Source organism: Aliivibrio sp. SR45-2 (assembly GCF_963890165.1).
Classification (GTDB): Bacteria; Pseudomonadota; Gammaproteobacteria; order Enterobacterales; family Vibrionaceae; genus Aliivibrio; species Aliivibrio salmonicida.
Window position 1 is genome coordinate 1 of record NZ_CAWPRC010000154.1, and the last position, 44,101, is coordinate 44,101.

Below are 44,101 nucleotides of genomic sequence, written 5' to 3' on the forward strand. Positions count from 1 at the left end.
TGTATATTTTTTATAGGGTTTTATTTATGGTTTAAATAAAAACATGGCGTATTTTACTGTAGAAAATAAAGCCTATAATAAATAGACTTATTCTATGTTTACACTAATAAGCTAATGTTGATTCTGCTAATTATGATGTTGATTTTCTTATTAACATTAGTTTCAATAACATTGATTAACGCTCAAGAATAATTACTGTTTCTTTCATTGCATTATCAAGGATTTCTCTGCGTTTCTGCATTGCGGCTAACAATGTGCTACCAAGCCATAAGCTATACATCATACGAGAGGTGTCTTCTGGGTTTTGAATAGTGAAGTCGTTCTCAGCATTGCCTTGTTCAAAGAACTGAGCCATACGTTGAATCACTTTTTCTGCGCCTTCAGCCATAACCATCTGCATTTTTCCAGACGCTCCAGAGATTTCACCTGCCAGTTTTACGACTAGACATTTAATATGGAAATCTTCGGTCAATTTAGAGGTTGCCCAGTATTCGAAATACGCTTTTACACGCTCACTGCGAGTCATTGCCTCATCATTCAGAAAAGATTCTAGCGTAGCTAAGTGTTCTTCAAAGTAGTCACTCAGTAAGATCTCTCCAAAATGCTCTTTAGATTTGAAGTAATGATAAAACGAACCTTTCGTTCCTTCGGCTTCATTGATGATTTTCATCAAGCCTACGCCAGCAAAACCATGTTCATTAATCAGTGTAAACCCTGCATCGAGCATAGATTGTCGCATGTCTTTCATCATTATTTACCTGTTACTAAAGTAAGCTAGAAAGTGTAACTGGCCTGTATACCAACCGTCCAGTTTAATTTGGTCAAAAATGTGTCAATAAAAAAGGTTGTAACATTAGTCAGTCACAACCTTTTCTTTTTATTTTGTAAATCGAATACGTATTGGTGTCGTGTAATTAAACTCAACATTATCAAAACTGTCTAAATGATGATTTTTGATTAGTGCTTGTAAATTATCAACGTACGCTTGCCCACGGGTTGAATAATGAGACAGTGACTCAACCAACTCATAGCCTGATAACTTATTATCTTTGCGTAATTGTTGACGTAACGTCCAAAGATCATGGTAAGCCGATGTTGTGTTTAAGTTGTACATATAGCGCGCAGTACCTTCAAAAAGGTTATCAAATGCGGCCACTTTTACATGCCCACCAGGGGTACTTAAATACTTACCGCCTTGAGATGACAGATGTTCACCAAATAAGCTATTACCATTGATAGCGAAGTAACTTGTACCCCAACCACTTTCATCGATACCTTGAGCAAGCACCATGCCTACTGGGATAATATCAAGATGAAGAAGTAACTCATCGATGTTGTTGGTTTTAACATCATAAGACGCCATTAAATTACTCATCCACAGACTTTCTTCTTTTGTCCATTCTGTTTTTGGTTGTTTGGATAATGAAATCGCTTCATTTCTAACGGTAATGATGTGCTTATTTACATCAATAATTGTTGGTAGTAATAAACGAATAAATCCTGATATTTTCTCTTCTACTGGTAACGAATTTAAATTATCAGGAAGATTTTCAACAAAGAAAACAGGGACCGTATTATTTTTTTTAATGTTGCTTAATTGGTATTGATGCTCTTTAAACTCACTAATAAGAGATTGTGCTGAGTGAATTGTTTCTACTTTCACCTCAGGATAAGGCTGGGTTATTTTCTCTGGAGAGAGGGGAAGCGACGTATTAGCGATCGCACTTGATGACGCAATTAATAACAAAGAGGCCGAAATATGTTTTAACTTTTTAGATAAAGACATTCATTGAGTTCCGTTTTCTGTTAGATAAGCATTTGGTGCTTATCTATGGCGTTAATATTGGTTTATCCCAGAAAATTACATTAGGGGGATCTAAAACGGCGCTATAATTAGCACCGTTTTTAGTGTTATTTAAGGGAGAGTAATGCGTTTGTTACTCTTCAATAATAGTCACTTTTTCAATAATGATACTCTCTTTTGGAACATCATCAAATTCACCCATTGATTTTGTTTTTATTTTGGCAATTTTCTTAACTACATCCATACCTATTGTCACTTCACCAAACACGGTATAGCCCCAACCAGCGTTTGTGGTTGCTGTGTGATCAAGGAAGGTATTGTTCGCGATGTTAATAAAAAACTCACTAGTTGCAGAGTGAGGCGCATCGGTACGAGCCATCGCGATTGTACCATTTAAGTTTTTTAAACCGCGGTTTGCTTCATTAACAATAGGGGCGCGCATTTCTTTCTCTTGCATATCAGCAGTAAACCCGCCGCCTTGGATCATAAAACCTTTAATCACGCGATGAAAAATTGTACCTTCATAAAAACCGTCTTGGCAGTACTTTAAAAAGTTCTTTGAGCTAACAGGTGCTTTTTCTTTATTAAGCTCAATATGAATATCGCCAAAGTTGGTAGTTAAAATAATCATCTTTCAGTAACCGTGTAAGTTAAAAATTAAGGAGCGACAGTATACGCATTTACTTCTTCAAGCTATATAGAAAAGGCATTATTCATAAAACGAGAATCAGTGAACCGAGGCGTTAATTAAGTGAACTTTGGCTTCACGAGTTCTATTTTACGTTGAAGTGTGAAAATAATGCGGAGCCAACGTGAACGATAATGTCATTACGCTCTGCCAATGTAAGGTCCGTTTGAGTTAGATAAATACTGATGATCAACGGTAAGCGATGTTCATTCCAAATAATTGCGGTGATCCCACGAGACCCATAACCTCCAGCCCCAGAGCGATCAGCAATAGACCAATGTATTGGTAAAATAGATCGTAATAGGGGATCAGACACCTTGTTATCCATCATCCACTTTTTCAGTGTCACTTTATCGGTGGTGGTCAGTGTATTACCTAACAGAAGTTTGTTAATGGTATTAACCATTGCAATAGGTGTTGTTGTGTCTCTGATATCGCCTTTTTTTGCCTCATTCAATGTAGGTTCAATGCGATCCAGTTGTGTCGTGCTATCCCCCATTAATCGAAGAAAAGCAGTTAGCGAACTTGGGCTGCCTATTTGCTGTAATACGATATTGGCGGCGGTGTTATCACTCATGAGCATTGTGGCTTCACAGGCTTTTTCTGTAGAAATGCTTTTACCTACGTACTTTTCTGTTATTGGAGACCAAGGGATTAAATCCTTTTGTGCGATGGCTGTTTCTGTTTTTTTATTAATGATTTTTTTGTCTGCGTCATGCAGCATCTTCGCACAAGCAAGTGTTTTAAAGGTGCTCATCATTGGAAATCGTTGATTGCCTTTATAGCTCCATATTTGGTTTGTTTTAGTATCTAAAACGGCCACACCAATGTCACCGGATGTTTGTTTTTCAAGAGCGATTATCGTGTCATTAAGTGATGCAGCCATTGAGGTGTTGGCGAATAGCATAAATAAGATAAAAAATAGGGGCAAAACCGTCTTACGTATCATGTCATTAGTTCTCATATTTTCTTATGTATCTTGGTAGCATGCTTTCATTACCTAACAAACCGCCTTGGTGGATATAAAGAAGTGTGGTATTGGGATTATTGGGTAGCCAATCAACCAGACAACGCCACATTAATGGGTCATACAGCAATTCAAACTCTACATTGGTTTGGTCGTGTAATTGTTTCCAAATATCGTAATCGTGACGGTATAATTTACCAAAGTGATGTTTTTTAGTTGGTGTTAATATTTCAGGATGGTCGGTTTCACCAAGCTCCAGAAATTGATCTGTGAGATACTGATTTCCTCCAACGCAAGCACAGGTAATAACTTTGATATCGTGTGCTTTTAAATGCTTATGAAGAAAGAGTGCGGTTGTTCCTGTACCTGATGGTAAAGCAACCGTTAGAGAGGTGAGTGCCTGTTCTTCTTTCCAAATGATAAGTTCTTGAGCTAATTGATTTACGCCACTTTCTGCCAGACCACAACGACCACCTTCAGGTACAAATAATTCATGTTCTTTAGGGTGTCTTATATGTTGAATGTAATCCAAACTGCTTAAGACTGAATCATCATCTTGTTTTGCACTTTCAAGTGAATTTAGAGCAATAATATTTGCCCCAAGATCTAACGCCGCGCGGTAATTGCCTTTGGGATTCTCTTTTAAAAAAGAGGGGATATGATCAACATAAAAATCGAGGTGCCATTCTTTTAATGTCGCCAATGCGGCTAATGAGTACAGTGAATTTGCTTGTGGTGAGCCGTAGCCAATCAGTGTCGTGATATTTGGAAAGTCACCTTCTAATAGTCCCATGAACTTTCGAGCTTTGTTACCAGAGAATTGGGGATGAAGTTGGTCGTCGCGTTTTAAATAGAAATCGACACCATTGAATTGATGTAGAGTTACTGGGCTATTTTCGATTTTCATGATGAGGTTTGAATATAAAAAGAAGAGGGGAAGATAATGACCTTTCTGTTAGTTAGAAAGGTCATATAAGGCGCTGATGATAATTAATAATTACTTTTTCATCATCGATTTTAAAGCCGCAAACGGATTGTGCGTTGCTGATTGGTGATCATCTTCACCTGCTTTAATCTCTGAGCCATATTGATCGTGTTCTGTGTATTTAGAGTGCTCGTGATCATGGCAGAACAAACATAATAGTTCCCAATTACTGCCATCATTTGGATTGTTGGTGTGGTCGTGATCTTTATGGTGAACCGTTAATTCTCGTAGGTTTGAATACACAAATTCACGAGCACAATTACCACAAACCCAAGGGTATAGTTTTAATGCTTTTTCACGGTAACCACTTTCTTGACGGGCATAAGTGCTACTAGAGCCATAAAAATCAGATGACATAATAATCAATTTCCTTTCTAACCTTTTAATTATAAAGGTTTTTCTTTAAAAATAACGACTTAGCATAAGAGCTTCATGTATATATAAACATATAAATACCCATAACGGTATTGTTTTACATCACAATGCAGTCATTTTTTTAAAGTGAGGAATGTACGCAGATTAATGAATTATTTCTGATTCACTTTGTTATTGCTTTTCTTTAAAAGACGTTGAATCGCAAAGGTAATTAAAGACGCTTTAAATATATGTACAAAAGCAGTGTATTGACCAAAAAATGTCAGTGGAACGAAGAGAAATATGATTAATAGAATAATGATGAATTCATAACGGCCAAGATTTCTTATCTCCCATCTTTTTATATCTTTGCTCTTTTCTTCATCCGTTTTAACGGAATCATTATGATTTTTAATTGATAAGAACAACAAAGGAAAGGTGATAAGTAAAAACAGGGGACGAAATTCAACGAATCCGAAATAATCACGATGTTGTAATAATGAATCCATGCAAAAAACAACAAGGGTAGTTGCGACTAAATATCGCAAAAAGTGATGCGATTTGATCATTGTTTCTAAATCTTTAAGACGTAAGTTTTTTAAATTCTCATTATTCATTTTTACTTCACTTAAATACGATTGATAACTATTATCAATAAATTATACAAAAAAAGTATAAAAAAGATATTGTTTTATTGAGTTTTTTTGAGGTGAAGGGATTAGAAAATAAAACGGTCAATTTTGAGAAGGAAGGATTAAGACTAAGCATTGTGCCGTTACTGACCTATATTTCTTGAATAATTAAGAAAAGGCCAGTGACATTGTAATCTTGACTGTTAAAGTAAGCGCTGGATTTATATGGACAGAGAATCACCGTGTGAAAGGAGAACAAATGCGCTCAAAATTAGAACTGAGAGTTCCGCCCCCGCTAGTCATGTTGTTGTTTATGGCAACAGTGTTCATTTTTGACTACCTTGCTCCTTTTAACCTGTTTTACTTGCCTTTGTTGAGCTACGTTCTTGTTCTCGGTTTGATTACTTTAGGTGGGGTAATTGCGTTGTGCGGAGTAAAAGAATTTCGAGAGGCAAAAACAACGGTTAATCCACTTAAACCAGAAAGCAGTTCTTCATTAGTCAGTTCTGGTATTTATCAATACACCCGTAATCCTATGTACCTTGGGTTACTACTGGCTTTGTTGAGTAGTGTTGCTTATACCCAACATCCACTTGGTTTAGTGAGTGCGTTAGGTTTTGTTCTTTATATGAATCGTTTTCAAATTGAACCAGAAGAAAAAATGCTGGTTAAACTGTTTGGTGAGGACTTTAAAGTGTATGCCAATCAGGTGAAGCGTTGGTTTTAACTAGGGGATATCCTCACTAGTATGGTGCGGTCTGGGTCTTATTCCTCTCATTCTAATTGCTGAAATGGTACCAGATACCCAGAATTATGTTTTACTCATCATTATCTCTCTATTTTTGATTGTTATCGTGATTGTTTGAATGAGATTAAGTATATTAATTTCATTAATGATAAAAATAGCGAGATATAAAAGTATGAATTCCATATTTGGAACTATTGATGATCTGTTTTTGTTTTGTAAAGTAGTGCAACTGGGATCTCAACAAGCAGCCGCAAAAGCATTGGGATTACCCGTTTCGACCGTCTCACGCCGTTTATCATTAATGGAAGAGAAGCTGAATGTTCGATTGTTAGAGAAGAAAGGTCGAGAGCTTGTTCCGACTCAAACAGGCCAACATTACTATCAGTTATTAGAAGACCAATTTAATCTACTAGAAAGTAACTGCCACCAATTGAGTGAACAGGTTGAAGAGGTTGTTGGAAATATTCGATTGTCTTTGCCTTATCGTTTTTACAATTTCTACGTTAGAGAATTAATTACTGATTTTTTATTAGAGTTCCCACAAACGTCAATTGAAATTAATTTATGCGCCGAAGATGCGTTACCAAAAACAGACAGAGACTTAGTGCTTACGTTTGATATTAGCCGAGCAGAGGACATGATTGCTCGTCCTTTATTCTTAGCTCAGCATGGTGTCTTTGTCGCAATGTCTTATTGGGATAAGCATAAAGTCGCTCAAATCGAAGAACTTGATTGGATTCGATTAGACGATCAAAAGACCATGACATACACCGATCAAACTCAAACATTAAAGCAGATCCACATTCATCCTCGTTTGCAAGTGAATGATATTGGTCAAGTGCTTCATGCCACGGTGAAAGGGCTAGGTGCTGCAACATTACCTTATCATTTGATCATGCCTGAGATGGATCTTATTGAAATATTTTCCGATCATAAGTTCCCACCAAGACAATCTTTTTTGGTGTATAAACAACGAAAATTTCAACCTAAAGCATTAACTATTTTAATTGAACGTCTCATTGCCACAATGCCTTAATTTTTGACATTATTCTGACTTTTCTTTGAGTTGTTTCGTCTTAGAGGTCACGAAATTATTCATCAAAACGGATTAAAATAAGTTCATAAATTAAGCATCATGGCTAGGTGTATTATGAAAAATAAAATCAAACTGATTATTAAAATTGTTCTGTTTTTTGCGTTTTTTGGAGTCGTTGGGCATGTTTTTGCAGCAGAAACGCTGTCTGCAAAGGCGATTGTTGAAAAATCAGATAAGCAGATGCGAGGAGAGTCAAGATACATAGAATTGACCATGAACGTCATCCGTCCTGATTCGACACGAAGTCTGAGTATGAAAAGTTGGAATAAAGGAGAAGGCCTTTCTTTAGTGCTTGTTACCGCTCCCGCAGAAGAACGGGGAAATGCGTCTCTGAAACGTGACAATGAGATTTGGAATTGGGATCCAAGAGCTGAGAAGGTCAGTAAAATTGTGCCATCAAAATTAGACCGATTTTGGTTGGCATCGGACTTTACGACTAATGATGTGATCAACCAATCATCGATAGTGGCCGACTATGATCAAAAAATCATCAAAGAAGAGGTGATTGACGGCGATAAAACGTGGGTGATTGATGCCATTGCAAAACCAGATGCCCCTATCATGTTGAGCAAAGTGCGTTTATGGATTTCACAAAAGACGTTTATTCAACGTAAAGTCGAATCATACGATGAGTTTAATAAATTAGTTAATACGATGAGCACGAATGATATAAAAGAGTTTAATGGCCGCAATGTTGCCACTCGTATCGATATGATCCCTGCCAATAAATCGGGTTATAAAACCGAAATTCTTATTAATAAAGCGCATTTCGATTTCATTATTGATGATGAATTTTTCTCTAAATTACAAATGAAATCGTTACGTAATTGATTCTTGTAAATTGATGTGAATTACAAACATACACAACGAAAGCCCTAATGAAATAATACCTCTATTAGGGCTTTTTTATGAATTCAAATAGATACGTTCAGTAGAAATAATCCAATCTACAAAGAGTTGAGAAGCGAAATGATCACTGTCTTCTGAAACCGATAAAAAGAAGGCATTCGTGTTAAATTCAACCGGCTTGGTTAACGCAACCAATCCCCCTTGTTCTATTAATTCCCTTACATGCCAATCCCAAGCTAGTGCAATTCCCGCATCATTAACCGCGGCTTGAATAACGGAAACTTGATCCTCAACTTGAATAACATTTTGAGGCGGTTGGTATTCGATTCCATACACATCAGCCCACGATTGCCAATCTTCCCAAAATGATAAGGTCTCTTTAAGTAAAGAGTAAATGATTATTTTTATTTATTGAGTCCATTTATTAATACGTAAATAGAGTGATTTTGTGTGGAAATTGGCAATGTAAAGAAGATAAATGGCAAGAACTTACCGCATAATGTGAGATAGATCTTGACCTTAATCTGATAGGACATAAACTCCATTGATTAGTATTATTTTATAACAGGCGTTTGAGCTCTCTCTGACGCCTGTTTCTATTCATTGACGAGGTTAAGTCATGTCTAAACGTGATTATTATGAAGTCCTTGGTGTCTCTAAAAGCAGCACAGAAAAAGAGATTAAAAAAGCGTACAAACGTCTTGCGATGAAATACCACCCAGATAAGAATCAGGGTGATCCACAAGCCGCAGACAAGTTCAAAGAAATCAAAGAAGCGTATGAAATTTTAACGGATGCCGATAAACGCGGGCAATACGATGATTATGGTCACGCTGCATTCCAAAATGGTGGCTCAGGTGGCGGTGGTGCTGGCTTTGGTGGTCAGAGCCAAGGCTACGGCGGATTTGAAGATATTTTTGGTGGTGCATTTGGTGGCGGCGGGCGCAGTCGTGGTGGGTTTGAAGACATGTTCTCTCAACAACGCCGTCCTCGTCCACAAAAAGGCCAAGATCGTCAGTTTAACTTAACAGTTGAATTTGCGGATGCCATTAATGGGTGTGAGCAAGTCATCGAATTACCAATTAATGGTGAGAATAAAAAAATCAACGTCAAAGTACCTGCGGGTATTGATGATGGTGAGAAAATTCGCTTTTCTGGTAAAGGCGAATCTGGAACCAATGGTGGTCCGGCTGGGGATTTATTAATTCAAATTAATACTCGTCCTCATGAGATTTTAAAACGTGATGGTAATGATTTAATTTGCCCTGTTACAATGGATTTTGCAACCGCAGCTCTTGGTGGTGAAGTTGAGATCCAAACGTTAGAAAGCCGCTTTAAATTGAAAGTGCCTGCAGGTACTCAAAGTGGTCGTAAATTCCGAATGAAAGATAAAGGCGTGAAAGGCCGTAAAGGAATTACAGGGGATCTAATGGTAGAGATTATCGTAGCGACTCCGACGAATCTAACGGATAAGCAAAAAGAATTATTGATGGCGTTTAGAGATCTAGCGACGGCATAAAGAACCAATATTTCTAAATTTGAAGGCATGAACAATGAATACATTATTCAGATTGTTCGTGCCTTTTTTGTCTCTGTATTTTTGATGCTATAAGCGAGAGTGCGGTGAATTTTAATTGCGGACACTTTATTAGATACGATTTAATTTTTTAGAAGAGAAGAAGAGAAGAAGAGAAGAAGAGAGATACGAGCGCTTTTATACGCTCGTCATTAATGGTGTTGTGATAGTTTAGCGATAAACTTAATTCAGTTTAGGACTTTTACCAAAATTATTGTCACCGTCATTACCAGATAAGAAGCCACATTCAACCAATAACCATAAGCCACCAATAAATGGCACAAGACCAATTAACATCCACCAGCCGCTCTTATTACGATCATGAAATCGTTTGATATATAGCGCGCATGATTCCCAAGTGTTTAGTACGAATGCGATTAAAATAACGATTAATCCAGCGGCACTTGGTGCGTTAGTTTCTACATCAAATGTCATTGATAACAGTCCAAAAAGTACTAATGATTGAACGATCATGAATAATGTACCTAGCCAGAATTGCTTGCGACTAATACGTCCTTGAAAAGAAAATAAGATGTCTTTCATTTTATATTACCGGTCTATTTAATTACCAACAGGGCAATTATTATGGAGCTGAATTATACTAAATTACAGAGAGGCATGTTGCCTAAATCCATAGGCAATTAATGTTATTTGCTAGAGAAAAACACCTTATGTTGATCTAGATTATCTAATGCTGTCGATAGTTGATGAGATTTCATCGATAAGTAATTTGGCACTGTCACTTCTTAGTTGAAATAAGGTCATAAAAATTAAATCGGTAATGACGTTTTGTGCCGTACGAGATGAAATGGATGAACTGCGAAACTGACGTTCATCTGCAATGGTATCAATACAATAGCTTGCGACTTTCCTTAATGGACTTTTCTTCGTAGAGGTAAGGGCAATAACCGTCGCTCCTTTTTCTATTGCCATTTGCGCAGCGACTAATACTTCCTTTCTGTTTCCTGAATAAGAAATCACAATTTGTACATCTGTGTTTGATAGCGTATTCGCGGTAGCGATTTGAACATGACTGTCTTGTTCTGATAACGCCGTCATTCCAATCTTTAATAATTTAAAGGACAGATCTTTTGCGGTTAATGCGGATCCTCCAATACCAATAATTTGAATTCGGTTGGCATTGTTTAATAACGAGATAATGTGTTCAAACTCTTGGTAATCAATGGCGTTGGTGGTAGCAACTAAGGCGTGGTGTTTTTCTTGAACCAATTTTTGGGCCATTGTTAATGAAGAATCATCACTGTGGATTTTATTGTGGATTGGCTTTTCTGGTTCTAGGATGGCGTGCTTTCTTCCTATGTCTTCAATTATTGCCAATTTAAAAGCAGTGAATCCTTTAAAGCCCAATTTTTGCGTTAGCTTAATGATGCTAGATTGAGAAACTTGAACTCTATTTGCCAATTCTTGGCTAGAGTAGGCACCGATTGCCGCGGGCTGTTCTAGTATAAAATCTAAAATTTTAATGCCATTGGCTGACAAATTGCTTCTTTGATTTTGTATCTTTTCTAAAATACTCATAATGCCTATCTTTTTTTGAATTAATTATTCCAAATTTACTCTTATTATTCTTGATTGGTTTATTGTTTTTATCTTATTGAAAATTAATGGTTTATCTCTATTGCTTAACGTGTTCTATCTTATTGTTAATTTTGTTTATTCCACTTATTTTGAGAGTTTAGAATAACTTTTGTTGTGATTTTGGTCACTAAATGGAATTTTTTATTCTTTATGATGGCAACCATTGAAATTGAGAATTTATCTTTTGAAGAGAACGCCATTATGAAAATTGATCTAACCACATTGGTAACAGAAAGCCGTAATCAAGCAAGTGAGCAAATAGATGTGTTATCAACCGTAGAAATGTTGACGGTTATTAATAAAGAAGACCAGAAAGTGGCGTTAGCCGTTGAAGCTATTTTGCCTCAAATCGCAGAAGTTGTAGATGCAATTGCTGTGGCGTTTCAATGTGGTGGGCGTTTGATTTATACCGGTGCAGGCACATCTGGCCGCTTAGGTATTTTGGATGCAAGTGAATGCCCTCCAACCTACGGTTCTAATCCTGATCTGGTTGTGGGTTTAATTGCTGGCGGTCATAAAGCGATTTTAAAAGCAGTAGAAAATGCAGAAGACAACCGTGAATTAGGCGCATCAGATCTGCAAGATTTGGGATTGAACGAGAAAGACGTGCTAGTGGGTATTGCCGCGAGTGGACGTACTCCTTATGTTCTTGGTGCGATGGCATACGCAAAATCAGTGGGTGCAACCGTAGCAACGCTGAGTTGTAACCCAAATAGCCCAATGACAGAGCTGGCAGACATCAATATGACACCAGTTGTTGGCCCTGAAATCGTAACGGGCTCTTCTCGTATGAAAGCCGGAACCGCTCAAAAATTGGTTCTGAACATGTTAACAACCGGAGCGATGATCCGCACTGGTAAAGTATTTGGTAACTTGATGGTTGATGTCGAAGCAACCAATGCAAAATTAGTACAGAGACAAAAGAATATTGTTATTGAGGCTACGGGCTGTTCAGAAACGGAAGCCGCAGAGTCGTTATCTCAATGTAATAACCACTGTAAGACAGCGATTCTTATGGTGTTGTCTGGGCTCGATGCGAAAAGTGCGACAGACAAATTGACGGAATATAATGGATTTATTCGCGATGCACTCGCTAATAGCTAACCAGACTATGCAGATCAATATGGTCTGCAATAGCCTCTAGATTGAGAAAGGAAAATGGCATGGCCAAGATAACGACATCAATGGTACAAGAGATCTTAAACGCAATTGGTGGCAAAAATAATGTCATTAAATGTGGCAACTGTATGACGCGTTTACGTCTTACTTTGCATGATGACAGCTTAGCGAATCGAGATACGATTAAACGCATTGCAGGCGTGATGGGTTTGGTTGAAAGTGATGATCAATTTCAAATCGTTTTAGGCCCAGGCAAAGCACAAACAGCCGCTGAAATGATGAATGAAATGATGGAGGGAGAAGACAATAGCGACACGCCTGATTCGTCAAAACAAAAAGAGTTGAAAGACGTTGCTTCTGAGCATAAACAGAAACTAAAAAAGAAACAAACGAGTGCGACACAGCGATTTTTAAGTAAATTTGCGACCATCTTTACTCCGTTAATTCCGGGTTTCATTGCCGCTGGTTTGTTATTGGGTTTTGCTACGTTATTAGACCAACTCTATATCATGGGAAATGAATCTCCAAATGCCAATTTGGTTGATTTGATCCTGTATATGAAAGTGTTCAGTAAAGGCTTATTTAGCTTTTTAAGTATCCTGATTGGTTATAACGCACAACAGGCGTTTGGCGGTTCTGGGGTTAATGGTGCGATTTTAGCTTCTTTGTTTGTTCTGGGTTACGATCCTGAAGCAACGACGGGAATTTATGCGGGCATGACCGATTTCTTTGGGCATGGTATCGACCCGAGAGGTAACATCATTGGCGTATTGATCGCCGCTATTGTTGGCGCGGGTGTTGAGCGTAAAGTTCGTCAATATATGCCTGATAACCTAGACATGATCTTAACGTCGGTTGTCACTCTGCTGATAATGGGTGCGGTTACTTTTGTGGTGATTATGCCGCTAGGTGGCGTGTTATTCCAAGGCATGTCATGGTTGTTTATCAACTTAAATGGCAATCCGTTTGGTAGTGCCATCTTAGCTGGGCTGTTTTTAATCTCAGTGATGTTTGGTATTCACCAAGGTTTCGTTCCGGTTTATTTTGCACTGATGGATGCGCAAGGTTTCAACTCATTATTCCCAATTCTAGCAATGGCAGGAGCAGGGCAAGTCGGTGCATCATTAGCTTTGTACGCTAAAGCAGGAAAAGACGCCTTACTTCGAACTCAAGTTAAGGGGGCCATTATTCCTGGTTTCTTAGGTATAGGTGAGCCGCTGATTTATGGTGTGACATTACCACGAGTAAAACCGTTTATTACGGCGTGTATTGGTGGGTCTGCCGGTGGTTTCTTTATCGGATTAGTGTCTTACATGGGATTACCAGTAGGTTTGAATACGGTATTTGGTCCATCAGGTATTGTCGCATTACCATTAATGACATCAAGCGCGGGTATTTTTGCAGGTATGCTTGTGTTTGCTGCCGGCTTAGTGATTTCTTATGCGGTTGGCTTTATTGCAACGTGGTTCTTTGGCACAAAAAATGTAGATTTGAGCTAAGCTTAGTATTGGAAAAATAAAGAACGAATAAGTACTTTCCCCTATAAGTACGTTAAGGCCTCGCAGGTACCACTGTGAGGTCTTTTTTTATGCCTAGCTAAGCAACAAGAATCGCGTACAATGCCTTCAATTCTCAATAGTTAGGAAAGCCAGTGGCTATCAAACCAACCATCTACAAATTTCGTGTCGCGTTAACAGATCTGAATCGTGATCATTATGATTCAGTAAGCTTGACCATCGCTCAGCATCCATCAGAAAGTGAAGAGCGTATGATGGCTCGTGTATTGGCATTTTGTTTGAATGCTGAAGAGCGTTTAACGTTTACGAAAGGATTGTCTGCGATTGATGAGCCGGATATTTGGGTTCGTGAATACGATGATACGATTTCTCTTTGGATTGATGCAGGTGAGCCAGATCCTGAGCGTATGAAAAAAGCGTCACGCCAGTCTAAAGTGACTAAGGTGTACAGCTTTAACTCAAAATCTGAAGTGTGGTGGAAGCAAAACCAAAGTAAATTCAAACAGTATCCTGTTGATGTGGTTCGTTTTGATTCTGTTCAAATACACTCATTTTCTGCATTGTTAGAAAGAACGATGGAAATGTCAGTGATGATCACAGGCGATTCCGCGTTTATTTCAGCAGCGAAAGGTGACTGCGAAGTGACATGGGAAACCTTGCAATCGGTTGAATAAGTTCGAAAGGGTAAAGCGTGTAATACTGCTGTTTCCTTTCTAACATCTAGTTCATAATGCCTTCTGATATGACTATCATAATAGAAGGCATTTTTTATGGAGCTTCCTCTAATGGATTTAGGTTTGTTGTTTGCGATGATTCTGATTTTTATCGGGTCATTTGTACAAAGTGCGATTGGTTTTGGTTTAGCGATTGTCACGGCACCTCTTTTATTTCTTATTTCGCCGAGTTACGTTCCTGCGCCTATTGTGATTGTTGGTTTGTTTTTATCCATTATTAATGCGTATAAATACAAAGCGAATGTCTCTTTTCGTGGCTTAGGCTATGCATTTTTAGGTCGAATTCCGGGATCGATTCTTGGAGGTTTGCTGCTTTATTATGTTGATGCAAAACTCTTGTCACTTTGGATTGGGGTTGTCGTATTGCTTGCGGTTGTGGTGAGTTTGTTGCCTTTTCGCATTGAACCAAATAATTCAAGAATGACAATTGCTGGTTTTTTCTCTGGTTTGTTCGGTACGAGTTCTGGTATTGGTGGTCCGCCAATGGCGTTGTTATTACAGCATCAAGAGGCGAATTTAATCCGCGCTAATTTATCCGCTTTCTTTGTTGTGAGTAGCCTTATATCGCTAGCGGTGCAAGTCCCTGCTGGTTATATGAGCATATCGCATTTGTATCTTACTTTACCGTTATTGCCAGCGTCATACGTTGGTTATTTAGTCGCAATGAAAGTGGTGGATAGAATAGACAAAGAGACGATTCGAAAAGTGTCTTTAGTGATGTGTTCGATCTCTGGTATCGCAGCGATTGTGTTAGCGTTAAGATAACGCTAACTTACCAATACCGTGACGTTTTCATTCTTTCAGTTAGAAAATCAATGAAGGCTCTCTGTAAAGGTGTTACTTGTTTTCGTGTCGCGTAAATCGCATAAACGTTTAAGATTTTTGGCTGCCATTCAGGCAGTAATGGCACTAAGTCACCACGATCAATCAAGGGTTGAACGGTAGGTAAGGGTTGTTGACTAATGCCATTTCCTCGTAATGTCGCGGCAAGTAATACTTCTGACAGGTTTGCGCTAATATTCCCCGTAATTGGAACAGACTCTGGCCCATTAGGACCATCAAACACCCATGCAGAACGGCCAAAATAAGTGTAAGAAAGGCAGTTATGTTGACTGAGTTCTTGTACATTTTGAGGCGTGCCATTTTTGGCTAGATAGGTGGGTGAAGCACAAATAATAGAGCGGCATTCGCCTAGACGCTTAGCCACAACATTTGGTTCAACGTCATTCGTGATGCGAATAGCCAGATCAATACGAGATTCAATAATATTTACCGATTCGTCAGTAGAAAGGATATCTATCGAGGTTTCTGGCCACATCGTCACAAATTCATCAATCACATCAATTAAAAAACTGTCTATTAATGAATAGCTTGCCGTTATTCGTAGTTGTCCTTTCAGCTTTACTGTATTTTGATTTCGAATGCCATCCAAAGTACCCGCTAACGCTAATAGGTTTCGTGCGGCCTCAAGCGTTTCTTCCCCAGGCGTGGTTAGACTGAGGCTTCTTGTGGTTCTATGCAGTAATCTAACGTCCATCCAGTTTTCTAACTCAGCCAAATAACGAGACACTTTTGCTCGTGACATGTCGAGATGATCAGCTGCTGCACTCAAACTTCTCTGTTCAACGATTGTGACAAAAACATGTAACGCGGTCAGTCTATCCATCACTTTGTACCTAAAATCTATATGCTCGAAAAATGAAACAGTGAAAGTCAGATTATCGGGTATTTCAACGAAATACAATCTAATAACATAGTCTTTTAATCGTGACATATTCACAGACTGTTTCTACATATATAGGTAAATTATGACTACATTTTCTGCAATCACTTTAACGAGCGCACTGATATTGACCAGCTATGCATCCGCAGCAGATCTTAATATTTCACCGTACAATCCAGGTAAAGATGGCGTTTTTCCAACGACGTCAGTGCTTGTGAGTGGTGAAAAAGAAGCCATTTTGTTTGACGCGCAATTTAGCATTAAGGATGGTGAGGCGTTAGTTCACAAGATTAAAAAAGGGAATAAGAAGCTCAGTATGATTTACATCAGCGGTGGTGATCCAGATTATTACTTTGGGTTACAACCATTAGTTAACGCGTTTCCTGATGTCAAAGTGGTAGCAAGTGAAGCGGTGGTAAAGCATATCAAGAAAACAATGGATGCCAAACTCGCTTATTGGGGACCAATTTTAGGCGATGGAGCGCCAACAAAGCTCATCGTTCCAGAGGTATTAAACGATACAACGTTAATACTTGATGATAAAAAAATAGAAGTAAAAGAGATAAATACACATCAAACTTATTTATGGGTACCGTCTGAAAAAACCGTGTTTGGTGGGGTGTCGGTTTATTCTGGAATGCATGTGTGGACTGCGGATTCACAAACAAAAGAAGCAAGAAATGAATGGGGACAATCATTAGAGCGAATGATGAAATTACAACCAGAAATCATTATTCCGGGACATTATCTTGGTGATATACCGAAAAACACAGAAGCCGCTATGTTTACCTTTCATTATTTAGAAAACTTTGAACACGCGCTGTCTCAATCAAATAAATCTGAAGACGTGATTAAAAGCATGAAAACCCATTATCCACAATTAGAGTGGGAAGATGATTTGTCTTTAAGTTCTAAAGTGAACACGGGCGAGATGGAGTGGTAACACTAATGAGATTGAGTTTTAGTCGTTATTTTTATCGATAACGACTGAATTAATAAACAAAAAAACCGCTCTTAGATTGAGCGGTTTTTGTATTTAGTATGTGAGTTAATGCCTGAGAATTCGTAGCAGACATTAACCACAAAGTTAAGTTAGCTTGGTGAATTCAATCTTGTTTTAATCGCCAATTTAGCGTCTTCGTTTGCTTGTAAAGCTTCGTCTTCGACCTTTTGAGACATTAATGCATCAAAGGAAACACGCGCTTCTTGAGCAAGTACTGACGCCGCCAATTTAGCTTCTTTAGCATTCATTGAGTCATCCGTTAATTGACGTAAATTTTCAATAATATCATCAGGCGCATCGCCTAAATCAACGCTTGATTCTCCACGTGCTAACGCTTCTTTACGTAATTGTTTTTTCAGCATCCAAATTGCATCGTTCGCTTCACGCTCAAGATCTGCGGCTTCAATTGCGTTGTCACGTAGTTGCTCAAAGCGAGCCAATGCTTGACCTTCTTTACTCCACGGATCAACATCTGGCAGGTTAGATATGTTGATTACTGGATCTATGTAATCATCTTGGTGTGCCAAGTCTAGCATCGCTGCTTTAACGCCTGAAATCATTAGCATTACTGCGATAACTAATAGCGGTAAACCACCCACAATTGCCGCTGTCTGTAGTGTTGCTAAGCCGCCCATAAACATCAATGTCGATGGCATGAATGAAAGGGTGAAAGCCCAGAATAGGCGGTTCCAACGCATTGGTTCTTCAGTCACATTCGTTTGTACCACTGACGCTAAAATATAAGAGATAGAGTCAAATGTTGTCGCGGTGAAAATCACACACAACAAGGTAAATACAGCAATGACGAAGGTACTAAATGGCAGTGTTTCTAAAATAGAGAAGATGGCGCGAGTAGGGCCTTCTACATTAAGAATGTTCACTACATCTAACTCACCCGATAATTGCAGTGATAAACCGTAGTTACCAAGAATGATGAAGTACATTGAACAGCCTAGAGAGCCGAAGAATACCGCACCAGAGACCATCTGCTTAATCGTTCTACCGCGTGAAATACGAGCAACAAATAGGCCCATGCTTGGTGCAAATACTAACCACCATGCCCAGTAGAAAATGGTCCAATCTTGTGGGAAGTGAGTATCTTCAAAAGTCCCCATACCACCGAAAGGTTCAGCCCAAGTCGCCATAATAAAAAAGTTAGATAACATACGACCGATTGAATCTAAACCTGTTTCCAACATAAAGATTGTTGGACCACAAACTAAGACAAACAGCAGTAAACCTAACGCACCCCAGAAGTTAATATTACTTAAAATCTTAATGCCTTTATCCATGCCCATGTATGACGAGTAAGCAAAGATCGCAGTACATACCATCAATACTAAGATCTGGCTGCCCGTTGTTGCTGGAATACCAAATAGATAGCTAATACCTTCGTTAATCAGTGGTGCGGCTAAACCTAACGTTGTTGCTGCGCCACCTAATAAACCAAAGATAAACAGAACATCAATGATTTTGCCTAATTTACCAAAGCTGTTAGCTTCACCAATCACAGGCATTAAAGCAGCAGATACTTTTAGTACAGGCTGTTTACGTACATAGAAGAAGTAAGCAATTGGAATTGCAGGGATCATATAGATACACCAAGCAATTGGACCCCAGTGGAACAGACCATAAGTGGCTGCCCAACGTACCGCTTCTTCACTGCCCGCTTCTAGTTGAAACGGAGGGTTTTGATAGTAATATGCCCACTCGATGGTGCCCCAGTACAAAATACTCGCGCCGATGCCGCCACAAAATAGCATGGCCGCCCAAGACGCCAATGCAAATTCTGGCTTCTCATCTGGATCACCCAGTTTGATTTGGCCGATATCAGAGAAAACGATATAGATCATGAAGAAAAATGCCGCTAAACCTAGACCTAAATAAGCAAAGCCTAGTTTGTCGGTCATAAATGTTTTAGCAACGGCAATCCATTCAGCGCCCTGAACTGGAAATACCAGTAAGGGAGCAACAACTGAAAAAAGTAGTAATAGTGCGCCGAAGAATGTTGGTTTATCGATAAGCTCGAAGTGCTTTTTCATTTTTATTGTCCGTAATAAAAACAGATTTAATTAAGTGCGCGCACAAATAACTCCCCGTACTGAGGAGATCAGACAGGTTTAACTTAAATTAGTAGAGTATAAAATATTGTAGGCGGACGGTTTTTTGTGAGTAATGTAATGCTCGAAAATTATCCAAATCACGATTAATCTGGATTCAAGATAAAATAGTGCTAATTGGCCTGTCTGTCGACAAACTTATTTCTTGAATTTATAAAAAGTGTGATCAAGGTATCATAAAGATTTAACCAGAAAAATCAGCTGTTTAATAACTACCCTAAACTGACCAAAACCCTTAATTAATCCACCATAGACTGAATATTAATACGCAACGCGTCAATAACTAGCCTTAAACCATCAAACCGTTGTATTCCTATTTTTAATGAGCGTATTCTACAAATAGATAACTAATTATAAATAGGGATGTACCATGATTTATCCTTTCACAAAGCAAGACTCAACGGTTGACCAGTACTTTTCTCATAACATCGCTGACCCATATCGCTGGTTAGAAAACGATACCAGTGCAGAAACAGAAGCGTGGGTGACAGAACAGAATACAGTGACGTTTGACACCCTTTCTCACATTGATAATCGCGACGCTATTCGAAATGTAATCGCGATAGGCCAAGATTACCAAAAGACATCGCAGCCATTTAAGCGTGGCGATTACACCTACTTTTATCAGAATGACGGCTTACAAAACCAAAGCGTAGTGTATCGTTCAAAAGAAGGTGGAGCGGTTGAGGTTTTTCTTGATCCAAATACGTTCTCTGAAGAAGGCACAACGTCATTAGGCTCGGTAAGCTTTTCTAAAGATACATCTCTTGTTGCTTATTCTATTTCAGAAGCGGGCAGTGATTGGCGTAAAATTTTTGTATTAAATACAGAAACCAAAGAGCAAGTAGAAGCGCCGATTGTTGATGCAAAATTCACGGGTATTTCTTGGTTAGGAAATAAAGGGTTTTATTATTCGAGTTACGACAAGCCAACAGGCAGTGAATTGTCGGCAAGAACTGATCAGCATAAATTGTATTATCATGAAGTGGGTAAACCGCAATCTGACGATGTGATTGTATTTGGTGCGACAGAAGAAGAGAAACATCGTTATGTTAGCGGCTACACCACAGAAGATGATGCGTATTTGGTGATCTCTGCGGCGACCTCGACCTCTGGTAATAAGCTATTTATCGAACGATTAGACGTTAATAATCCAACACGAATTACGGTGTTAGCTCATACTGATTCTGATACGTATGTGATTGAGAACGAAGATTCTCGTTTACTGATGTTCACTAATTTAGAGGCGCCAAACGGTAAAATTGTGTCTTATAATGCGGTAACGAGTGAATGGGTTGATGTTATTCCAGAACAATCACAACCGCTTGAGATCAGTGTGGGTGGTGGTACGTTGTTTGCGAGTTATATGGTCGATGTATTAAGCCAAGTGAAGCAATATGACTTCTCCGGTAATTTGTTAAGAGAGATTGAGCTACCGGGAGAAGGGCAAGTATCTGGCTTTTCAGGTAAACGAGAGCAAACCAATTTGTTCTTTACGTTTACCAATTACGTCACGCCACCAACAATTTATCAATGTGATGCAAATACAGGAGAGGTAGAACTGTATTTGGCCTCTGAATCTCCGTTTGACAGTGAAGGGTTTGAGTCGACTCAAGTGTTCTACACATCAAAAGATGGCACTCGAATTCCGATGATTATCTCGCATAAAAAAGGAATTGTATTAGATGGTAAAAATCCGACGATTCTTTATGGCTACGGCGGATTTAATGTCAGCCTAACCCCAAGTTTTAGCGGCATGATGGCTAGCTGGTTAGAATTAGGTGGGGTATACGCAGTACCAAATATTCGTGGTGGCGGTGAATATGGAAAAGCATGGCATAACGCAGGGACTCAACAGAAAAAACAGAACGTGTTTGATGACTTTATTGCGGCAGCTGAGTGCTTAATTGAAATGGGTTATACCGATTCAGAACACTTGGCACTTCGTGGTGGTTCAAACGGTGGATTACTCGTGGGAGCGTGTATGACTCAGCGACCTGAGTTGTTTAAAGTGGCGTTACCAGCTGTCGGAGTGTTGGATATGCTGCGCTACCACACGTTTACGTCGGGTGAAGGTTGGGCGTACGATTTTGGTACATCAGAACAAAGTGAGGAGATGTTTCATTACTTACTAGACTATTCACCGGTTCATAATGTTAAAGAGGGCGTTGAATACCCTGCAACGTTAGTGACGACGGCGGATCATGATGATCGCGTTATACCGGCGCATTCTTATAAGTTCATTGCTGAATTACAGAAAAAACAAATTGGTGAGAATCCCGTGTTGATCCGTATTGATGTGAATGCAGGGCATGGTGCCGGAATGCCAATATCTAAATCGATTGATTTAATGGCCGATATCTACGCGTTTACACTCGCGAATATGAAAGTAGATCCGTTTGCTTAAACATAAATAAATGAGTGAAAAATAAAGGCCTTAACACATGATGTTGAGGCCTTTATAGTTAAGCGAGTGATGCGTATTTAATTAAGCACTTCTTTTTAGTGCGAGTTCAGCTTCACCAGCTTTTGGATCATTAAAGGCGTCAATGTCTAACTCATTTTCTGATTTAGCCACAATACAAGTCACCACACTGTCACCGGTAATATTTACCGCAGTTCGGATCATATCAAGTAAGCGGTCAACACCCATGATGAGTGCAATACCTTCTAAAGGTAAGCCTACTTGGTTTAATACCATCGCTAACATGATCAAACCAACACCTGGGACACCAGCGGTACCCACAGATGCAAGCGTTGCTGTTAGGATCACTGTCATGTAATCCCCAATGCTTAGATCTACGCCAAATGCTTGAGCAATAAAGGCCGTTGCGACACCTTGCATGATAGCCGTACCATCCATATTAATGGTGGCACCAAGAGGAATGGTAAATGAAGCGACTTTATTACTGACACCTAATCGATGTGTTGCCGTTTCCATGGTCACTGGAATAGTGGCATTAGAAGAGGCGGTAGAAAAGGCAAACATGATGGCATCTTTCATTTTCTTCCAAAACACGATAGGGCTTAGGCCTGAAAGAACTTTAAGAAGAATACTGTAAGTGACAAAGGCATGAATAAGCAGTGCCGCAACGAGAACTAAGAAGTATGCCGCTAGGTTTGCGATTGAATCTAAACCTAAACCAGTAAACAGTTTCGCCATTAAGAAGAAAATACCGTAAGGCGCTACTTTCATTAGCAGCGTAACCAGCTTCATGATTACTTCATTTACGTCGCTAAAGAAATCAGAAACACGTTGTCCTGCTTCTCCAGCAAGGCTGATGGCGATACCAAATAGCACGGCAAATACGATAACTTGCAACGTATTACCTTGAGACATTGCAGCCATCGGGTTGCTTGGGAACATGCCAACAATAACTTGGCCTAATGAAGGTGCTTCTGCTGTGCTAAAAGAAGCCGCAGAGGTTAGATCGGCACCGGCCCCTGGGTGTAAGAAGATACCCATGATGAGCGCTAAAGAGATGGCTAACGCGGTGGTTCCGATATAGAAAGCGAGAGTCTTACCGCCTAATCGACCTAATGTTGTCATGTCTTTTAAAGAACTTGTACCGCAAACAAGGGAAACAAAGACAAGGGGAATTACGAGCATTTTTAAGCTGGCAATGAAAATTTTCCCACCAACATCAAACAAACCATTGACTAGGTACTCGTTAATAAAACTATTGTCGCCTAAAAAAGTACGGATCAAAAATCCACATAAAATACCAGCAACCATGCCGGTAATGATGCGAGCAGTTAAAGAGCTTTTAATTTTTTTGTTGTCATTCGTCATGAACTAATCTCCATTAAATTACTTTGTACAACTTTCAAAGTGCGAGCAGGTTAGCAGATCTAAAATGAAACTTGTTCGTTACATTTATAATTTGTCCATTAGTGTGTTTTATGTCACGTAACCTATAAACGAGTGCTATGAAAATAATCGAATAGGTCAGTCATACTTAGGATGTTGTCGCTAATGTTGGAAAGGAATTATTGTAAAAATACAACTTTATAGGTAGGGGGTTGCACTGTTTTTATTTACACTTGCTCGATATGTTGTTGGTTTGAAGTTAATTAATCGGGTGGTTCTTGTACGAGATTATCGGTGTAACCATGAATCTTCAAATAGTCAGGGTTCGATCCTTTTTCGATACAATATCGGTCAGATTCTCTTATTTTTAATCGCTTTGATACTTACTTAAGTTTCAGCTATGAGTGACGGTTATATACGGAGAAACCCTAGCATTCAACGGAGGAGTGCTATTTTGTGTTACAATACGACACTTGGGATTGAGAAAAAGAGCAATTAATCACCTACCGTGGTGATTCTTATCATGTTTATTTATATGGTACCGCTACTCAATCAAATAGTAATTGGATAAGGAGTTGTCCTTATATTCGTCTAGCTGTTCGCTTAGCCGGATATGTGAACATTATCGTTTATGGGTTTTAAATCAGAAAAGTACAGTATTGAATCGACGGATTATGAAGTCGGTCAAGATAACATCAGTAAATGGGGCATGGATGTCCACAACACCGTTTTTGTAGCCTCAGTCGGCTTATCTCTCCTCTTCATCATCACTCTTCTCGCATTACCTCCCGCAGACGCAAAAGCAGCCATTGATTCACTTAAAGGTTCTGTGTTGTCAAATTTTGACTTCCTCTTTATGTGGGGCGCTAACATCTTATTAATCTTTGCCATTATTTTAGCATTTTCGCCTTTGGGTAAAATTCGCTTAGGTGGTGATGACGCGAAACCAGATTATTCAAAAGCCTCTTGGATCTCGATGTTATTTGCTGCCGGTATGGGTATTGGGCTTATTTTTTGGGGTGTTGCCGAGCCAACCGCGTTCTTTACCAACTGGTTTGGAACTCCGCTTAATGTAGAACCTTTTACAGAAGCAGGGCGTGAACTTGCACTGGGTGCAACGGTCTTCCACTGGGGCTTACACGCATGGGCTATCTATGGCATGACAGCACTTTGCCTTGCCTATTTTGTTTACAATAAAGGGTTACCACTCTCAATGCGCTCGGTGTTTTACCCATTATTGGGTGATCGAGTTTGGGGGCGAACAGGTGATGTGATTGATATCTTAACCGTATTGGTTACCTTGTTTGGCCTAGCGACTTCCCTTGGTTTAGGGGGCTCACAAGCGGCTAGTGGTATCAGCCATGTTTTCGGAATAGACAATAACATCTATCTTCAACAGGCCGTTATCGTATTGATTATGGGTCTGGCGATCATTTCTGTTCTCCGTGGTATGGATGGTGGCGTTAAGTTTCTTAGTAACCTTAATATGGTTATTGCGTTTGTCTTCCTTGGCCTTATTGCTGTTTTGAATTTCACTACCGTATTGGATTCTTTGGTTACGGCTCTAACGGGTTATGTGAAAAATATTATTCCATTGAGTCAAACCTCGGGTCGTCAAGATACAGCGTGGTTGCACGGTTGGACTGTGTTCTATTGGGCGTGGTGGGTTGCGTATGCCCCTTTCTTTGGTATGTTTGTTGCTCGTATCTCTAGAGGACGCACCGTTCGCGAATTCCTTCTTTGCGTAATGCTTATACCGACAATGGTAACCACGGCGTGGATGTCTATCTTCGGCGGTGTGGCTATTCAACAAGTTATCGATAAAGTTGGATTATTGGGTGCTCAACAAGGTATTAGCGATGTTTCTCTAAGCTTGTTCCATATGCTAGATGCTTATCCGTTCGGGGATATTTTATCTTTCATTGCGGTAGCATTAATCATCGTTTTCTTTGTGACAACGTTAGATTCAGGCTCTATCGTTATTGATGGCATGACAGCCGGTGGTAAGTTAGAAGTACCCGTTAAACAGAAAGTAGTTTGGGCGGTTATCTCTGGTGTTATCGCAATGGTTATGTTGTGGATTGGTGGTACTCAATCTATTGAATCTCTGCAATCAATTACCATTATTGCCGCAATGCCGTTCACGATAATTCTTTTATTAGGCAGTGTGAGTCTGTTTAAAGGGTTATTGACGGAAGTTGAAAAACCAAAGGTAGCAACTGATCAAGTTAACTAATTACGTTAGCTTGTTGTTAGTTTAAGGGTTCGATTTACAGTAAAGCTCTCTGGTACTTTGTGCTAGGGAGCTTTTGCTTTTTAGAGAGTCCCGAACACTAAATATGCAATAACAATGCGGAGGTAATAAATTATGAATATTAAGCCAATTAGAACGAAAGATGATTACAAAGCAGCGATGGCTCGTATCAGCGAACTTACTAGCGGCGATCCTGATGCACTGCCTAATCATGAGTTTGATGAACTAGAAATTATCACTACTCTTGTTGAAGCATACGAATTGAAGTACCAGATCCAGTAGAAACAATTTAATTTAGAATGGAGTCGCTTGGATTAAGTGATAGTGATTTAACACCAATACTAGGGCAACGCAGCCGAGTTACTGAGATCTTGAAAAAAAGAGATGATTTTCACTCACCATTTAACTCTTGGTGACGAGACTTAACTTCAAATGCTTCTATTTGGGGGGTGTTTGAAGTTAAGTAAAACTGAGATGATTTTCTGAGTGACTTTTGGAAGGAGGGGACTTTATTTTCATAATACATATTTATGACCATGCTTGAGTTATTTCAGGATTATCTAGCTTGTTTCTGCCCCAAAGTGTGTTAAAAAATATTTTCACGAAGATTAAAATTTTTATCAAAAACATGATTGGTTTAAAAACTGCTTACTACGAGTCATGGTAATATTTGCCATTCAATCGATTGCTTAGTATGCAATTAAGCTTTTGTTTACTTGAACGATTTATACAGAATAACTTAAGAAGTAGTAAACATGTTATTAAAGAAATTAGTGATTTCGGGCTATAAGAGTATATCTACAAGTCATCCTCAAACAATAGAGTTTGACACTGATCTAACAGTTTTCATTGGGCATAATGGAACAGGTAAAAGTGCGACGTTAGAAGCTTTAAATAAGTTGTTCTCAATTGACCATTATTTACGTGGCATCATACCTTCCGATTTTCATTTACCAGACAGCGTAGATCCTGCTACTCCAAGAAATTTAATGATAGAGGCATGGTTTAGTGTTACCAATGCTGACGGTAATCCATCGATTCCATCTTTAATTAATGGACTGACAGCATCGAGTTCAACTGGTGAAGTTATTTTTAGAGTTCGATTGGAAGCAAGTTTAAGCTTCGATTATAATTCCCTCGGTGATGTTGATGAAAATGTTTGGATAATTGATGGTGATATGGAAGAACCTGAAGATGATAATAAACATCGCCTCTCAGCCTCTCAAAGGAACGCAATTCAAGTCAATTATGTACCAGCGAATAGAGACCCATTAGTTCAATTAAAGTACTCGTCGAAAGCTATTTTAGGCCGTTTACTGAAAGCTATTAAATGGTCAGAAGGCGAGCAGGAATCATTTGAAACACAAGCGCAACAACTGAATCGATTAGCATCAGATAACCCTGCTTTGGCACAGATCACACAGGCAATTAATCATAATTGGAAAGGTATATACAAAGGGCGTCATCTCAATCAAGCAAAACTTAATTTTCCTGTCGGTGATGTGGATGAAATATTGAGACTTATACAGCTTCAATTTATGCCAGATGCAACAGGAAATAAGGTTGATACTAGTAGATTAAGTGATGGACAAAAATCTCTCGTTTACTTTGCTTTAACCAAAGCACTCCTCGATATAGACAAAGCGACACGACAATCTGTTTTTAGAAGTCAATCATCAAATTTTGATGTTGATAAAATGAAACTACCGATTTTCAGTTTAATTGTGCTTGAGGAACCTGAAAACCATTTATCACCACATTATTTAGGTCGAATATTAAAATTAGTAAAAGATTATGGTGCGACCGAGTTCTGTCAGTCTATAGTTTCTACACATTCAGCCTCATTGGTTGGACGTATAGAACCTATGCAGATACGTCATTTTCGATTAGACAATGAAGATATATGTACAAAAGTTCAAGCGTTATTATTGCCTGAAGATAGTTATGAGCAGGCAAAGTATATTAGCGAAGCTGTTAAAGCTTACCCCGAAATTTATTTTTCGAAACTAGTAATACTGGGTGAGGGCGATAGTGAACAAGTTATTATACCAAAGTTACTGGAGCATTTTGGAAAAGACATTGACGGTCACTCAATATCTGTTGTCCCGCTTGGTGGGAGACATGTCAATCATTTCTGGCGTTTGCTTAATTCGCTGAAGATTCCTTTTGTTACACTGTTAGACTTTGATATCGACCGTAATGGGGGGGATTTGGTCGCATCAAATATGTGATTGAGCAGTTGCTATTGATGGATAATATGAGAAATGAGTTTATTAACGAAGATACTCTTGACTGCATCCCTGCGTGGAATTCACCTCAGAACCCGACCGATTTTTTTGTTCACTATTCAAGTAGTGTAGTAAAGCTTATTGTAGATGAAATAGAAAAATGCAATGTGTTCTTTTCTAGCCCTTTAGATATTGATTACTCTATGATCTGCTCTTTTCCCGATATTTTTTGTGTAAAAGATGAAGCTTATGGCGAAAGAGGTCCTTTTGAAGGAAAAGAAGACGAAGAAGATGAAGATATTATAAAAAGAGAAGCTACGTTAATAAAGGCGGTACTTAAAAAAGGAAATATTGGTAAAAGGTTTGAGTTTGGATCTGATTGGGAAAGAAATTTCTTATGGTATCGCTATCGTTTTTTATCAAATAAAAGTAAGCCGGCATCTCATGTTCGTATGTTTACTAAGCTTGAGGAACTGCATACTTCACAAGAAATTTTGGAAAAATTACCATCGGAATTAACACGACTGATGGAACGTATTATCGAATTGTCTGAACAGGTAATTGAGTAATGATTGAATGGAAACCATCTGATGGAATAGAAGCTACGCCTGAATTGATGGATATAATTACCTGTGATAGCTCGGTTGCTGTACTTGCAAGTGCTGGTGCTGGTAAAACAGAGATGCTGGCTCAAAAAGCAAGTTATTTGTTTTTTACGGATAATTGTGTTTGGCCTAAAAGAATATTATCCCTTACGTTTAAAACGGAAGCTCAGTTAAATATAAAAGAGAGAATTAATAAGCGTTGTGGTGATAAAGCAACTCGCTTTGATTCTTTCACATTCCATGCGTTTAGTAAGAGCATTGTTGATAGATTTAAGAATGTTCTGTCTGAAAGTGAGCGTCCTATAAACAATTACGATATCGTTTTTCGACGCCAAGATGCAAGTGGAAATACCAAAATATTGATGAACGATTTGCTAATTTTGGCAATACGGATCTTACGTGCAAGAGAAGATATAAGAGTGATGTTTTCTTACTCTTATGCATATGTTTTTATCGATGAGTTTCAAGATACGACTAATGAGCAATACGAATTGTTACAATTGTTGTTTCAGAACACCGAAACTAAAATTTTAACTGTTGGAGATATAAACCAAAGCATAATGTTGTGGGCTGGAGCTCGTAAAACGGTATTTGCTGATTTTTTAAATGACTTTTCTGCACAAAACAAGTTTCTAGTAAAAAACTATCGAGCATCTAGTGAAATACAAGATGTATTAGCGGTAGTGTTACAGTTTGTACAAAACCCAAGATCTACATTCCAAGAAGTATCAACAATTCCAGATAGCTGCTCTCTACATGCTTTTAGTGATGAGCATCAAGAAGCTTCATTTGTTGCCCAGAGTATTAAAGAAGCCATCCTCAGCGGTATCGACGCAAGTGAGGTCGTAATTTTAACTAAGCAGCAGGTATCAAAGAATACCGGAATATTGAGAGCCGAGTTAACTAAGATTGGTATAAACAACCTTGATATGACGGAATTACAAGATGCTTTAAAAGAACCTCTCGGACAATTATTCTCACTATTTCTAAACGCGTTAGTGCGACCTGAGCCTCAAGTTATGACCGAATTGTTTAAAGTTAATTTATCTTTAAACAAGATTGAAGTTGGTGATGATAAGGAAGAGGTTCTCATCAATTCTTTAGTGAACTTTATCTCGCTAAAGCAAAAACTGATGACAACAACCTTAGAGGCTGACGACCTGTTATCCCACGTTCAAAGTTTTATTCATAACCTTGGTATGAATAAAATAAAAGGAAGATGGAAACAATATAAATCCCCTGATTATTTTAATCAGGTGTGGCAAGCGCTTGAAGTCCATTTAAGGAATATGTGTAATCAGACAAATTCATTAGAAGAGGCTGTTAAGCTATTTAGTGCTGATAACGCTGTGCATTTAATGAATATTCACAAGTGTAAAGGTCTTGAGTATCACACTGTATACTTCATGGGCTTAGAAGATCAGGAGTTTTGGAACTATAAAAATCAAAACTTTGAGGATAATTGTGCGATATACGTAGCCTTATCCAGAGCTAAAAATAGTATATGTGTAACTATAAGTAAACGTAGAGAGCATAGACAAACTTGGCGGTATGATAATAGAAACTCGACATTTGGAGTTATAAAGCCCGTTGTGAATTTATTGAAAAACAATTGTAAATTTTCAGCTACGAGCCACTAAAATTAGAATACCAAGATGATTAATTAGTATGTGGCTGACAAACTTTTGCCCAAAAATCAGTTAGCCACTAAAACTCCCACACACAAAAAAGGTCGCTCACTTGCGGCCTTTCCCTACAAAACCCCCAACGCTCTTTCTTTAAGCCCTTCCGTATACCCATTGATCTTCCAGTGCTCTGGGCTCCAGCCTTTTACAAAGCGTTGAAAATCCGCCCAAGCTATACAAAACAGTGGTCGCCACTCTTGCTCAATATCGTCACTTGCCTCGGTGCGGCCTAAACGCAATAGGGCGGTTTTAAGTTGGCTAAAATAATGATCTAATAATTCACTCTCAAGCTCTGCACAGTTTTCTGGCTTTACTGCACTGCTGATAAATAAAATCACATCTTTCATCCCGCAGCTTTTTCCTATGTATTGAAAATCCACAGCTGCTACCTGATTACCATCTTCAGAGAAACAGAAGTTTGCTAACTTAGCATCACCATGAACTAAGGTTTGGTAGCGGGTATTTTTAAGGGTTTCATCAATCTTAACTGCTGCGCGTTTTAAGGGTAAATCCGTTAAGGCTTCAAGCTCATCAGGTCGCGTATCTAAATGCCAGTAAGTACCTGTTTGCCATAACCCTGTAGGTTTTACATTAAGATGCTCTGCGTGAAAGTTCGCAAGCCACGTTAAGCAGGCTTTGGTTTCATTCATAGAGGTGTCTGTTTTTACGATTGGAAAACCACAGGTCGCTAAATCTTCCAATACTAAAATGAGTTCGTTATCACGTTGTTCTACGTATAAGCCGCGCGGCACAGGACAATGGGTAGAAACCGAATTGGCGTAAGTTTGATACCAATTGAGTTCAACTTGGTATGAGTCGAGTTTACGTTGGTGTGAGAGATCAGTATTCCACCCTTTAGGATGTACTTTAGGTTTTGGTAACGTGATCTGTTTGATGATGATAGAAGAGGTTGGAGCTTGTGTTAAATGCAAACGCACCAATTCACCATAACCGCCCCACAAGGTTTGTAGGGTGTCAGTTTGGGTAATTGATGCGTTTTCGAAACCCGAAATACGTGATAAATCAAACATGCCGAGTTCCTTTATTCATCTAGCTTAATGTAGATTACTTATGGTTGGAGAAGTTTTCGCCTTTTGCCATGCGATCGTACATGATCACGTTTACAGCAGCGGCTAAGTTCATGCAGCCATTGGTTGGTACATAGATTGTTTCACGGCAGAAATCAGTGATCTCTTTTTTCAATGTACCGTCTTCAGGGCCAAAAATATAAAACGCACGAGGTGGGTGCTTGTAATCTGGCAGTGGTTTCGCGCCTTCGATAAGATCAACAGCAACAGGAACACAATCTAAAGGAATAATATCTTTAAGATCTTCAACACCAATAAGTGGCACATTGAGGTGCTGACTTTTTGTATCAGTACAAAATTTCTTGGCAATATCGTAACGTCTTCCCGTGTAAAATACCGAGTTTACGCCATAGCAACCTGCCGCTCGCATTACTGAGCCTACATTTTCAGGTGTTTTTGGGTTTACCAATCCAATACAAGAGTAACCTTTCGTCATTATTACTGTCTTTCCAATACAAAATTTGGGCGAAGTATACCTAAATTAAAGGGATTCATATAGACTCATTAGATAATTTCCTAGGAAGGTGAAATATGAAAACAGTTGCGATCCTCGTCGATGTGCAAAACATCTACTACACTACGCGTGACGTATACCAACGTCATTTTGACTACAATGCATTATGGGCGAAAGTGACTGATGGTCGTAAGGTTGTCGGTGCAAACGCGTATGCCATTGCTCGTAGTGATGATAAGCAAAAGCAGTTTCATAATATTCTTCGTGGCATTGGATTTGATGTAAAGTTAAAACCGTTTATTCAACGTCGTGACGGTTCAGCGAAAGGCGATTGGGATGTAGGCATTGCGTTAGATGCTATCGAGCTTGCTGAGCAGGCGGATATCGTGGTTATTCTGTCGGGCGATGGTGATTTTGAATTACTCGTTCAGCGAATTCAGTCACGTTTTAACAAAGAAGTTGAAGTGTATGGCGTTGCAGATTTAACCGCAAATGCATTAATTGATGCCGCTGACCGCTTTATTCCAATCGAAGGTAATCTATTGTTATAAAAGAAATTCAGGGATGTTTTATGGGGTTCGCCGTCGTATTTTTTCTCTGAATTTTTTTTCTACGCCTTACTGCTCCTACTGTATTTTATAGAGTAAGGGAGGAGGAGTAAGGTGAACGGCTTTTTTATAATAGAATGACGTTATACAGAAAGGGATACACAAATGAGTCAGGGAATGGCGGGACAATTACATAATATACCCGCAGTAAGTAATGTCATTCTTCATGCGTTCGACTGGACCTATCAAAGCATTGCTGAACAAGCAGAGCAGATTGCCGCATTAGGGTATCGTTCTGTGTTGGTTTCCCCTGCAATGAAATCACTTCAATTACCCTCGGGTACTCAGTGGTGGCAGCGCTATCAGCCTCAAGATTATCGTTTGATTGATAACCCATTAGGCAATACCTCTGATTTTAAACATATGATAGAGCGTCTTGCTGAATTTAATTTATGGGTTTATGTCGATGTTGTGTTTAATCACATGGCAAACGAATCAGACATTCGAGCGGATCTTCAATACCCAAATCGATGGGATAGAGAGGATTACGAAAAAGACCCGACAAAATATAATGCGTTAACGCTGTTTGGTGATCTCTCTGAACCTCTTTTTACTGAACCTGATTTTGTTGATGCTTTTGGTATCGAGAATTGGAATGATAAATGGGAAGTTCAAAATGGCCGCATATCTGGGGGACCTCATGATCCAGGTTTACCTACCTTAATTGATAATGAACATGTTGTTGAGCAACAGCGTGCTTATTTGTTTGCATTGAAGTCGATGGGAGTAAAAGGTTTTCGTATTGATGCAGCAAAGCACATGAGCCTTGAACACCTAAATAAAGTATGGACTGACGATATAACCAATGATGTACATATCTTTGGTGAAATAATTACTGACGGTGGAGCAACAAAAGAAGAGTACGAGACGTTTTTAAGTCCCTATTTAATGGGAACCACGTTAGGTGCTTATGACTTCCCTTTATTTAATATTCTCTATCAAGCGTTTGAGAAAAAAGGGTCGTTAACGTCATTAATCGATCCTTATTGCTATGGCTTAGCTTTGTCTCCTTTACGTGCGATTACTTTTGCCATTACTCATGATATTCCGAATAACCAAGTATTTAAAAGTTTGGTGATGAGTGAGCATAACGAGTGGTTAGCTTATGCGTATTTATTTGGAAGAGAAGGGGGGATCCCGTTGGTTTATTCGGATTTAGATACCAGTGGTATCACTAATTCATTTGGTTCCCCACGCTGGAAAAATGCATGGAAAGAAGAAAAAATGTCAGGGTTGATTCATTTTCATCATCGTATGTATGGAGAAGGGCAAACTTTGATTGAAGCGAGTGACGATCATCTTGTTTTTGCACGAGGAGATCGAGGTATTGTGGCGTTAAATAAATCGAACAAGAATATTGAAGTGAGTATGCCATCGGACAGTGAGTGGAGAGAGTTTTCATCCAATCAATTGTGTCAGAAAAAAGAAGGCGTACTTGTGTTTAGTATTCCTAAATATTCTTATCTTTTATTGTGTCATTAATCGATGTGTAAACAATGACAGTATGGCTAAAAAATGAGTCGTTGATTAGAAAGAAAAAGGGTTGAATGTGTGAATATGCATTCAACCCTTTGAGTCAGGAATATCGATTAATTAATATTCGAAGTTAGGAATGTCGATATCAACTCGACGGTTTTCACTTCTTCCTGCCGCGGTTTTATTGCTTGCGATAGGATTAGATTCACCCTCACCACTGGCATTGATTTGGCTTTCTTTAACGCCTTTTGTTTTTAAATAAGCAGAGACTGATTGAGCTCGGGCTTCAGATATTTTTTGGTTATAAGCGGCTGATCCTGATGAATCCGTGTGTCCTACAATGTTGACGGTAGCTTGCGGATGATCAATGAGTGTTTGTGCAATCGTATCAAGTTCTGCGTGGCTTTCTGGCGCAAGCTTAGAACCATTGTTTTTGAATAGGTTTTGATGTGATTTAGATTGTTGTTTTGCAGCGACAGGCTCTACTGGCGCGACGACTTTCTCTTCCATTGGTTCTGCCATTTGTTTTTCTGGCTCTGCGACAACTTCAATTTCTTCTTCTTCTTCAATTAAGGCCGCTTGGGGTTCTGAGTTTGAAGCATTCCCAAAGGTATAAGTAAGACCAAAAGAGATGAAATGGGATGATAGATCATAGATATAACTATCATCGATATCATCAAAGTATTGGTATTCTAGACGCAAAGCTAAGCTTTCACTAATGGCTAATTCACTGCCTAAACCCGCCGTAAATACAACATCATTTGCGCGACTGTAATCCATGTAAGCGGCACCCGCTTTGAGGAATACATCGATGGTATCGGTAGCGTTAAAAGTATAGCGAGGCGCTAATGAAAGGGCAGTAAGACGGCTATCAACATATTTTGTTGTGTTGTTGTAATAATGACTCGATTCAAACTCACCAATAGAATCAAACCCAAGCTCTAGCCCCCATCGCTCAGTGAAATGGTAACCACCGTATGCACCAAAGCCAAAAGCATCATCGTCACAGGGACCTGAGGCAGAACAAGCATCATCAATGAGCCCTAAACCTATTTTTCCCCCAAAATAAGCCTCAGCTAGGAGAGGCGAAGAAAAACCGACAGAAGTTAGAGCTACAGCAACGAGCAAAGATGATTTTTTCATATTCAGTCCTTTAATTATATAAACACATCATTGTTAACGGTATGTTTAAATAGTAGGACAGTAATTAAAACTTCTGTAGGTATTGGCTTATATTTTTATGCTATTTCATATTGAATAACGGAATTACCTTTCAATCTACACTTTAAATTGATGCACAATATCACTTTGCTGATGGGCTAACTCATTCAGCGTTGAACTGACATTGGCGATATCATTCATTGCGGTTTGATTCTCTTCTGCAATGTGACTAATGTCTTCCAAACTGCGTGCAATTTCAGTGGTTGTTGCACTCTGCTCATTTGCTGCTTGAGAAATATGGTTACTCATGTGACTTATTTCTTCAATTAAGTTTTGAATCATCACCATGGCATTATTGGCTTCATTGGTTTGAGTTACGCTTTGTTGCATATCTTCGACACAACTTTCAATGACGAGGGTGGTGGTTTTTGAACTGGATTGAAGGTTACCAATCATCGTTTCAATTTCAGAGGTTGATTCTGCGGTGCGTTTTGCTAACACTCGAACTTCATCGGCAACAACGGCAAATCCACGACCTTGCTCTCCAGCACGAGCGGCTTCAATGGCGGCATTTAAAGCGAGTAAGTTAGTTTGTGCTGCAATTTTATTGATCACATCGAGAATAGAACCAATTTCACTGCTGACTTTTTGTAAGTTTGCAACGGCATGTACAGATTCATCTAAGCGACTTGATAGTTGCTCTATCGTTGCAATGTTATTTGTCATTACTTGTTGACCGTGCTCTGAAGCCGCTTCAACTTCTTGTACTTTAAGCAGGGAGCTTTCTGAGCTTGATGCAACTTCAACTACAGAGTGTTCCATTTCTGTCATTGCGGCCGCGACACTGGTGGTTTTTTCACGTTGTTCTAGTAGCTGCTGTTTGGCCTTTTCTGCGGTAGAACTGTTATTTTGTGCAACCGTCGTAAGTTCATCAGAAGCCGCACTTAGCTGTAATAAGACTTTCTGTAAATTATCCGCTAACGTATTAATATGGCGAGATACACGACTAAACTCAGAGTTATGCTTTGTTGCAATTCGTTGTGTCATATCCCCAGAGGTTAATGATTCTAAAATACGCAGCATATTATTGAGTGGCGTTCGTACTGATGAAGCAAGATGAAAACCAATAGCCGTTGCAAGTAGCGAGACAACCACACCGAGAACAACCGCTTTATAAAAACTCTGTTGATAAATGACATCAGCCTGTTCTAGTGAATGTTGTAAACCTTGATTGGCTGATTTATTGAATGAGTTAAGAAGCGTTAGCCCTGCATCAATTTGATGAGCTAAATTTGAGATGTTGGTGTATAAGGTTTCTTTGGCGTTTAAGTAAATGAAATGCGTATTAAGAATGCCTTCTTTTTTACCGACTTCAAGACTGAATTTGTTCACTGAATCATCAAAAATAGGTTTTAATTCTGGCAGTTGATTGTTTAACCCACGGTAAGCGTAGTTTAAATGAGTCACGGCTTTCTTGTTTTTGTTTACGGCTTTTTTAACGAACTCAACGTCATTACTTGCTAGTGCATCTGATGTGATTAACTCAGCATCTTCTAGTTTTACAAAGTAGCTTTTTGCCATCATTTTTACGGCAATGCTTTCTTGGCCGTCAATGTATTCTTTCATTCGTACACTAAGCTCAGTATACAAACGTTGAAAGTTACGGGTTGCTTTTTGTTTGCTGTCTTCTGCGACTAATAAATCTTGGTAGTTGTCCATTGCGACGAGCGCTTCGGTGAAATATTGGCTTTCGATTGATGCTAACTCTGCGCTTTGTTGTGCGGTGGTACTGTTTTTCTGTGCGGCGGCGGTTAAGCGTTGAAAGGTATTTTTAAATGTTGTTTCTGCAACAGAGAATTGCTGACGAGCTTGTTGCATCTGAACTGGATCACGAGTGGTTAGGAAATCTTTAAAGGATTTGTCGGCGGCAAGTAAGGCAACACTCGTTTCGTTTGATAAACTGACAAGGGGCATGGACTCTGTTGAGACCGATTGCATTTGTTTGTGGATGTTGCTCGTTCCATTGAGCATCAAAATGACTGTCGTAATAAACAGGATAACAATGAGTGAAAAACCTGCATACATGCGACGTACAACCGAACTATTCATGTTCTCTTCTCTCTTTAAAAGTAATGCAAGACTTAGAATTTAGAAAGTAAATAAGAAAAGTCTTAAAATTATGACAACAATCATTCATATTATGATTATTAGTTAACGCCTGCTGTGACCATATCTATAAAATTAATAATATATAAAGAGAGATCACTCTCATTTATTTAATGGTTTTTTGTATGTGAAGGGTTAATTTGTCGTTAAGTTATCATTCAAGTGATTGTTTTCGAGAAATTTGTAACGCATACTAGAGAGAATTAGAGATAAAAAACTGTGTTTTATTGGAGATGAGTCATGGCTGAAGAAACTATTTTTAGCAAAATTATTCGTAAAGAAATCCCAGCAGATGTGGTGTATCAAGATGATTTGGTGACTGCATTTCGTGATATTAACCCTAGAGCACCAAGTCATGTGTTGATCATTCCGAATAAACTCATCCCAACAACCAATGATCTTGAGCAAGAAGATGAGTTAGTGATGGGACGTTTGTTTACTGTGGCTAAGAAAATCGCTCAAGAAGAAGGCATCGCAAAAGAGGGCTACCGCTTAATCGTCAATTGTAACCCCCATGGTGGACAAGAGGTATACCACATTCACATGCACCTTGTGGGCGGGCGTCCATTAGGTCCGATGCTATTAAGTTAATAGACAATATTAAGGCTCCCATGATCGGAGCCTTACTTTTTTCTTACTACGAGTTTCTTTAATTTTGATGAAATCAGTCTTAAAAAAATCAGTTATCCTTTCTTTTACCTTGATATTGTCAGGGTGTGCCAACTTATCGGTTGGAAATCTGTTTAGTCATTATTCTGCTCAAACTCAAGATACGTATGAGTTAGTTAAGAGTGGGGAAGCTAAGCTGGCTTATCAAGACGCAGCAGAGGATACCGGTGGGCCAATTCTAGATAATTTAGAGTTAGGTCGTATTGCTTTATTAAGTGAGCAATACGCTGAGAGTAAATCCGATTTTGAAAGTGCAGAGCAAGCTGCTCGAGTACAAAGTGATGAAGCGACTATCACAGTATCAGGCTCTGCGAACCAAGTTGGTTCTTTAGTAACTAACGATAACCTTATCGATTATAAACCAGCGGATTATGAACTGGGTTATTTGCATTTATACCTTTCGCTAAACTATTTAAAAAATAATGATCTAGAAGGGGCGTTGGTTGAAGTCAGAAAAGCTAACTACATCCAAGAACAAGCCAGAAAAGACCGAGAGAAAGAGCTGAAATCAGCCGAGAAAGAGGCGAATAAAAAGGGTGTAAACGCAAATGTAGGTGCAATATTAGCGAATTATCCAGATGCAGGCAAAACACTTAAAGCCGTGCAAAATGGGTATTTGTTTTACTATTCTGGCTTATTATTTGAAACAAACCGAAATTTTAGTGACGCTTACATTGATTACAAGCGAGCGTTAGCGGTGGCACCAAATAATAAAACGGTGATTGAATCCGTTCAGCGGCTAGCTCGTCGATTGGGTATGAAAAATGATATCCAAACACTAGAAAAACAATACGGCGCCTATAAAGTACCAAATCGCACTGATAGTCGAGTAATTATCATCGATGAACAAGGTATTTTGCCACAGCTAGATGATTGGCGTTTAAGGTTGCCAATGTGGGATAGCCATGGCAACTTTGTTCAGTATAACTTATCGCTGCCTTATTATAAGAAAATGCAGCGACAAACTTTCCCCCCATTACGAGTGAATGATAAAGCCTTGCCTTCCGATCAACTGGCTGATGTGACGTTAATGGCCGAAAATGATTTGAGTGAACGTATCCCAGCGATGGTGATCCGCCAAGCGCTACGTGTTGTTGCTAAAGATGAATTACGTAAAACATCGCGTAATACAAAGGAAGAAGAGTTAGCCAATGCGTTATTTACGATATTCAATTCATTAACCGAGCAACCAGATACTCGAAGTTGGCAAACACTGCCAGCAATCATCAGCGTAACAAATATGAGCGTTGAAGCAGGAAATAATACACTTGAGTATCAAGGTAATGAACTAAACTTTAGTGTAAAAGAAGGTCACACCGTGGTGGTTTGGGTATCTAGACAAGGAAATGCTGTCACCTGGTGGCATAAACAATTAGGAGAAATATAATGAAAAAATGGTTTATTGCATTGTTGCTACCGTTGGTACTTGCAGCATGTAGTTCTGGTCAAACATCAGGCATAAGTGTTGATAGTAGCACTCAGAAGGTTGTCTTTGGTGATAACGTATTGGGTGGCCGACTGTCTGTTGATCAGATCAGCACTCAAGACAATAACGGTTTAGTTCGCGGCATTGTTTCTCTAACGAGTAAATTCAGTGGCGATCAACAACTTCAATACCGTTTTTATTGGTATGACGATCAAGGCCTAGAAGTGAATGGTTCTGATTCACCGTGGCGTACATTTATCGTTCGTGGTTTAGACACGATGAGCGTTCAAGGTGTTGCAATGAAACCAGAAGCGACGCAATTCCGTATTCAAATTCGTACATTAGAATAATCTTTCTTTATTGAAGATAGAAACCACTTATTTAGAGGAAAATAAAATGAAAAAAAGTGTTGTTGCATTATTAGGCTTAGCTGTACTACTTGGTGGTTGTTCTAATAAAGTAAGTTACGGTGATGCTCAAGCTGTTGAAACAACAACGGTTGACTTTGGTTCGACTGATTTGCAAAAAATTGCCGGTGAAATGACAGAAAGCATGCTTTCATCTGGCTCTGTAGCACAAATCACTCAAGGTAATCGTCCAATTGTTTTTGTTGAAAGCATTAAAAACAAAACAAGCGAGCACATTGATACAGAATCAGTAACTGACTCAATCAGTACTAAATTGCTTAACTCGGGTAAATTCCGTTTTGTTGATATGGATCGTGTAGAAGCGGTTCGTACGCAACTGAATTTCCAAAATACGGATGAGCTAGTAAATCAAAATACTGCGATTCAATTCGGTAAAATGGTTGGTGCTCAATACATGCTTTACGGTAACCTTTCTAGCATCGTGAAAAATGCAGGTAGCGATAAAGACGTATATTACAAAATGACAATGCGTTTAATGGATTTAGAAACAGGTCTGATCGAATGGGCTGATGAAACTGAAATCCGTAAGCAACAAGAGAAAAGCCTATTAGGTTGGTAATTACCACCCAATAGCTAACTTGAGTTTGTAATAAATGCCAGAGCGGGTAACTGCTCTGGCATTTTTGTATGAGAAATAAAAACAATAAGTTGGTTAAAATCACAAGTTGTTGTCTTTTTGAAAATTACGCATTAGGTAACATGTTGATTTTAAGTGATTTAATTGTGGCTTTATTTTTGCTTATGTAGATGTTTGGTTATCAAAGGATCTGTCCATGAGTCACAATTACCCATTTCAACCTAAAAATTCTATGTGCTGGAACACTGAAGAATTCTCTTATGAAGAGGCCGCTCAAGCTTTCGATAAGGATGGTAATTTACTCTCTTTGAAAACCATGTCGACAGCACCCGCTGATGATACGAATGGCTTACCTAATGAAAAAAGCATGTATTGGACAGGAGAAACGAATAAAACAGACGTCGTTTCTAATGAACCTGAAGTGGTTGATTTTACCTCTAAAGAGGAGGCATCAAATGCTGATGCTCATTTTGTACCAGTTCGTTATGCCATAGATCAACAATGTAATAACGATGGATCGATTACTCCATTTGGTTTGCCTGAAGGATGGAATGGCAATGGTTTGGCGGCAAGGCGATTAACCTCTAATCAATACACACTTCGTCAGTTAAGGGATGGTTGGTTATACGTTTATAACTACGAACAAAAAACCATTGATGAATATCAAGTCGAAGGGACTCAATTCACTCATTTTAAATTAAGTGATAGTGAAGACCCAAGCAACAAAGAAAGAGGTCAAAAGCAAGCGTCTACGGGCTTTTTAAGCTATCCCAACAACAGTGTACTTTCATTACTCTATTCTAAGCACCGTTGGAGTTGGATCATGTTTCAAGACGTACTTGAAAATATTGGTCGCTACTCAAGTTATATGCAAACGGTGGTATTAAGCCGAGACGGTTGTCCTGCGCATGTGGGAGACATTGAATTGTTGTCTAAAGTTGCCGATATCGAAGAATCTGCGATTGATGATGGTCGTTTTTCTGCGAGTTATGTTGGTACTTTTGATTCACAAGGCGATGAACATGAGTACTCTGAAATAAAGCCAGTCGCCTCTGTGTCTGATTTCATTTCAGAGATACCAGAAGAAGAGGTGGCTTACGTTGTTGCCGTTAATGACCACTTGGTTGATTGTCGTGATCTTGCTACGCAGTTTGTTGGGGCTGCCACACCATATCGTTTCTTTGATGAAAATTTCTCTAATCAATGGACATTAATGCAGACGGCAATGCAAATGACATTATTCGGGTCTATGGATGACATTAAATTTCCACCATCAGTCACAAGAAACAATAAGGAGCTTGAATTTTACCTTGATATGTCTCGTTTCTATGATGCAGGAGAGAAAACAAGTAACGCCTATAAATCACAAAGTCCATCAAGTGATGCAATCGCTCGCGTTTATAAGGGCGAACAGTCAGAAATAGCTAAATCCATCCAATCAAAATACAGCATTCCTGCGAGTCATTTAAAGAAATACGAAAACTGGTTAGCTCAAAGTAAATGGCGTAAACAGCTCGATTGGGAGGCGATGCTAACAGAAATGGATGAACTTCAAAAAGAAAGGGATGAGTTAGAAAAAGAGGCTTTTGAGGCTAAAAAAGATTTTAAACATTTTCTTAACGCATTCACTCCTTTTATGATCGAACGACAATGTGATCTGTGGGGAGAAGAAACCCAGACAGAACTCCAAGACGCCAATTTGCATTTTATAGAAGCATTTACATTTTTAGCCTCCGTAGAAGATAAAGAGTGGCTAACCGCACAATGTGAAAAACCAACCAGTATTATTCCGTTATACACCGCAGGTTTTAGTCATACGTTATTTAAGAAATTAGAAGAGTTACTCCCTAAGCATGATGATAATGATGGGGCAAATAAATCAAATCATGAATCGATAATTCAGGATGTGGACACGCCAAAAACAATTCAAGATGGGTTTTATATCGAAGTCGCCGGTTTGAGTAATACCACAACGATGTACAGTAAAATTGTAGACTTTATGGCGCACGCAAGTGTAAGTGAAACGGAAATTTTTAAAAAGCTTGGGGAAACGATTCAACAATTGAATCACGTTCTTATCGCGGCTTCTGGTGGATTAATTCAATATATAGCTAAATTAGGCGTTAGCCCCATCGCGCAAGCCTCTGTTTTACTTTTACCTGCTATGCCTACTGGGTATGCATCACGAACAACCTCTCTTTATCGAATTACGTTTGCTGAGAAATTAGCGCATAAAATAGGCATCAATGTTGCAGAAGGCTTTGCACAAAATTTCGATAAGTGGCAGAAGAGAATGGCTCAGGTTGATGTCGATATAAAGACTTCAACGACAATAGTGGAAAATAAATCGATATCAGTAAAACAAAAGCAAGCGGCGTTAAAAGAAATGACTCGCCTGCAAAAAGTTAAAGCGGCTAATGTCGTTGGTTTTCCTCAACGTTTTGAATGGCCATCAGATATTAAAGGTGCTATTCACAGTATGAGTGAAGAGCGCTTAAAAGGCGTTGCGGTAAGTGCTAAAAATCATTTTTCTGATGTCGGTGGTTTAGGTTTCCTTGCTTTGGTATTTAATCTAATTAGCTTGAATGATTCTTTGAGAACGATAAGGCAAGATGGTCTAGCCACGGCAGATAATTACGCTGAAATAGGACAAAAAATCGCTTATACCGCAACCGCATGGGCGGGTATTAGAACTGGTACTGCATGGGCTAAGATTCAAGGAAACCCAGAACTACTAAAGTCTACCGTTAGCGCTATAGAGAAGGCAAGGGGAGAGGTAGTTAGGCGTTCATCCTCAATAGCCAAATTACCATTGGAAAGCGCAAAAATATTTACACGATGGTTAGCGGGAACTGCGGTTCTTAACTTAGTTGCCGTTGGTATTGAATTGTTTAGAGACATCAGACAACTGGAAAATAGTTATGGTGAAGAACGTATTTATTTATTTGGTAAAATATCTTCTCTTGGAGCGATGGCTTTAGTTAGTTTTTCTCAAATTGCAGGATGGAGTTCAGGTAGAATTGCTATTGGTGTATTATTTGGTGCACCAGTAATGGCTATTCTTTTAGTGGCTACTGCTTTTTATATGGTGTTTAGTTATGCCATTGAGGCATCAAAACAAGATGATTATCAAAAATGGCTAGCGTTACTTCCATGGGGAACCAACCCTAAACGGGTAACATGGAGTGAATCAAAAGATGTTTCTCTACGTTTAGAAGAGAATACCAATATATTGAATACGGCATTGAATGATTTAAAACGTATACAGTTACAACCTGTTATCTACCAAGAACCGCAATTGACGTATGTTAAATCGGAACAGAGTTACCCTGCAGCCGTTGCACTATGCCATGCGATTGATGTAAGGTTTTCTATACCTCGTGGGATGGGAAGTCAATTATTGCGCATTACCACTAATAGCAATGCAAGTGTAGAAGAGTTGGAAAGTGGTGAATGGCTATCTAATGTTGATTTAGTGACATTAGAAAAAATTCAAATAGATAATAAAAAACCAATACTGAGTGAGCAACGTGATATTTATCAAGTTACTTTACCTATAAACAGTGAGCTTAGTTATCTTGCCATTCAAATTGATTATTTGGTGTTAAGTCAAAATAGTGAAGAAGAGATCCAATACAGTTATCAATTCCAGTATGCTGTAACGCAAAAAGCCGTCCATACCGCGATTAGTGATAGTGAAAAACTGAATAAATGGGGATCTCAATCGTTAAATAAATCGGCAGATATTGCTATTGAACATAAAAAATAGAGGGTTAGAAATGTCCTATCTTCCTTTTTACATTACGCCTGAAGAGTTTGATGAGCAGTGTGTTGTGAATAAAGAACAGATTTTAAAATCGACAAATATAATGCATTGGATAGCAAAGGGTGTTGAGCATAAAAACTGTTACGATCGTAAGCTGTTTTGGTTAGTTAGTAGTATATTGGCTT

The 44,101-nt window shown here is 38.9% G+C and carries 39 protein-coding genes; 22 read left to right on the forward strand and 17 right to left on the reverse strand.

The genetic code is table 11. The annotated features are described in order from the left end of the window. Positions 1-175 precede the first annotated feature (175 nt). The 7 genes from AACV33_RS10935 to AACV33_RS10965 form a co-directional block, all read right to left on the reverse strand. Positions 176-748 carry a TetR/AcrR family transcriptional regulator gene (locus AACV33_RS10935; RefSeq protein ID WP_017020552.1) on the reverse strand — a complete coding sequence of 191 codons (573 nt, stop codon included), beginning with the start codon at positions 746-748 and terminating at the stop codon, positions 176-178. A 129-nt stretch (positions 749-877) separates the two neighbouring features. Next, a complete protein-coding gene (locus tag AACV33_RS10940) occupies positions 878-1,786 on the reverse strand; it encodes a glucosaminidase domain-containing protein (RefSeq protein ID WP_017020551.1) in 909 nt (302 codons plus the stop codon). Positions 1,787-1,937: 151 nt separating this feature from the next. Then, complete coding sequence (locus AACV33_RS10945; RefSeq protein ID WP_017020550.1) at positions 1,938-2,435, reverse strand: peptidylprolyl isomerase; 498 nt, start codon at positions 2,433-2,435, stop codon at positions 1,938-1,940. Positions 2,436-2,577: 142 nt separating this feature from the next. Beyond that, positions 2,578-3,441, reverse strand: coding sequence for a class A beta-lactamase (gene bla / locus AACV33_RS10950; protein WP_065610980.1), 864 nt, complete (start codon positions 3,439-3,441; stop codon positions 2,578-2,580). 4 nt (positions 3,442-3,445) lie between these two features. Continuing rightward, entirely contained in the window at positions 3,446-4,366 is a 921-nt protein-coding gene (locus AACV33_RS10955; RefSeq protein ID WP_065610656.1) for a 1-aminocyclopropane-1-carboxylate deaminase/D-cysteine desulfhydrase, read from the reverse strand. Positions 4,367-4,456: 90 nt separating this feature from the next. Next, positions 4,457-4,801, reverse strand: coding sequence for a YajD family HNH nuclease (locus AACV33_RS10960; RefSeq protein WP_017020547.1), 345 nt, complete (start codon positions 4,799-4,801; stop codon positions 4,457-4,459). A gap of 170 nt (positions 4,802-4,971) precedes the next feature. Further along, positions 4,972-5,415 carry a hypothetical protein gene (locus tag AACV33_RS10965; protein ID WP_017020546.1) on the reverse strand — a complete coding sequence of 148 codons (444 nt, stop codon included), beginning with the start codon at positions 5,413-5,415 and terminating at the stop codon, positions 4,972-4,974. A gap of 274 nt (positions 5,416-5,689) precedes the next feature. On the opposite strand from AACV33_RS10965, the gene AACV33_RS10970 reads away from it, so the two are divergent. The 3 genes from AACV33_RS10970 to AACV33_RS10980 all read left to right on the forward strand — a co-directional run bounded on the left by AACV33_RS10970 (position 5,690) and on the right by AACV33_RS10980 (position 8,105). Beyond that, entirely contained in the window at positions 5,690-6,157 is a 468-nt protein-coding gene (locus AACV33_RS10970; protein ID WP_017020545.1) for a methyltransferase family protein, read from the forward strand. A gap of 193 nt (positions 6,158-6,350) precedes the next feature. Then, a complete protein-coding gene (locus tag AACV33_RS10975; protein ID WP_182700207.1) occupies positions 6,351-7,214 on the forward strand; it encodes a LysR family transcriptional regulator in 864 nt (287 codons plus the stop codon). Between the two features lie 114 nt (positions 7,215-7,328). Beyond that, positions 7,329-8,105, forward strand: a complete 777-nt coding sequence (locus tag AACV33_RS10980) for an outer membrane lipoprotein-sorting protein (RefSeq protein ID WP_182700208.1) — start codon at positions 7,329-7,331, stop codon at positions 8,103-8,105. Positions 8,106-8,180: 75 nt separating this feature from the next. Here AACV33_RS10980 and AACV33_RS10985 read toward each other — a convergent pair whose 3' ends face one another. After that, a complete protein-coding gene (locus tag AACV33_RS10985) occupies positions 8,181-8,531 on the reverse strand; it encodes a LysR substrate-binding domain-containing protein (RefSeq protein WP_182700221.1) in 351 nt (116 codons plus the stop codon). 211 nt (positions 8,532-8,742) lie between these two features. Here AACV33_RS10985 and AACV33_RS10990 point away from each other — a divergent pair, with 211 nt between their 5' ends. Further along, a complete protein-coding gene (locus AACV33_RS10990; RefSeq protein ID WP_182700209.1) occupies positions 8,743-9,642 on the forward strand; it encodes a DnaJ C-terminal domain-containing protein in 900 nt (299 codons plus the stop codon). Between the two features lie 240 nt (positions 9,643-9,882). On the opposite strand, the gene AACV33_RS10995 is transcribed toward AACV33_RS10990, so the two are convergent. Together AACV33_RS10995 and AACV33_RS11000 are read right to left on the reverse strand one after the other, a co-directional pair. Continuing rightward, positions 9,883-10,242 carry a DUF805 domain-containing protein gene (locus AACV33_RS10995; RefSeq protein WP_065610652.1) on the reverse strand — a complete coding sequence of 120 codons (360 nt, stop codon included), beginning with the start codon at positions 10,240-10,242 and terminating at the stop codon, positions 9,883-9,885. 141 nt (positions 10,243-10,383) lie between these two features. After that, positions 10,384-11,238 (reverse strand): SIS domain-containing protein, encoded by an 855-nt coding sequence (locus AACV33_RS11000; protein ID WP_023603098.1) that lies wholly within the window; start codon positions 11,236-11,238, stop codon positions 10,384-10,386. Between the two features lie 261 nt (positions 11,239-11,499). On the opposite strand from AACV33_RS11000, the gene murQ reads away from it, so the two are divergent. From murQ to AACV33_RS11020, 4 genes are all read left to right on the forward strand, one after another. After that, on the forward strand, positions 11,500-12,402 hold the full coding sequence (murQ, locus tag AACV33_RS11005) for an N-acetylmuramic acid 6-phosphate etherase (protein WP_023603099.1): 903 nt from the start codon (positions 11,500-11,502) through the stop codon (positions 12,400-12,402). A 59-nt stretch (positions 12,403-12,461) separates the two neighbouring features. After that, complete coding sequence (gene murP / locus AACV33_RS11010) at positions 12,462-13,916, forward strand: PTS N-acetylmuramic acid transporter subunit IIBC (RefSeq protein ID WP_023603100.1); 1,455 nt, start codon at positions 12,462-12,464, stop codon at positions 13,914-13,916. 152 nt (positions 13,917-14,068) lie between these two features. After that, on the forward strand, positions 14,069-14,608 hold the full coding sequence (locus AACV33_RS11015; protein WP_065591714.1) for a YaeQ family protein: 540 nt from the start codon (positions 14,069-14,071) through the stop codon (positions 14,606-14,608). 111 nt (positions 14,609-14,719) lie between these two features. After that, a complete protein-coding gene (locus AACV33_RS11020) occupies positions 14,720-15,433 on the forward strand; it encodes a sulfite exporter TauE/SafE family protein (protein WP_182700222.1) in 714 nt (237 codons plus the stop codon). Positions 15,434-15,440: 7 nt separating this feature from the next. On the opposite strand, the gene AACV33_RS11025 is transcribed toward AACV33_RS11020, so the two are convergent. Beyond that, positions 15,441-16,334 (reverse strand): LysR family transcriptional regulator, encoded by an 894-nt coding sequence (locus AACV33_RS11025; protein ID WP_182700210.1) that lies wholly within the window; start codon positions 16,332-16,334, stop codon positions 15,441-15,443. A 142-nt stretch (positions 16,335-16,476) separates the two neighbouring features. Here AACV33_RS11025 and AACV33_RS11030 point away from each other — a divergent pair, with 142 nt between their 5' ends. After that, positions 16,477-17,334: a Vmh family MBL fold metallo-hydrolase gene (locus AACV33_RS11030; protein ID WP_182700211.1), complete on the forward strand. Its 858-nt coding sequence runs from the start codon at positions 16,477-16,479 to the stop codon at positions 17,332-17,334. A gap of 149 nt (positions 17,335-17,483) precedes the next feature. On the opposite strand, the gene AACV33_RS11035 is transcribed toward AACV33_RS11030, so the two are convergent. Beyond that, a complete protein-coding gene (locus AACV33_RS11035) occupies positions 17,484-19,436 on the reverse strand; it encodes a BCCT family transporter (RefSeq protein ID WP_182700212.1) in 1,953 nt (650 codons plus the stop codon). Positions 19,437-19,884: 448 nt separating this feature from the next. Here AACV33_RS11035 and AACV33_RS11040 point away from each other — a divergent pair, with 448 nt between their 5' ends. Then, positions 19,885-21,921: a prolyl oligopeptidase family serine peptidase gene (locus AACV33_RS11040; RefSeq protein ID WP_182700213.1), complete on the forward strand. Its 2,037-nt coding sequence runs from the start codon at positions 19,885-19,887 to the stop codon at positions 21,919-21,921. Between the two features lie 81 nt (positions 21,922-22,002). Here AACV33_RS11040 and AACV33_RS11045 read toward each other — a convergent pair whose 3' ends face one another. After that, on the reverse strand, positions 22,003-23,307 hold the full coding sequence (locus AACV33_RS11045; RefSeq protein ID WP_012549995.1) for a dicarboxylate/amino acid:cation symporter: 1,305 nt from the start codon (positions 23,305-23,307) through the stop codon (positions 22,003-22,005). Between the two features lie 649 nt (positions 23,308-23,956). Here AACV33_RS11045 and AACV33_RS11050 point away from each other — a divergent pair. From AACV33_RS11050 to AACV33_RS11070, 5 genes are all read left to right on the forward strand, one after another. Then, the gene (locus tag AACV33_RS11050; RefSeq protein WP_182700214.1) at positions 23,957-25,561 is read left to right on the forward strand and encodes a BCCT family transporter; all 1,605 of its coding nucleotides are present in this window, start codon (positions 23,957-23,959) and stop codon (positions 25,559-25,561) included. A gap of 132 nt (positions 25,562-25,693) precedes the next feature. Further along, positions 25,694-25,861 (forward strand): hypothetical protein, encoded by a 168-nt coding sequence (locus AACV33_RS11055; RefSeq protein ID WP_255458573.1) that lies wholly within the window; start codon positions 25,694-25,696, stop codon positions 25,859-25,861. Between the two features lie 473 nt (positions 25,862-26,334). Beyond that, a complete protein-coding gene (locus tag AACV33_RS11060; protein WP_255458574.1) occupies positions 26,335-27,810 on the forward strand; it encodes an ATP-dependent nuclease in 1,476 nt (491 codons plus the stop codon). A 26-nt stretch (positions 27,811-27,836) separates the two neighbouring features. After that, positions 27,837-28,376 carry a hypothetical protein gene (locus AACV33_RS11065; protein WP_339379723.1) on the forward strand — a complete coding sequence of 180 codons (540 nt, stop codon included), beginning with the start codon at positions 27,837-27,839 and terminating at the stop codon, positions 28,374-28,376. Next, complete coding sequence (locus AACV33_RS11070; protein ID WP_182700215.1) at positions 28,376-30,052, forward strand: UvrD-helicase domain-containing protein; 1,677 nt, start codon at positions 28,376-28,378, stop codon at positions 30,050-30,052. The genes AACV33_RS11065 and AACV33_RS11070 overlap by 1 nt, the downstream gene beginning before the upstream one ends. Positions 30,053-30,165: 113 nt before the next feature. On the opposite strand, the gene AACV33_RS11075 is transcribed toward AACV33_RS11070, so the two are convergent. Together AACV33_RS11075 and AACV33_RS11080 are read right to left on the reverse strand one after the other, a co-directional pair. Beyond that, positions 30,166-31,128, reverse strand: coding sequence for a phosphotransferase (locus AACV33_RS11075; protein ID WP_182700216.1), 963 nt, complete (start codon positions 31,126-31,128; stop codon positions 30,166-30,168). A 34-nt stretch (positions 31,129-31,162) separates the two neighbouring features. Further along, positions 31,163-31,621 (reverse strand): RNA methyltransferase, encoded by a 459-nt coding sequence (locus AACV33_RS11080; RefSeq protein ID WP_012550001.1) that lies wholly within the window; start codon positions 31,619-31,621, stop codon positions 31,163-31,165. A gap of 95 nt (positions 31,622-31,716) precedes the next feature. On the opposite strand from AACV33_RS11080, the gene AACV33_RS11085 reads away from it, so the two are divergent. Continuing rightward, the gene (locus AACV33_RS11085) at positions 31,717-32,190 is read left to right on the forward strand and encodes a LabA-like NYN domain-containing protein (protein ID WP_012550002.1); all 474 of its coding nucleotides are present in this window, start codon (positions 31,717-31,719) and stop codon (positions 32,188-32,190) included. Between the two features lie 162 nt (positions 32,191-32,352). Beyond that, the gene (locus AACV33_RS11090) at positions 32,353-33,729 is read left to right on the forward strand and encodes an alpha-amylase family protein (RefSeq protein WP_182700217.1); all 1,377 of its coding nucleotides are present in this window, start codon (positions 32,353-32,355) and stop codon (positions 33,727-33,729) included. 111 nt (positions 33,730-33,840) lie between these two features. Here AACV33_RS11090 and AACV33_RS11095 read toward each other — a convergent pair whose 3' ends face one another. Then, positions 33,841-34,866: an OmpA family protein gene (locus tag AACV33_RS11095; RefSeq protein ID WP_182700218.1), complete on the reverse strand. Its 1,026-nt coding sequence runs from the start codon at positions 34,864-34,866 to the stop codon at positions 33,841-33,843. A 135-nt stretch (positions 34,867-35,001) separates the two neighbouring features. Continuing rightward, a complete protein-coding gene (locus AACV33_RS11100) occupies positions 35,002-36,993 on the reverse strand; it encodes a methyl-accepting chemotaxis protein (protein WP_065610626.1) in 1,992 nt (663 codons plus the stop codon). A 297-nt stretch (positions 36,994-37,290) separates the two neighbouring features. On the opposite strand from AACV33_RS11100, the gene hinT reads away from it, so the two are divergent. The 5 genes from hinT to AACV33_RS11125 all read left to right on the forward strand — a co-directional run bounded on the left by hinT (position 37,291) and on the right by AACV33_RS11125 (position 43,919). Continuing rightward, positions 37,291-37,641 (forward strand): purine nucleoside phosphoramidase, encoded by a 351-nt coding sequence (gene hinT, locus AACV33_RS11105; RefSeq protein WP_012550006.1) that lies wholly within the window; start codon positions 37,291-37,293, stop codon positions 37,639-37,641. A gap of 67 nt (positions 37,642-37,708) precedes the next feature. Then, entirely contained in the window at positions 37,709-39,106 is a 1,398-nt protein-coding gene (locus AACV33_RS11110) for a COG3014 family protein (protein WP_182700219.1), read from the forward strand. Next, a complete protein-coding gene (locus tag AACV33_RS11115) occupies positions 39,106-39,495 on the forward strand; it encodes a YcfL family protein (protein WP_012550008.1) in 390 nt (129 codons plus the stop codon). The genes AACV33_RS11110 and AACV33_RS11115 overlap by 1 nt, the downstream gene beginning before the upstream one ends. Positions 39,496-39,541: 46 nt before the next feature. Further along, positions 39,542-40,132, forward strand: coding sequence for a penicillin-binding protein activator LpoB (gene lpoB / locus AACV33_RS11120; RefSeq protein ID WP_012550009.1), 591 nt, complete (start codon positions 39,542-39,544; stop codon positions 40,130-40,132). A gap of 214 nt (positions 40,133-40,346) precedes the next feature. Next, positions 40,347-43,919 (forward strand): T6SS effector BTH_I2691 family protein, encoded by a 3,573-nt coding sequence (locus AACV33_RS11125; RefSeq protein WP_182700220.1) that lies wholly within the window; start codon positions 40,347-40,349, stop codon positions 43,917-43,919. Positions 43,920-44,101 lie beyond the last annotated feature (182 nt).

Excerpts from the sequence above, each read along its gene's own strand:
- AACV33_RS10935 (WP_017020552.1), bottom strand. The coding sequence starts at position 748 with ATGAAAGACATGCGACAATCTATGCTCGATGCAGGGTTTACACTGATT.
- AACV33_RS10940 (WP_017020551.1), bottom strand. The coding sequence starts at position 1,786 with ATGTCTTTATCTAAAAAGTTAAAACATATTTCGGCCTCTTTGTTATTA.
- AACV33_RS10945 (WP_017020550.1), bottom strand. The coding sequence starts at position 2,435 with ATGATTATTTTAACTACCAACTTTGGCGATATTCATATTGAGCTTAAT.
- bla (WP_065610980.1), bottom strand. The coding sequence starts at position 3,441 with ATGATACGTAAGACGGTTTTGCCCCTATTTTTTATCTTATTTATGCTA.
- AACV33_RS10955 (WP_065610656.1), bottom strand. The coding sequence starts at position 4,366 with ATGAAAATCGAAAATAGCCCAGTAACTCTACATCAATTCAATGGTGTC.
- AACV33_RS10960 (WP_017020547.1), bottom strand. The coding sequence starts at position 4,801 with ATGTCATCTGATTTTTATGGCTCTAGTAGCACTTATGCCCGTCAAGAA.
- AACV33_RS10965 (WP_017020546.1), bottom strand. The coding sequence starts at position 5,415 with ATGAATAATGAGAATTTAAAAAACTTACGTCTTAAAGATTTAGAAACA.
- AACV33_RS10970 (WP_017020545.1), top strand. The coding sequence starts at position 5,690 with ATGCGCTCAAAATTAGAACTGAGAGTTCCGCCCCCGCTAGTCATGTTG.
- AACV33_RS10975 (WP_182700207.1), top strand. The coding sequence starts at position 6,351 with ATGAATTCCATATTTGGAACTATTGATGATCTGTTTTTGTTTTGTAAA.
- AACV33_RS10980 (WP_182700208.1), top strand. The coding sequence starts at position 7,329 with ATGAAAAATAAAATCAAACTGATTATTAAAATTGTTCTGTTTTTTGCG.
- AACV33_RS10990 (WP_182700209.1), top strand. The coding sequence starts at position 8,743 with ATGTCTAAACGTGATTATTATGAAGTCCTTGGTGTCTCTAAAAGCAGC.
- AACV33_RS10995 (WP_065610652.1), bottom strand. The coding sequence starts at position 10,242 with ATGAAAGACATCTTATTTTCTTTTCAAGGACGTATTAGTCGCAAGCAA.
- AACV33_RS11000 (WP_023603098.1), bottom strand. The coding sequence starts at position 11,238 with ATGAGTATTTTAGAAAAGATACAAAATCAAAGAAGCAATTTGTCAGCC.
- murQ (WP_023603099.1), top strand. The coding sequence starts at position 11,500 with ATGAAAATTGATCTAACCACATTGGTAACAGAAAGCCGTAATCAAGCA.
- murP (WP_023603100.1), top strand. The coding sequence starts at position 12,462 with ATGGCCAAGATAACGACATCAATGGTACAAGAGATCTTAAACGCAATT.
- AACV33_RS11020 (WP_182700222.1), top strand. The coding sequence starts at position 14,720 with ATGGATTTAGGTTTGTTGTTTGCGATGATTCTGATTTTTATCGGGTCA.
- AACV33_RS11025 (WP_182700210.1), bottom strand. The coding sequence starts at position 16,334 with ATGGATAGACTGACCGCGTTACATGTTTTTGTCACAATCGTTGAACAG.
- AACV33_RS11030 (WP_182700211.1), top strand. The coding sequence starts at position 16,477 with ATGACTACATTTTCTGCAATCACTTTAACGAGCGCACTGATATTGACC.
- AACV33_RS11035 (WP_182700212.1), bottom strand. The coding sequence starts at position 19,436 with ATGAAAAAGCACTTCGAGCTTATCGATAAACCAACATTCTTCGGCGCA.
- AACV33_RS11040 (WP_182700213.1), top strand. The coding sequence starts at position 19,885 with ATGATTTATCCTTTCACAAAGCAAGACTCAACGGTTGACCAGTACTTT.
- AACV33_RS11045 (WP_012549995.1), bottom strand. The coding sequence starts at position 23,307 with ATGACGAATGACAACAAAAAAATTAAAAGCTCTTTAACTGCTCGCATC.
- AACV33_RS11050 (WP_182700214.1), top strand. The coding sequence starts at position 23,957 with ATGGGTTTTAAATCAGAAAAGTACAGTATTGAATCGACGGATTATGAA.
- AACV33_RS11055 (WP_255458573.1), top strand. The coding sequence starts at position 25,694 with ATGAATATTAAGCCAATTAGAACGAAAGATGATTACAAAGCAGCGATG.
- AACV33_RS11060 (WP_255458574.1), top strand. The coding sequence starts at position 26,335 with ATGTTATTAAAGAAATTAGTGATTTCGGGCTATAAGAGTATATCTACA.
- AACV33_RS11065 (WP_339379723.1), top strand. The coding sequence starts at position 27,837 with ATGAGAAATGAGTTTATTAACGAAGATACTCTTGACTGCATCCCTGCG.
- AACV33_RS11070 (WP_182700215.1), top strand. The coding sequence starts at position 28,376 with ATGATTGAATGGAAACCATCTGATGGAATAGAAGCTACGCCTGAATTG.
- AACV33_RS11075 (WP_182700216.1), bottom strand. The coding sequence starts at position 31,128 with ATGTTTGATTTATCACGTATTTCGGGTTTCGAAAACGCATCAATTACC.
- AACV33_RS11080 (WP_012550001.1), bottom strand. The coding sequence starts at position 31,621 with ATGACGAAAGGTTACTCTTGTATTGGATTGGTAAACCCAAAAACACCT.
- AACV33_RS11085 (WP_012550002.1), top strand. The coding sequence starts at position 31,717 with ATGAAAACAGTTGCGATCCTCGTCGATGTGCAAAACATCTACTACACT.
- AACV33_RS11090 (WP_182700217.1), top strand. The coding sequence starts at position 32,353 with ATGAGTCAGGGAATGGCGGGACAATTACATAATATACCCGCAGTAAGT.
- AACV33_RS11095 (WP_182700218.1), bottom strand. The coding sequence starts at position 34,866 with ATGAAAAAATCATCTTTGCTCGTTGCTGTAGCTCTAACTTCTGTCGGT.
- AACV33_RS11100 (WP_065610626.1), bottom strand. The coding sequence starts at position 36,993 with ATGAATAGTTCGGTTGTACGTCGCATGTATGCAGGTTTTTCACTCATT.
- hinT (WP_012550006.1), top strand. The coding sequence starts at position 37,291 with ATGGCTGAAGAAACTATTTTTAGCAAAATTATTCGTAAAGAAATCCCA.
- AACV33_RS11110 (WP_182700219.1), top strand. The coding sequence starts at position 37,709 with ATGAAATCAGTCTTAAAAAAATCAGTTATCCTTTCTTTTACCTTGATA.
- AACV33_RS11115 (WP_012550008.1), top strand. The coding sequence starts at position 39,106 with ATGAAAAAATGGTTTATTGCATTGTTGCTACCGTTGGTACTTGCAGCA.
- lpoB (WP_012550009.1), top strand. The coding sequence starts at position 39,542 with ATGAAAAAAAGTGTTGTTGCATTATTAGGCTTAGCTGTACTACTTGGT.
- AACV33_RS11125 (WP_182700220.1), top strand. The coding sequence starts at position 40,347 with ATGAGTCACAATTACCCATTTCAACCTAAAAATTCTATGTGCTGGAAC.